The sequence below is a fragment of the Ktedonobacterales bacterium genome, assembly GCA_036557285.1.
Classification (GTDB): domain Bacteria; phylum Chloroflexota; class Ktedonobacteria; order Ktedonobacterales; family DATBGS01; genus DATBHW01.
The window spans coordinates 1-57671 of record DATBHW010000033.1 but is presented as its reverse complement, the minus strand read 5'-3'; the positions used below and the strand labels follow the sequence as shown (position 1 = coordinate 57671).

Genomic DNA, 57671 nt, shown 5'->3' with positions numbered 1-57671 from the left:
TAGGTGTCGGCCAGACGCAGGGTATCGAGTTCAAGCTGGTGACGTTCCTCAGCGGGGAGCCGGATAACGGTGTTTTCTGCCACGAGTAAAATCCTCCTACGAACAAATGCAATTGACGTGCAAGCATGTAAGCGAGCAGGCAGACCGGCAAACTTCTTGTATTATAGCGGACCATGGCAAGCGGGACTATAGAAAGATTCTGAGCAGGCGGATTGAAACCGGAAATGGTATCGCAGGGCTTGCGGGCGCATCGGCCAGATGCTATGCTCAGATGAAGAAGCAGGGCGTTCTGCTCCTGAAAGTACTATGAATGGCACGAGGAGGAGCCATGTCCGATGAGGGAACCTATCGTCACCTGCTGGTTGAGCGGCGCGGCGCGGTCGCGCGAGCGACCAACGGAAGCGAGACTGGCCGAGCCCGGCGAGGCCAAGCACCCGCCGCCGAAGGCGCGGTGGTCCAGGTGACGTTGAACCGGCCAGAGGTGCGCAACGCCTTTAACGCGGAACTCATCGCTGATTTACAGCGGTGCTTTGCCACGCTGGGTGCAGATGAGCGGGTGCGGGCCATTGTGCTTGCGGGCGCGGGGCCGCTCTTTTCTGCGGGAGCCGATCTGAACTGGATGCGCGCCAGCCTGGACTATACACGCGAAGAAAATATTGCCGATGCGCTGCGCATGTCGGATATGTTTACGGCGATTGATACCTGCCCCAAGCCAGTGGTTGGCCGTATTCATGGCGCTGCGCTTGGCGGCGGCGTGGGCCTGGCGTGTGTCTGCGATGTCGTTATTGCCGCCGAGGGGACGCGCTTTGGGCTGACTGAGGTGCGGCTGGGCATCGGTCCGGCGGTGATCTCGCCCTTTGTGCTGCGGCGCATCGGCGCTGGCTACGCGCGGGCGCTGGGGCTGACGGGCGAACAATTTGATGCGACGCGCGCCCGTGAGATTGGGCTGGCTCATCGTGTCGTTCCGATGGAGCAACTGGACGCTGCCGTCGAGGAGACGCTGAAGAACCTGCTGAGCAGCGGGCCGATGGGCATCAAGGCAACGAAAACGCTCTTCCACGCTGTACCTGGGCTGGGGTACGAGGCGGCGCGACAACTGACTGCTGAGACGATTGCAGCACTGCGCACCAGCCAGGAGGGACAGGAAGGCATCCGGGCCTTTCTGGAGAAGCGGAGCGCAAGCTGGGCTGAATAGAGATGGCGATGTTTACAAAAATCCTTGTAGCAAATCGGGGGGAGATCGCGGTTCGTGTGATGGCTGCCTGCCAGGCGTTGGGGATTACAGCGGTGGCCGTCTATTCGGAGGCTGATCGCGCGGCGCTGCATGTGCAGATGGCTGACGAGGCGTACAGCATCGGGCCAGCGTCCGCCGCGCAAAGCTATCTGCATATTCCGGCGATTATCGAGGTGGCGCGGCGCTGTGGCGCGCAGGCGATTCATCCAGGCTATGGCTTTCTTTCGGAGAATGCTGCGTTTGCCGAAGCATGCGACACGGCGGGCATTGTCTTTATCGGCCCAACGCCTGAAGCGATTCGCTTGCTGGGGTCAAAGACGGCGGCAAAAGAGATCGCCCAACGGGTCGGTGTTCCGACGGTCCCCGGCTATGCTGGTGAGGATCAGAGCGCCGCACGCTTTTTGGCTGAGGCGCGGCGCATCGGCTTTCCGGTGATGCTCAAGCCCACCGATGGCGGTGGGGGCAAAGGAATGCGCGCGCTCTTTGGCGAGGAGGGCTTTGCCGAGGCGCTGGCGGGAGCAAAACGCGAGGCGCTGGGCGCGTTCGGCAGCGAGCAGATGTTTCTGGAGAAGCTGCTTGTCGAGCCGCGTCATGTGGAGTTTCAGATTCTGGCCGATCTGCGCGGCCAGGCGGTTCACCTGGGCGAGCGCGAATGCTCTATCCAGCGGCGGCATCAGAAGATTGTCGAGGAAAGCCCGTCAGTGGCGCTGACGCCGGAACTGCGCGCCGAGATGGGCGCGGCGGCAGTGCGCGTGGCGCAGGCGGCTGGGTATGTGAACGCTGGCACCGTCGAGTTCCTGCTGGATACGGATGGGCGCTATTACTTTCTGGAGATGAATACGCGCCTCCAGGTGGAGCATCCTGTGACTGAGTGGGTGACAGGCGCTGATCTGGTAAAGCATCAGATCATGATTGCTGCCGGGGAGCCGCTGGGTCTGAGCCAGGAAGAGATTGCGCCGCGCGGCCACGCGATTGAGATGCGGCTCTATGCCGAAGACCCGGCTCAAGATTTTCTGCCGTCAACTGGGAGGATAGAGGTCTTTGAGCCGCCGCGCGCTCCTGGGGTGCGTGTGGACAGCGGCGTTGCCGGAGGCAGCGAGGTAACGGTGTATTATGACCCGATGCTGGCAAAGCTGATTGTCTATGGCGAAGATCGGCAATCGGCATTAGAGCGGCTGCGCTGGGCCTTGGAACACTGGGTTGTGCTGGGCGTGGAGACGAATCTGCCGCTGCTGCGGGCGATTGCTGCTCACCCCGATTTTGCGGCTGGCCGGACGTTTACCGATTTTCTGGTGAAGCACGACCTGAGCGCCGAGCTTGAGCACCCGGAGTTACCGGCTGAGCCGCTGCTGGCGGCGGCGGGCGTAGAAGTGCTTGATGGGTCTGATCGCGCCAGGGCCAATCGTGGGAGCGGGCGATTCGCTGCGGGTCATCGCCGGTTTAACCCCTGGACGCAGGGCGGCGCGTTACGGCGGGGGGGCGAGCAAACAGGTGTTTATAGCTATCGTGGGAAGGAATATCAGCTCACATTAGCGCCGGAGCCTGGCGCTTCCAGGTGGGGTGTTCGTATAGTCGTTAAAGGCGCGGGCGAGCCGCCCGAACGGAGTATGCGACGGCTGGGGGTGACGCTGAATCTGCTCTCAAAGGGTGCGATTATGATGGAGATTGGCGCTCAGATGAGCCTGGCGTATGTGACGCGGCAGGGCTATGAGACAGTAGTGTTCTGGAGGGGTGTAAGCTATCGGCTGGAGAGGCCGCGCCCGCTGGATGTTGATGTCGCGGCGGCTGGCGCGTTGGGTGGGGCGGCACAGCAGAAGCTGGTTGCGCCCATGCCAGGGACGATTGTGAAGGCGCATGTGCGCGAGGGCGAACATGTGCAGGCGCGACAGCCCTTGCTGGTGCTGAGCGCGATGAAAATGGAGCATGTGATTACTGCGCCTCGCGCGGCGGTTGTGCGCCGCCTGCCCTTTGCCGAGGGCGAGGCGGTTCCTGGTGGTGCAACGCTGGTGGAGCTTGGCGAGGAGGGGGCGGCTGCGAGCGAGCCTGATATTGAGGAGTCTGGCGCAAAATAGGGCCATCGGATCAGCCAGTTCTGGAAGGAGCGAGCGAAAGCAATGGCGCTTTTTGAGAGCTTGCCAAAGCAAGTGCGAATCGTCGAGGTGGGGCCAAGGGATGGCTTGCAGAACGAGAAAGCGCAGATACCTACCGCCGAAAAGATCAAGTTTATTGATCTGCTTTCGGCGGCTGGCTTTGGCGCAGTGGAGGCAACATCGTTTGTTAGCCCAAAAGCGATTCCACAATTGGCGGATGCCAGCGAAGTGATGGCCGGAATTACGCGGCGCGCGGGCGTCAATTATCCGGTATTGGTCCCCAACCAGAAGGGGATGGAGCGCGCCCTGGCGGCTGGCGCGCGCTCAGTGGCGGTTTTTACCGCTGCTTCGGAGACGTTCGCCCAACATAATATTCATGCCACGATTGCCGAGAGCCTGGAAAACTTCCGTCCGGTAATAGAACTGGCGCGCCGCGAGAGCGTGCCGGTACGCGGCTATATCTCAACGGTGTTTGGCTGCCCGTATGAAGGCGCTGTATCGCCTGAGAAGACGCTGGAGGTGGCCGCGCGCCTGCTAGACCTGGGGGTGGATGAACTGTCGCTGGGGGATACGATTGGCGTCGCTACGCCAGATCAGGTAGTGGAAGTCGTCTCGCTGCTGATCAGGCGGGTACCGCTGGAGAAGTTGGGCCTGCACTTTCACGATACGCGCGGTACGGCACTGGCAAACGTGCTGACCGGCTTGCAGTTGGGGGTGACGACGTTTGACTCTTCGGCTGGTGGATTGGGCGGCTGCCCCTATGCGCCGGGCGCGGCTGGCAACCTGGCAACCGAAGACTTATTGTATATGCTGCATGGCCTGGGGATTGAAACTAGGGTCGATCTGGAGAAAGTGGTCGAAGCGACCAGCTTTATCACTGCATTCCTGGGTCATGCCCCGACCAGTAAATACTGGCAGGCGGCAACAGCCAATTGCTAATTCGCTTCTTTCCAGAGAACGAATGTTTCTCAAAGAAGAGCATCCGGCGCACCATAACCGGACGCTCTTCTGTAGAGTTTTATCTAGCCCTTTATTGTGCGCGGGATGTGCTCGGCAGAGGTGGCTGTGCGCGGCTGCCCAGTGACAAAGCGACGCAGCTCTCGTCCATTGACCTGATACCACTCATTATCGTGCAACGTAGCGGGCAGGCGGCCTTCTGAAATGGCCGCGCACAACTCGCCAACGGTAAGCGTTTGCTGTTGCAGCTTTTTCTGCATCATAAGATAGTCCTCCTCCTACAATTGTAGACCTGCCAAACAAGAGCGTGAACCTGGCAGCATTTTTTTACCGGATCGCTGCGGTGGTTGAAGTCCCTCTAGCACGCTTTCAGGCAAGTTTTGTGCCAATTCCGGGGGAGGATGAGGTGAGTTCTGAAAAACTGCGCTCAGGCTTGCGCGTCGTCGTGATGGGCATCCGTCTTCTGCTCGCGCTCCTCTTCCTCACGCAGCCTGGCGATGGCCCGACGCAACGGGCGCTGCCCAGCGCCGTTGCCTTCCGCCAGTTCTTGCAGGCAACCGACGCGGCGTTGCAGGGCCGCGTTGAAAGCAGGGGGGGCCATCTTGAGGAAGGCCGCAACTTGAGCGAGTGTATCGGCATCCGGGTGAGTAAAACAATCGCCTTTGGCTTCCCACTGCGAAAGGGGAAGAATGGCGAGGTGTTCACTTGCCGGGCCGAGCAAGATGCCTGCGGATGCTTTTTCATCTTGCTGCGCACCGGGGGCAGCAAGAGCCTCGGGAGCTTTTGGATGCAGCAGATTGACGGTCAGGAAGCGGCGGCGCGGCGGCCAGACCCGCCCAACAATGCCGATGTTGACAATGACTCCCAGGTGGGCCATTTGCTCTGCTGAAAGATGCAGATCGCCCATGAGCGCGCTCAGCACATCATCCAGCGTATCAGCGTGCATGCTGGTAGCGATGGCATAGCCCTCTGCGGGGAGGTCGAGGAAGCGCCGGGCCACACGCCCCCACATATAAATGCGCAGGTGATCGCTGACCTCGTTGCAAAGGATACAGGTTGTCTCTGGCTCCGTTACCTCGCGGAAGTCAAATCGCTCGAACATGCCAGAGGTATAGACCAGGGAGGTTCCGTCGGGCAGAAAATCAAGCATGGCGTTGAGTGTTGTGGTCTTGCCGACACCTGGCGTGGGGCTGGTTGGCCCGGAGATGATGTAGGAGATGTGGCGCTCTATCAGCAGCCAGAGCAACGCGGCGGTGTGAACATCCAGGCTGCCCAGGGCGATAAGTTGGGCTACAGTAAGCGGCCTGTCGGATTCATAATGCCACATATGCCGCTCGTACAGGTTGCGGGCGTCGAACACAGTCTGGCTCCTTCTTTTGCTGATACGCGCACTGCTGGCGATTGAGGAATTGCTTGTATTACTGTCAATCTTGCGGCGCTGCTGTGGCAGCAGGCGTCGTTTCGTTCTGAGTTGCTGTGTCCTGGCTCCCCTCATTGGTCGTCGCTTGCGCCGCTGTGACCTGCCCATCAGCCTGTACCTGCGTTTCGGCAGGTGGTTCTGGTGTATAGGTCAGCCAGCCAGGCGATGGTGTCCAGTTGAGCGCGAGTACCGCTGGGGGATGTTCATGTTCGCCAAAGGCCAGCATGGTCACAGAGGCGTTGTCTATGCTGAGCGAGTGAATACACTGGTGGGGCATCCCGGTATAATACGCGACGATGAGCTTGATGACATCGGCGTGAGCCACCAGGGCGACATATTCGCCGAGATCGGGCGCGCGGCGGGCGCGCTCGGCGGCTCGTACAGCGCGCGCCTGGACATCCAGGCCGCTCTCGACCCCCGGCGGCGCGGCGCTCATGGTCCTGGCATACAACTTCCACTCGGCGTCGTCGCTCTTGGAAAGCTCATTATAATTCATGCCTGCCCACTTCCCCACGTTGGTATCTGCCAGATCAGCGTCAAGCTGAATGGGGATGTCGCGCGGCCTGGCAACGAGCGCGGCAGTGTCGCGGGCGCGCTCCAGAGGGCTGCTGATAATGGCGCTGATGGGCAGCCCGGCCAGCGCTTCGCCGGTCTGCTGCGCCTGGCGTTTTCCCTCTTCGGTGAGCGCAATGCCAGGCAACTGCCCTGGTAAACGATGTTCAACGTTAAAGGTCGCCTGACCATGACGAATGAGTAATATTTTTCGCTTCATTCGGCTTTCTTTCTGGGAAGGGCGCAAAGATTGTTTGCCTGCCAGCGCGCTGCGCAAGGTCCGGCGAAAATGCCAATTGTGTATCCTGGCCCCCAGCCAGAGGCCGGGCAGCCTGATTACGCATCGCAGAGAGACCATCATAGGGATTGCTCCGCCGGGTATCGCTGACGCAACTGAAGGTTATTTTAGCAGCCCTGGGGAAGCGCTGCAAGGCTTTTGAGCCGAAGGCCAGCGTGGGAGAATGGAGAGATCGGCGCACGCGCGGAATCTTAGTGGTTGCCTGATTGTCCGTTGAACCACCGCAGCGCCTCCCCCGCCAGCGCCAATGATCCAGCCACACAAAGCAAATCGTGTGGCCCGGCTGCGGAGAGGGCGTCAGACAGCGCCGCCGCGCTTTCTGCGTGTGTGTGGATGGCTATCTGCGGCGCTCGCACGCTCAGAAGGTGGGCCAGCTTATCGGGAGCGGCTGCGCGCGGATGGGCCATCGCCGTCACGAATGCCTGAGTGACACCTGCCCGCTCGATCTCTCTCATAATCCCTGGCAGGTCTTTATCGGCCATCACCCCTAGCACCAGGATCAGTCGCTCGAACGCGAAGTGCCGACGCAGCGCAGCAAAGAGTCTGGCGAATGAATCGGCGTTGTGTGCGCCATCAATGACAATCCAGGGCTGGCGTCTCACCACTTGCAGGCGTCCAGGCCAGGAGACCTCCTGCAATCCCCGGCGGATGGCCGCTTCATCAAGAGCCGCTCCGGCGCTGCCAAGTTGCTCGGCGGCAGCAATGGCGGCTGTGGCATTCTCCAGTTGATGGGTTCCAAGCAAACGCAATTCCAGGTTTTGATACGTTCGCAAAGGCGTCTGCACATCGCCCCACTGCCGCTCACTTTCAACGGCGCGCGGCTGATACCAATAAGAGCAGCCAGCCGTTCCAACTGGCCCCACGCGCAGCAGCGGCGCTCCGCGCTCGGCGCAGATGCGGGTGATGACGCCAACCGCTTCGGAAGCCTGTGCGGAGCAGACGAGCGGAACGCCCGGTTTGATAATGCCGCCTTTCTCGCGCGCGATTTCTGAGAGCGTCGCGCCGAGGACCGCCATGTGGTCGTAGCTGATGGAGGTGATGACCGTCACCGCCGGCTCGACGACGTTGGTTGCATCCAGCCGCCCGCCGAGGCCGACTTCGATCACAGCATGCTCGACGTGAGCCTCGCGGAAAGCGAGAAAAGCCAGGGCGGTCACGACTTCGTAGGTGAGATAATCGCCCGGGGCAAGGTCTATCCGCGCCAGGGCGTCTTTCAGGCGTGGGAGCGCCTGAAGCGCCTCGTTCTCCGTGATGATTTGCTGGTTGATGCGTATCCGCTCATGCCAGGTGTGCAGGTCGGGCTGGGTGTACAACCCAACCTGCACACCTGCCGCGCGCAGGATAGCGGCGAGCATCGCGCTCACTGAACCTTTGCCCTTGGTCCCTGCTACGTGGGTAATTTTATAAGCTCGCTGCGGGTTGTCCAGCAGGGCAAGGAGGGCGCGCTCGCGGTTCAGGCTTCCCTCGCCATCGGAGACAAACTGGCCGCTCCGCTCGGTGTCATGGAACGAAGAAAGCCACCTGACGGTCTCAAGCGTATCCGAGCGCATCAGACTTCTTCCTTCGGCCAGCCGCGCACCACCGCGTCCGTCATGCGCACAACCCGCGCCATCTGGCGGACATCGTGAACGCGCACCATGTCAGCGCCATAGGCAATGCTGAGTGCTACCGTTGCGGCTGTGCCTTCAAGGCGATCATCGGCGGGCGTCCCCAGCACCAGGCCGATGTGAGATTTGCGCGACGTGCCTACCAGCAAGGGGCGCCCCAGCGCGCGCAGTTCCCCAAGACGCGCCAGGACGCGCAGATTTTCTGCTCCGGCAAGCCCGAACCCAAAGCCAGGATCAAGAATAAGATGATCCCAGGCAATCCCCGCATCCAGGGCGAGTTGAACGCTGCGAGCTAGCTGGCGTGTGACATCTCCGACCGGATCGCGCCGCGTCTGGCCTCGCAGATTGCTCATCAGCACAACCGGAACCTGCCGCGCGGCTACCAGTGAGGCCATCTGGGGATCGCCCTGCAAGCCCGAAATGTCATTGACCAGTGCAGCGCCTGCATCAAGAGCCGCCTCCGCTACGGGCGCTTTGTACGTGTCAGCAGAGATGATGATAGAGGCTGGCAAAACGGCTGCGAGTTGCTCGATGACCGGAATGACGCGCTGGCGCTCAAGCTCTGCCGAAATCGGCGGGGCAAGTTCTGTGCTGGGACGAGTGGATTCGCCGCCAACATCAATGAGTTCGGCGCCATCTGCTACCATGTGCTGAGCTTGAGTGATGGCGCGCTCGATCACTTCTGGGCGCGGCGCGCCTGCTACGATAAGCCCATCGCCAGAAAACGAGTCCGGGGTAATGTTCAAGATGCCCATGATGTAGGTCTGGACGCCCCATATAAGGCGATGCTGTCCCCAGGAGGTGGGGGCTGGCAAGTCAGCCATTAGCGAAGTCCTATCCAATGCAGCAGCACTCACGATACTGAAAGTATAGCATTTCCTGATAGCATTTCTTTTCCCATCCCTTCCATAGCTCCAGTTGGAGCAGCGGCGTGGTTGGGGGCGCTTCTCCCTGGGCGCATTCAGGTGGAGCGTGTTCGGCGTCCGCGCGCTTTGCTGGTGAGCGACGCTGGCGAATCAGGCTTTGGCGCGATATGGTGGCAGCGCGACAAGAGTCGCAGGACTTCGGCGACACTCCATGCCTGGGCGATACAGCCGCGCGGAGTGTGGGGGGCTTCGCCGTCGAATATTTCGCTGATACTGCCCATGCCAGCCTGCCCAAGATGGTCGAGGAAGGCTTCCAGTATGCCTCGGCAGCGTTCCTCTTCGTGGGAGCGCGCGCCCGCGTCTTCGGACCCCCAGACGCGCAAACGGGCGTCGAGATAGGGGCCAATCAGCCAGACCCAGACAGCCCCCTGGTGATAAGCGCCGTCTCGCATATAGCGGTCGCCTGTATAATGGCCCCGATAGGCTGGATGCGCCTGGTTCAGAGTGCGCAATCCTACTGAGGTGAGCAGATGCCGTGTCAGGGCATCCAGCACTGACTGCCAGCGAGCCGTCTCCAGAACAGGATGCGGCAGGGAGATAGCGAGGACTTGATTGGGCCGCAGACTGGTATCGTCGCCATCGGGGCCATCAACGACATCAGCGAGGTATGCGCCGGATTCATACCAGAAGCGTTGATTGAAACTTTCGCGGCAGCGCGCAGCAGCGGCCCCATAGGGCAGGGGGTCTTTGCCTTGCCCTGTGGCCCATTCCTCCATCAGCCGCAGGGCGTTATACCAGAGGGCGTTGATCTCAACGGGTTTGCCGCTGCGTGGCGTAACAACCCAGTCATCGGCCTTGGCGTCCATCCAGGTCAGTTGCACTCCAGCCTCTCCTGCCGCCAGCAATCCATCGTGCTCATCGGCATGAATACCAAAGCGTGTGCCGCGCTGATGCCAGGTAATAACCTCCTCCAGCGCCGGGAAAAGACTGCCGAGCAGAGAAGTGTCGCCGCTGAGGCGCAGGTATTGATCCAGGGCGTGAAAATACCACAGGGTAGCGTCTGCGGTGTTATAGTCGGCGTCGGTCAGGTTCTCGCCGCTGTCAGGGAAGCGGTTCGGCAGCATACCCCGGTCAAGATAGCGCGCGAAATGCTGAAGCAGGCTCCGCGCTTCCTCAAATCGCCCGGTTGCCAGTGTAAGCCCTGGCAGGCTAATCATGGTATCGCGGCTCCAATCGGTGAACCAGTGGTAGCCAGCAATGAGGGTGGTATGGGCGTTGGAGCCAGTAAGCTTGCTGCCGTTGGACAGGCGAGCGACCAGAAACTGATCAGCCGCCAGGCGAAGCTGTTGCAGGAAGCTTCGATCCCGTTCACCTAGATGCTGGAGATCATTGCCAGCGATCTCGTGCTGACGGGCGAGGGTGCGCTGCAAGGATTTTGCCGGAGCGCCAGGGCGCGTATAGTTGTGCCAGCGAGGTTCTGCGGTCAGAATCAAGGTCAGGGTATCCTGAGCGTGTGCGCCTTTGTTCGCTAATGTCAGGCGCGCCTGGAACGTGCCAGGCAAATAATAATCTTCGGTATCGGGCAGGCCGCGCTCACGCTCCTTGCGATGCAGAAAGCGCCAGTACCAGACACCCATCGTCGTGAAGTCAGGGTCATCTGCCTGGCTGCCTACGGCGATCAGATGATAGGGCTGAGCGCCCTCAAAAGCCGTGATCGTGCAGCCAGCGATGCCAGGTTCTTCGCCTGGCTGGCCGTTCTGATTGGCATGCAAGGCTGCGATGGTAAAGTGGCGCTCTTCGCTGCCATATTGCTCTGCGTGATAATCTCGATAGGCGACAAAGGGCAGGAGGGTGAGGGTGATGCCTGGCGCTGCTTCTGCTCGCGCGCCATTTGCCTGAGTGGTGGCTCGCGCGCCATTTGCCTGAGCGGCAGCAGGCTCGTTCTGCTCCTGGGAAGGCTGGCGAAAGAGACGATAGCGTACATACGTGGTCTGCTGGCCGCGCTCCATCCAGATACGCTTTTCCAGCATCAATTCGGCGTGGCCGCCAATGCGATAGGTAAAAACAGGCAAGCCGTCCTCAAGCGCGAAGCTCTCCAGATGGACGAAGCCGCCAGGGTGGATGGTGCCATCCTGGTATTCGTTCGCGCCCAGGTAGAAGGTACGCTGGTCGTATTCTACCTCTTCATCAACTTTTGCTACCAGCACTGTGCGGGCAACGGGGGGCCGCAGCGCAGCGACGAGGAGACCATGATAGCGACGGGTGTTCGCCCCTGCTACTGTACCGGAGGCGTAGCTGCCCAGCCCATTGGTGACAAGCCATTCGCGCTGAAGAACAGCATCCAGATTCCGGCAAATCTCCCGATCTAATGTGAGCATTGACTTCCCCCTTCCTGTCCGATCCGGCAAAGCCTGGCCGCGCCCAATTGCCCAATTATAGATTTCGTCAGGATGTCTGTCAAATGGTGCCGTAGCAAACGAACGAAGAACGCATCAATTTCGTGGGATGAACGCCCACCCTGGACTACTCTATGAGCGGGGCCAGCGATCCTCGATCTTTGGATTTGCTTGACAGTCTCGAACATTTTCTCTATGCTCAACAAGGGGAGGATGCGGCAGGTCTCACTCCCGTACCTGAAATGCGGCAAGCAAATGCGGCAAGCGGCGCGGCAACGCGGTTATAACGCAGCTATAGAGAAAGGATCGACGCTGATGAGTCAGGAGATGGATGCGGCAGCGACAATTGGCGATGGGTCTTCCGACGCGCCGGAACAGGCGCCTGCTCTGGCCGTAGAGGTAAATCGAGCCGTCCAGGTGGGAACTGGGGAGGGCGCGCCGCCGCGCCTGGATGGAGACGCTGCCAGAGGTTCTTCTGAAGCGGATGCGGAAGAATCGGCGCTGGCCGCGCTCCAGCAGATGGTTGACACGGCCCCTGACCGGATCGATCTCTGGCGGCAGTTGGGCGCTGAGCAGATCAGGCGTGGGCATGCAAGCGAAGGGTTGGAGGCGTGCCGCCAGGCGCTGGCGCTTCAACCGGCGGATGGCGCCAGCTGGAATCTGGCGAGTTGGGCGTTGAATGAGCTGCGCCGCTATGAAGAAGCTCTGGAGGCCAGCAGGCGCGCCCTGAGTATTGACGCGCGCCTGAAACATGCCTGGAGTAATCTGAGCCACGCGCTGCTGGGCTTAAAACGCTATGAGGAAGCGCTGGCGCTGTGCGATCAAGCCCTGGCGCAAGCGCCGCCAACGGCATCGCTTTGGGCGAATCGAGGCTGTGCGCTCTTGAAGTTGGGTCGGCTTGAAGAAGGGCTGGCAAGCTGCGAGCGAGCGTTGGCGCTGGACGGGAAGGATGCGGTAGCCTGGCATAATCGGGCATGGGCGCTGAACGAACTGCGCCGCTATGAGGAGGCGCTGGCCGCCAGTGAGCGGGCGCTGGCTATCCAGCCAGGATACCCGCCAACACTGGCTTGCAGAGGCTGGGCGCTGATCAAACTGCGGCGCTATGAGGAGGCGCTCGGCGCCTATCGCCAGGCAAGCGTGAGCGATCCAACCGATCTGGCCGTCTGGAATAACCTGGCCTGGATTCTGAATAAACTGCGGCATTTTGCTGAAGCCCTGGAGGCATCGGATGAAGCGATGCGGCTCGACGAAGCGCATCCGGTGGTCTGGAGCAATCGGGGCTGGGCGCTGAATGGCCTCTGGCGCTATGGCGAAGCCCTGGAAGCCTGTGAGCGGGCGATTGCGCTTGAAGAGACGCTGGCGCTGGCCTGGAATAATAAGGGCTGGGCGTTGAATGGGCTGCAACGTTATGAGGAGGCGCTGGCCGCCTGCGAGCAAGCCATTCTCCTGACTCCGACACTCGCCAGCGCCTGGAGCAACAAAGCCCAGGCGTTGAACGAACTGGCGCGCTTTGCCGAGGGGCTGGCTGCTGCGCAGCAGGCATTGACGTTAGACCCTGCGCTGACGCATGCGCTGGATAATGTCGTCTGGTCGCTCAATGCCTTGAGCCGTCCTGATGGCATCCTGATTGGGGCTGATGCCGACGGGCTGGCGCTTCCGGCGCTTCCGCCGGTCTGGCATCACAACTTCTGGACACGCGCTATGGTCCGGCGTTTTCAGCAGGCGCGCGCTGCCTGCCAGGAGGCGGCACAGGCTGACCCCTCTCGCGGTGCGCTCTGGGCGCAGTTAGGCTATGCGCTGGCGGCGCTGCGGGCTGATGCTGAGGCGCTGCGGGTCTGCGAGCGCGCAGCAAACCTACAGCGTCCAGCATTGGCGGCAGCCAGCAACCGAAGCTGGCTGTTGAATAAGGCTGGTCGGCATGCTGAAGCGTTGGAGCTTTGTCGAAAGACGCAGGAGGAGGCTGGCGCTCTGGGGCAGTCCATACCGCCATCACTGGCAGCGGCGCTCTGGGCGAACGCGGGGATTGCTCTGGCGGCCCTGGGGCGCGTTGAAGAGGCGCTGGCGGCTTATCAGCAGAGTGCTCACCTGCGTCAGAGCGATGCGGTGCTATTTTGCAGCAGCGCGGCGCTGCTGCGCCGTTTGGGACGCGCCCAGGAAGCCCTCGACGTGAGTGAGAAAGCGCTGTCGCTTAATCCCTATCTGGGCCTGGCCTGGTGCGAGAGGGCTGGGGCGCTGCTGGCTCTTGAGCAGGCAGATGAGGCGCTGAGCGCGAGTGAGCGGGCGCTGGCCCTCAATCCCTATCTGCCAGAGACCTATCTCTATCAGGCGCGCGCGTTGCTGGCGTTGCAGCGCTATTCCCATGCTCTCGGCGCTTGTGAGCGCGCCTTGCGGTTGGATCGCCGCGCTGCGGAGGTCTGGGAATGCCAGGTTGAGGCGCTGCGTGCGCTGGGACGCCTTTCGGAAGCTGAGGCCGCCGAAGCTCAGCGATTGGCGGCGATTCCTCGATAAGTAGGGCGGCTCACCTGCCTCATTTTGCTGCTTGTAAAAGGCTGATGCCAAAGAGGCTCATGCGTTTGTCGAAGTGTGTACAAATGGACATGATCAAAGCATTGCATTTTTAATGAGAATAAGCTACAACTTCTTACAGAAGCATTCAATACACGCTGTCCCGGCCTTCTTATATTCATGCCTGCGCCACTGATTGCTTCATAGTGCTTGACGCATACACGACCTCTCAAGCGCTTATCTTAACTCTTCAATGAGGTCTGCACAAATGAGTATACATACCTGTTTTGCGAATGCGAGAGTGGAGTCTCTTTTTAGCGCCAGCCTCTTGCCGGAGAACCAGCCGTTTCATCTTGCTGAACATGTAAGGATGAAGAATCGCAAGTACCTGCTGCTCTTGCGCCGCGAGGACACGTACCAGGGTCAGCCCTTTGGCTTATGACCCTGAGTGTGTCATCCCGCTAACGATCCTCCTATCGTTGTCGCGCGTGAAACGCTCAGGAACCAACGGCTAGTGTTGGGGTGTATGTCTCTTGAATGGATGTTGAATAGTCATCTGGTCCTGGTAGCCTGGCCTCCTGGTAGCCCTGTATCCGCATAGACGGCTCGCCCTGGCGCTGCTTTCTCTGCGGTAAGCTCATCAATAAACCGTATCGTTTCTTGCTAATGAATGTGGTTCTTTAATAGGGAAACGCTGTATCACAAGCAGTTCTCTTCGCCCAACGGTCTCCTCTCTTCTCAACGCGGTTCAGGTAAGAGATCGGCGAGCGCGTATTCATCGTCCGGCGTTAGGATATGCGCCAGAAAGGGCCAGCCCTCCTTTCTAGCGTCTATCCGTTCAATTCACGCCGCAGCCCGGTAAGAAGCCTTGCGGCGAGAGGGGTAGTCCTCCTATGGCTCTGGATTCTCGAACGGAACGCCCTGAAGGGGCCGATGACCAGCCATCACCGTCATCTTCGTTGTCGTCACCAATGCCATCACCACGCCCCCACTCCTCTGGCTCCTCGACGCCTGCTGGTCGCACGCGTTTTCACCATTGGGAAAGTTTGCGCCCGCAGCTGCACGACCTCTGGGGGGAGCGCAGCCAGGCTGTTGGTGAGGCGCTCTGGGCGGAGAAAGCGGCAGCATCTGCGCCTGTTGTTGGAACGCGCTTTCAGCACTGGCAGCATTTGCGGCATCGCCGCCCGATCAGTACACATGAGCTACCAGCCGGAAACAGAACGCAGCCGCTGGAGATGGAGCCAACGCCTGATGAGCCGCTCCAGCAGCCTCTGTCGGGGAAGCCATCAAAAGCGACGACGCCCCTGCGACCTACAGGGCCAGTGCTAAGTGTACAGTTGCTGCCGGTGCGTGTTTCGCTGCCAGCAGTGGTTGAGTCTGAAGAGATAACACTGGATGCGATACCGGAAGAACGGGCGCTGATTGTGCCGGAGACAACCGAGCGTGCGGTACGGAAAGTAATCCCTCCAGGGCCGCCAGCGATTGGAGCGCCGCTGCCGGGGCGGCCCTATACCCGCGCGCAGGTGCTGCGTCGGCACTGGAAACGCGGGCGTTTGCATTCGTCCACCCGTCGCTATCGCCGCCACGAGCGGCGTGTGGGCGTGGGGTTGTTTGCAAGTGTGCTGGTTCCATCGGTTCTGGCGATTATGGTGCTTGCCTCGTTGGCCGGACTTGGCTTGCTCTATTACTCCTATGCGCAGCTACAGGTGACGAACCTGGTCTCCGAGCTTCCCAAAGACAGTTTGAAAGTCTACGACTCGCAGGGCAATGTGATCTATGAACTGGCCGATCAGGGGTTGCAGACGACGGTATCGCTTGACCAGGTTTCGCTGAATGCGATTAACGCGACCACTGCCATTGAAGACAAAGACTTCTGGCAGAATCAGGGTGTTGATTTCCTGGCAGTGGTGCGAGCGGCATCGGATGATCTGCGCAGCGGGGAGATCGTATCGGGCGCCAGCACCATTACCCAGCAGTTGATTAAGAATTCAGTCGTGGGACCAGCGCCGACATTTGATCGCAAGCTGCGCGAGATGATTCTGGCGCTTGGAACGACGCGGGAATATTCCAAGCAGGAGATTCTCAGCTTCTACCTGAATACGATCTATTACGGCGAACAAGCCTATGGGATTGACGCTGCCGCGCATATCTACTTCAATCTGCCTGATTCGCCGCAGCACCCGGCGGCCAGTAAGCTTGATCTGGCGCAGGCGGCGATGTTGGCCGGGCTGCCTAGAGCGCCCTCGCAGTACGATCCGGCTGTCAATACAGAGCAGGCGTTGGAACGCCAGAAAACGGTGCTTGGGCAGATGGTGGTGGCAGGTTATATCACTTCAGCCGACGCGGTGCGGGCTGAGCAAGAAGCGGCCAGGAAAGGCTTTATTCATCTAGGGCATGCCACGAATGCTATCCCCAGCGTCTCGAACTATGTGATGCGTGAATTGCAGGGGCTGATGGACAGCGGCCAGATTCCTCCTGGCATTTTGAGCCGTTCGGGTCTTCAGGTGATGACAACGCTGAATATGACCCTGCAAAACCAAATCTTGAAGATTGCGCAGGCACACATTAAAGACATGCAGGCAAAGCATCATCATATGTCAGACGCATCGGTGGTGATGATTGATTACCATACCGGAGCAATTCAGGTGCTGGTGGGCAGTATTGAGAAAGGCAGCCAGTTTGATGTGGCCTCGCAGGGGTATCGCCAGCCAGGCTCTTCTTTCAAGCCGTTTGTCTACGCGACGGCATTTAAGAAAGGTTGGTCGCCTGGCACAGCGATCAGCGATACGCCAGTGCATATCTTTGTCTCCGAAGGTGAACCGATCTATTCGCCGGTCAATTATGATCATCGCTTCCACGGCGAGATGACCCTGCGCCACGCGCTCCAGAACTCGTTTAATGTGCCAGCGGTGAAGGTAGAGCTGTTTGCCGGGATCAAGCCATCGCTGGCAACGGCTCAGGCTATGGGGATCGGCAGTTATCTGGGGACACCCGCGCCCTCGATGGTGCTGGGCGGCTTGAGCGTGCATTTGCTCGATGAGACTTCAGCCTACGGCGTCTTCGCAAACGGCGGCATTCGGATGGCTCCGTACATGATCCAGGAGATCCGCGACAGCCAGGGCAATCTCATCTATCAGCATTCTGATGCAGGCAAACGTATTATCAGCCCGCAGGTTGCGGGACTGATTACCAATGTTCTCTCTGACGACAAAGAACGTCAGTATGAATTTGGCGTGTGCAGCCCGCTGATGCTCTACAATGGCAAGCCCTACAGCGCGGAGTGCCAGAGCGGGCATACCGGCGTCGTTCGCCCGGCGGCGGCCAAGACCGGCACAACGGGAGATTTTAAGGATAACTGGACAGTGGGCTACACCAGCGATTATGTGATTGGTGTCTGGGCAGGCAACGATAACGGCGCTCCGATGGTCAATGTCACCGGCGTTGATGGCGCTGCGCCAATCTGGCACGATAGTATGCTGCTGGCCGAGCAGGGGCATCCAATCGTGCAATTTGTCTTGCCGCATGGGCTGGTGCGCGCCAGGGTCCATTATGCTGATGGCGTGACCAGCACCGATTGGTATCTGCCGGGAACTGTGCCGAAAGGTGGCGTGATTCTCGGCAAGTCTTGAGGCTTTGTCAGCGATAAGACGCCCCTGCCTGATAGCTCGAAAGGATGCCAGGCAGGGGCCATTTTCATGAGCTGGCGATCAGAGGTTATGCCAGGGCGGAAAAATAGAAAAGTAGAACTTCTGTTTGTTTCTTTTGCGCGGTTGTGTTATGATTGCAATAGCACAGTGGTTGCTTTAACTGCTGATAGAAGCACATACAGATGAGCCTGGTTGCGTGAAATGCGCGATGAATGCAGCAGAACGCTGATGATGACAGGCTGAAGGAGCGCAGTAGACTCAGGCACGATTCGTGCTGCCAGTTCGCTGCTTGTTCAGAGAGAGACTGGTGATACGAGGGCGGGGGAGCTAGCGGGGAGAAAACGGTACAGCATCGTTTGACGCACAGAAGATGAGGAGCCGCATGCCAACGGAGGCAAGAACCGCAGGGCCATATAAACCGGATCAAGTGGGCCAAAAGCATAGGCTGCCAGGCGCTCGTGGCGCTATTTCAGATGTTTTTGATCCTACTGCTGTTCGCCCTTCCCAGCATCTCATTGCTTATGAATGGGCGCCGAAGCCGGGCGCTGCTGCTGGAGCAGAGAGCCAGGCGAAGGGAAACGCGCGCCTGGAACTGCTCTTGCGTCCCTGGCCGCTGCCTGCTGGCATGGCCGATCCGCCTTTGCGTCGTTTCCCCATCGAACCGGGTCTGAACCTGCTTTTTCGTCTACACGAACGTCTGCGCCTCTGTGTTGGCTACCGTGATCGCGCGACTTTTAAGCGCCTGCCCTGCCCGCAGCAAGGCGAGGAACTGGGGAGCGTTGAGCGTGGGCCGGATTACGCCCGCGTCTTTCAATGTTCGGCCTGTGCCGAATTGGAGGGCGTGCCTGAATGGCTGCGCCACGAAGCGATGCCTCGCTGGGTTGGGTTAGAGACGCCTTCGCCTGCCGCGCTGGAGCAGGCTCCCTACCTCTCTGAGCCACATGTGGTCTATCTGGCGGCGTTTGGGCCAGGGCGCGTCAAAGTGGGTGTGGCAATCGAGCGGCGCGTGCGGCTGCGTTTTTTGGAGCAGGGCGCGCATCTGGGCGCGGTGATCGCTCGCTGCCCGGATGGCTTCGCGGCGCGACGGATGGAACGTGCCCTCTGTGATCTGGGGCTGATTGATCGGGTCCGCGCAGCCAGCAAGATTCGCGGCCTCTACCCTTTGCTGGCCGATGATGAGGCGCGTGAAGAGATCGATAAAACCTTTCACTATGTCGCTCGCCATCTCAAAACGGAGGAAACCTCTCTGCTGCTGCCCGCGCCAGAGGTTGAGGATTTTCGCCAGTTTTTTCGCTTGCAGACCCTGCGCGCACAGCCTGAGCGGCTCTTTCCGACCGTAGATGTACCTATTCATGGGCGGGTGCTGGCAACAGCGGGAAGTTGTCTCGTGCTGGAGCGCGATGGTGGTCGCCTCTGGGCGGTAGATATAGCAGGCTTGCGTGGCGCGCTGCTCTCCATTGCGCGCTTCCAGGGAGGCGTGATCTCGCAGATGGATCTGTTCGGCGATTTTGTAGGTGAGCAGGCTGGCTAACTGGCGTCTCCTCAGGCGCTTAGGAAAATTCGTTCAAGAAACCTCTTGACAGCGCGCGTGGGGTTTGGTATGCTACAACTAGTAGAACGTGGGTTCTATCGGTATACGGCGTGGGCAGCCTCCTTCGTGTAGACCTGACCAGGGATCAGGGATCGGACCCCGGCGAGAGGAGAGTTTGAGGGTACAATGGATGACATGAGCGCGAAGCAGCGGGCGATCTATAGCTTCATTCAGGAGTATATCCAGGAGCATGGGCGCCCCCCCACCAATCGAGAGATTGGCGGAGCGGTGGGCATCGAGTCCACCGGACATGTGGATTACCATTTAGGCGTGCTGGAGAAGAAGGGCTTTATCAAGCGTGAAGGCCATACCAGCCGTGGCATTCGCCTGACTCAGCAAGGGCTGGAGGTGAAAGGGCGCATTGCTGCTGGTCAGCCGCTCGAAATCTACGATGTTCCCGACCAGCACGTTGATCTGACCCGGCAGGCGTATAACGGAAGGAAGTACCTGCTGGAAGTCAGAGGCAAGTCAATGATCGAGGACTGCATTGATGATGGCGATTATGTCCTCATCGATCAGGAGGCGGCTATTGAGCCAGGCGATGTGATTGTGGCCTGCAACAATTCAGCTGATTCCAGCGAGCGCGGTGCGGCCACGCTCAAGCGCTTCTTTAAGGAGAAGAACCGGATCGAGCTGCGTCCGGCCAATTCGCAGATGAACTCTATTTTTGTGGATGCGACGGAGTGGGAGCGCGACTGGCAGATTCAAGGGAAGGTGCGCGCTGTCTATCGCCTGTTTGAGCGCCCTCGGCGCTAGCGCGTAATGCCCTTCCCGGTTTCAGTACCTATTTTTAGAGCAGGACCAGCTTGCAAAAAGCTGGTCCTGCTTGTTTGATGGTCGGCAAAAAAGATGCACAAGATGCGAAGGTTGATGAATTGCTCCAGGGACATGAGGCATGACAGGAAAAACTTCCCCCTGTGTGACTTGTCCCTGTTCCTATGCGTTCCATTAACAGTTATGCAACGGCTATCCGTTAAGGGCGTTCAGGGTATGAAGCACATTTTCCATCAATGCTTCTTTGCTATTTTGCTGGATTCTGCCGCGAAGAGGGCGAGGGCTGAAGGTTATGGAACATCTCATCGTAGCAAGCATCACTGAGAGTATTATTGATCTTATTCGCAACTGGTATGTCACCTTTGGGTATCTGGGTATCGTCCTGGCAATGGCAATTGAAAGCTGTTGTATTCCACTGCCCAGCGAAATTGTGATGCCGCTCGCGGGCATCTATATTGTGGCTGCCGCTGGTCCGTCTGCCTTTCTGCCCTCGCTGATCGGGGTGGCGGTGGCAGGCGCTGTTGGGTGCCTGATTGGATCAATTGTGGCCTATGGGATTGGCCGCGCGGGTGGCCGCCCGATGCTGCTGAAGTATGGGCGCTATGTCTTGATCTCGCAGGCTGATTCGGACCGCGCGGACCGCTGGTTTGGGCGTTTTGGCCCACCAGTGGCGTTTTTCTCACGCCTCTTGCCGGTGGTGCGCACGTATATCTCGTTGCCCGCTGGTATCTATCGCATGAACTTCGTAAAGTTCTGCATCTACACGGTGCTGGGTTCGCTCCCCTGGTGCTTTGTGCTGGCGTTTGCCGGTTATAAGCTGGGCGACCAATTCGAGGAACTTGGGTCCATCTTTCATGGAGCCGATATTGTAATTGGGATCGTGATTGTGGCGTTGGCGGCCCTCTACATCTATCGCCACATCAAGCATGAGCGCGCGGCGCGGGCAGCGCAGGCAGCGCGCATGGCCCAGGCGCAGCGACGGCCTGATAATTGGTCTACCCATCAATCAGAGTGGGAGCCGCGTCGGGAAGTTGGTAGGCAAGGGCGGGTACGCGAAGAGTGGAATCAGGAGGATATGAGCGGGGGCCAGGGGTATCCAGGCCACCAGCGGATGCCTGATAACCAGGGACCGAGGCGGCCCCGTTAGCGCAAAGCTACTGGCAGCGCCGCCTTCCAGGCGGCGCTGCCAGTGAACAAACCGAAAACCCACTCCTTACGCCGAAGCGCCCCAGACCTCGCGCGCCACGCTTGCCACAATTTCAAGCTTGCGGCGCTGATCATCAGGTGAAATATGGTTGCCTTCCATCGTGGAGGCGAAGCCGCACTGCGGGCTGAGCGCCAGCCGCTCCAGCGGGATAATGTGCGCCGCTTCCTCAATGCGGCGGCGCAGTTCATCGGCGGTTTCCAGTCGTGGCTTCTTGGTTGTGACCAGACCCAGGACCACGTGGCGATCCTCTGGCACATGCCGCAGCGGCTCAAACCCTCCTGAGCGGTCATCGTCATATTCGAGCAGGAAGCGCTGGAAATGGGTCTGGGCAAAGATGCGCGAGATAGGTTCGTAATCTCCGCTGGCGTAGAATCTGCTCTGGTTGTTCCCGCGACAGATATGGATGCCGAAGGTCACGCCAGGATGCCCATCAATGATCGCGTTGTCCATTTCGATACACACGTCAATCATTTTGTCGGGGTCGTTTCCGCGCTGGCGATAGCCGTCGCGCATCTTGGAGTCGAGCAGCGCGGCATACTGGGGGGCGTCGATCTGGATGTAGGAGCAGCCCAGGCGAATCAGTTCCTCGACCTCCCGGCGCGTGAAATCAACAATATCGGACAGGTAGGCGTCGCGGGTTGGATACGCTGATTTCGACTTCTCAGGATCGTAGTAAGCGGCGGCCTGCTGGGCGCTAATCATGGTCACTTTGCCAGGGCGCGAGGTACGCGAGCGCAGGTAGACCCACTCCTCGGAACACATGCTGCGTTTCCATTGGAGCCGTTCCGCCACTACCGGGCGCTTGAGAACCAGTTCTTCGCCGGTCTCATCTCGGAACGGAATGGCCCAGCCGCCAAACTTATCGAAGCCGGTAAGAGAATCAATCAGGTGTCCGTAGAAAGCGTAGCGGCGCAGTTCGCCATCGGTGATGATGTCAATGCCAGCCGCTTCCTGAAGGGCGATGGCTTCGTTCACTGCCCGATCTTCGATGGCCTTGAAGGCGGCGGCCTCAAGCTGCCCAGCTTCAAGCTGTTTCCTCGCCTCTGCCAGATAGGTGGGCCTGAGCAGGCTGCCCACCACTTCGCTGCGATAGGTCATGTTCGAGAACCTCCTCTGCCGTCTTAGCGGCGCTCTACATAGGTTATGTCCGTTCCGCAAGGCAATTGTATTGCCTTGCGTCTTCAGCGCATCTGTTGGCAAGGCTATTGCCTGGCTCGTTCCTGTTCAATCAAAACCCGGCGCAGAATCTTGCCGGAAGGCGATTTGGGGATTTGCTCGATGAAGTCGAGCCGCCGGATTTTCTTATGCGGCGCGACCCGTTCGGCCACGTAGGCCATAATCTCGTCGGCGGTGAGGGCTGCGTCGGGCTTGAGGACCACAAAGGCTTTGGGAACCTCGCCCGCTTCCTCGTCCGCGCTGGGGATTACGGCAGCGTCGGCAATGGCCGAGTGCGTCAGCAGGACAGCCTCCAGTTCCGCCGGAGCTACCTGAAAGCCTTTATACTTGATCAGTTCTTTCAAGCGATCAACGATATAAAAATAGCCGTCTTCGTCAGCATAGCCAATATCGCCGGTATGCAGCCAGCCATCCGCGTCAAGCATGCTGGCAGTGGCAGCAGCATTGTTGAGATAGCCTTTCATTACCTGCGGGCCGCGCGCGCAAATCTCGCCCTCCTGGCGTGGCCCCAACTCAGCGCCAGTCGCAATATCCACCACTTTGCACTCGGTATTGGGCATGCAGATGCCAACCGACCCGACTCTGGCGTTGGAGGGGTCCAGGGGGTGGAGCGTTGCGCCAGGGCTGGTTTCGGTTAAGCCCCACGCCTGCACGACCAGGCAGCGCAGGCGCTGCTCGCACGTTTCTTGTATTTCTTTGCCCAGCGGCGCGGCGGCAGTGACCATCACGCGCAAATGGGAGAGGTCGTAGTTATCAACGATGGGCTGCTTTGCCATCGCCAGCATAATCGGCGGGGCCATATAGCTCACTGTGACGCGATGGTCTTGCATCGTCTGTAAGAACTGGGGGAAATCGAAGCGCGGCAGGGCGACGATGGTTGCTCCGGTTGCCAGGCCGAGGCTCAAAATCACCGAGAGGCCGTAGATATGGTAGAAGGGCAGCACTCCAATAGCTGTATCGCCTTCGGTAATCATGCCCATCGGGGTGAACTGGCAGATGTTCGCCACCAGGTTACGGTGGGTCAGCATGACCCCTTTCGATAGACCCGTCGTGCCGCTGGAGTAGGGCAGCGCGACCACATCATCGCGCAGGTTCACCTCGACCCGCGGTACGGCGCCATGACTCTCCAGCAGCGCCGCAAATGAGGTAACGCCGGGCGCTTCGCCAAAAACCATCACGTCCTGCACGCCGGAGCGTTGCTGGCCCGCCAGGGCTTTCTCCAGGGAGGAGGGAACGGTGATGAGGTATTTCGCCTGGGCAGCGTTCAACTGGAAAGTCAGTTCATCAACGGTATAGAGCGGGTTAATGGTGGTGGTTGCGCCGCCCAACAGGGCAGCGGCCAGAAAAGCGATAGGGTATTCCAGCAGGTTCGGGCTGTAAAGGGCCAACACGTCGCCCTGACGAAAGCCCCGCTGGGCCAACCCTGCCGCGACATGCCTCACAGCGTCGTTGATCTGCCCATAGGTATAGGTCTGGCCTGTGACGCCATCAATGAGAGCCGGTTTCTCAGCCAGGCGCTCGGCATGGCGCAGCACAAAGGATGCAAAGGGGACTTCGGGGATGGTGACATCGGGGAACGGACTGCGGAAGATCATGCTCCCCTCCTTTATCTTCCTGTTGGAGATTCACCGGCAACGAAGGTTGCCTCAGGTCTGCTGGTTCAGCTTCGGGGATCAAGGGCCAGCGAGTTTCGATTGGCAGGCCGCGCGCAGCTATCCTGCGTGCCGATACCCGGCTGCTTTCATAGTCAGGGCTTCGCCTTCGCGCTGCATGCCTACATCAATGACTTCACCGACAATGATGGTTGAGTCGCCCGCAGGCGCGCTGGCGGTCACACGGCATTCCACCCAGCCCAGGGCATCATGGAGCAAAGGACAGCCGGTTGCGCTCAGATCATAGGCCAGTCCCTTCAGCTTATCGGGGACTTTGAAGGCGGTCTTGCCCAGCGCCCCAGCAAGATCGCGCTGCCCGCTTTCATAGATGTTGACGGCAAAATGCTGCGAACGCTGAATCATGCCAAGCGATTTGGAATCATTCTCCACCGAAACCATGAGCATAGGTGGGTCGAAGGATGCCTGTGAAAGCCAGTTGGCGGTGAAGGCGTTTACCTCGCCGTTATCGGCGACAGAGACGGCATACAGCCCATAGGTAAACAGGCGCAGCACCTGTTTCTTGACAGCTTCATCCATTATTCCTGCTCCATGAAATACTTCCAGAGTAGCACAAAAATTGTAACACATCGGCAGACCGGGCTGAATTGGTTCCTTCGCCGATGCTTTATAGCATGCCAGGTCAGAGTATGTCAGGTTGTCGGCGCCAACCGCCTCAAGAGTGAACAAGAAAGGCGCTGACCGCTTTGCTGAATGCTTCGGGCTGTTCCACGTTCGACAGGTGCGCGGCCTCGCGGAGAATCGAGAGTTCACTTCCCGCGATGGCCGCGTGAAGTTCTCGCGCTTGCGATGGTGGCGTGGCCTCGTCTAGTTCGCCAGCGATGATGAGTGATGGGGCGCGGACGGCGGCCAGCTTTTCTCGCAGGTCTGCTTCGCGGAGGGCTGCGCAGGCTCCCTTGTATCCCTGGGGGTCTATCGCATCGAGCGTCTCGCTGAACTGTTGCACTATCTCAGGGTGCTGCTGGCGGAATTGCTCACTGAGAAAGCGCGCGAGAACCATGTCCCGTACAGCGCCCATGCCTCCCTCGCTTACCTGAGCGATGCGTGTATTCCAACCTTCCACTGTGCCGATCCGCGCGGCGGTGTTGGCGAAGACCGCGCGAGCAACTCGCCCCGGATAATGCGCCGCGAACCACAAGGCGATCAGACCACCGAGCGAAAGACCGCAGAGATGCGCCCGCTCAATCTGTAATGTGTCCAGAAGCGTGAGGAGATCGAGTCCAAACTGCTCGATAGTATATGGCCCCGCAGGCGCATCGGAAGCGCCGTGACCCCGGCAGTCGTAGCGAATGATGCGCAGGTTGCGGCTGAGCATCGCTGCCTGGGGGTTCCACATGCGCAGATCGGTCCCAAGTGAGTTGAGCATCACGAGCGCCGGGGCATCGTCTGGCCCGTCAATGCGGTACGCGAGGCGTACCCCGTTGGCGACAAAGGAGTTCATATATTACCTCGCTCAGAGAGCATCTTACGGTAGGATTCGAGGGCGCGGTTGATAAATACGTCCGCGCTGCCCAGATACATGGTGGGGTCGAGCGCCCGATCAATCGCTTCAGGGGGAAGGATGGCCCGAATCTGTGGCTCCGCCAGAGCCGCTTGCCGCAGGCTCGCACCTGATCTCACAGCCTGCTCACAGGCTTCTTTAACAAGACGCTGAGCCTCTGGTCTGCCCAGGTGTGAAGCGAGCGCCATCGTCAGCGGCTCGGCCATAATCAGTCCCCCAGCCAGGTCGAGGTTCGCCTGCATACGCTCTGCATCAATCAGGAGGCCGCTCAACGCATCCCGAACCCGCTCGACTGCGCCAGCGGTGAAGCGGAATAGATCAGGGATAGCAGCCCATTCCGCCTGCCATCCTCCTGCGGCGCGTTCGTGTTCCTGGGCCATCGCGGACAAGATCACCGGCACCACTCCCACCGCCAGGCGCGCCGACGCGAGCGCGCCAGTCGCATCAACCGGATTGTGTTTCTGCGGCATAGCGGATGAGACGCCCTTTCCAGGGATGGCGCCCTCCGAGGCTTCGCCGACCTCGGTTTGCGCGAGAAGGGTTATATCGCCAGCTATCTTCGCCATTGCCCCGGCAATCACGCCAAGCGTTGCGGCAATTGCGGCGATGCGGTCACGCTCGGTATGCCAGGGGAGGTCCGGGGCTGGAAGGCCCAGTTCTTCGGCAAGGAGTTCTACCACCCTGGGTCCATGATTCCCCAAGGCGGCAAGTGTCCCTGCGGCCCCCCCTAGCTGTACGGCCAGTGTAGAGCGCCGATGCTCACGCAGCGCCTGTACCTGGCGCGCTGCCAGGGCCAGCCATCGCGCCGCCTTGAGGCCAAAGGTGATGGGTATTGCTTGCTGGAGCAGCGTTCGCCCGGCCATCAGCGTGTGGCGGCGCTGCTCGGCGAGCGTGGCGCAGGCTGAGCATACGCCGAGCAGCCCTTCCACGAGCAGATCAAGCCCGTCTCGCATCTGAAGCATGAGCGCGGTGTCAATCACGTCCTGGCTCGTTGCGCCCCAATGGACGAACTTCTGCGCGGCGCCTTCGATACAGGCTGTGAGCATGCGTACCAGGGGAATGGCTGGTGTGCCAGCCCGCGCTGCCTCGCGATACAGCGCCCCGACATCGAACCGATCCTCTTTGCAGGTGGCCGCGATGACTATTGCCGCCTCCTGGGGAATGACGCCCGCGCGAGCCTCCGCGCGAGCGAGCGCAGCCTCAAATGCGAGCATTCCCCGCAGGTGCGCCGCAGAAGAGAAGGCGGCAGACATGGCCGGTGTGCTAAACAATAACAGGTCTATTGGCTCGGACATGGGGCATTGCCTTTCGAAGGTGAGCCTGCTCCATCCTGGTGTGAAGGGTGCGCATCAGAGATTGAAAAATGCAGTTTCGTTCGTGCCTTGCATGATAATGTCAAAATGGTAGATGGTCGCTGCGCCATTCTGCTCGCGACGTGCCAGCAGCGTCGCCCGACGCTCTTCGGGGACGCAAAGCAATACCGGGTCGCCTACATTCGCTGGTTCATCCTCAAAGTACAGGCGGGTCATCAGGTGGTTGAGCAGGCCACGAGCAAAGAGGGTGACGCAGATGTGCGGAGCCTGCTGATGTCCATTGAAGAGGACCGGCCCTGGCTTGACAGTCTCGAACCAATAGCTGCCGTCTTCGTCTGTGCCGGAGCGGCCAAACCCCTGAAAGGACGGATCGAGCTTCGCTGGCCCTACGTCTGCCGCATGGTGATAGCGACCATAGGCATTCGCTTGCCAGATTTCGACCAGCGCGTCGGGTACGGGCGCTCCGTCGCCGTCAAGGACATGCCCCTCGATACGAATGCGCTCGCCAACTGTTTCAGGCCGGGTCAGAACGTGGCGTCGGGCGTCTTCGCGTAAGAGCGCAGGTGAGAAGAATGGACCCACCGTCTGCGAGGTGGTCAAGGGGATAGTACTCATCGTCTTGTCTCTCCTGATGGCGAAGACTCGAATGGGGTGGCGTCTGGCCCGCGCAGGACAATATCCCAGCGATACCCAAGCGCCCATTCTGGCTCGGTGACGGTATGGTCGTAAGCAGCGATCAGGCGTTGGCGCGCGGCTTCCGTTGGTACAGCGTTCAGGATGGGATCGAGGGCGTGAAGCGGATCGTCGGGGAAGTACATCTGCGTCACCAGGCGCGACAGGATGGATGGGCCGAACAGCGAGAAATGAATGTGGGCAGGACGCCAGGCGTTGGGGTGGTTCTTCCAGGGGTACGCGCCTGGGCGGATCGTCAGGAACCGATAGACGCCCGCGTCATTGGTCAAACAGCGCCCCATGCCCAGGAAGTTTGGATCGAGCGGCCCCGGCCATTGATCGCGTTTGTGAAGGTAACGGCCAGCAGCATTGGCCTGCCAGATCTCCAGAAGCGTGTTCGGTACGGGATTCCCATGATGGTCAAGGACGCGCCCGGTCATAATGATGCGCTGCCCTATAGCCTCGCCGCCAGTTCCGGCGTTCCTCGTGAGGTCGGCATCTTCCGCTGTCACGACGCTGATGGTGGGTCCAGGGCCAGTCAACTCCGAAAGCGTCAGAGGCACATCTATGAGCGCAAGCATCGGCGCCCGACGCCGCGTGGACTGATAGGCTTCATACAGGTAGGGCGGGAAAATCTCCTGATCTCCCCGAACGATGTCGCCAATCGTGATCTGGTTCATACATCCTCCTGACGTGCTTGCGGCGCATCTTCCTCTTCTGCGGCGCGGGCGCGCTGGTCTAATTCTTTCTTCGCCAGCGAGAACGCGGCGTTGGCCGCTGGTACCCCAGCGTAGACGGCTACATGGAGGAGTACCTCCGCGATTTCGCGCGGATCAACCCCGATATTCTGGCTGCCGCGCAGATGGACTACCAGTTCGTCACGACCCAGCGCCGCCAGAATCGCAATCGTGACCAGGCTTCTTGTCCTTCGGTCCAGGTCCGGGCGCGCCCAGACAGACCCCCAGGCCGACTCCGTGATGAAACGCTGAAAGTCGGCGTCAAACTCGGTCATGCGCGCCTGCGCTCGCTCGACGTACTCGCTTCCAAGTACCTCCTTGCGCGTCTGCATGCCAATATCGAAGCGTGATTCCGTCATAGCAGCATCCCTTCCTGACTCAGCAACTCAATGTCTCTCATACCTGGCTGGTAAAGGCCCGGAATGTGCGGAACCTGATTTCGATGCTCGGACAAGGGCGGGGATGGAGACCCCGGCGGGTATCCTGCCCTTCCGGTCTATTTTACTAATAATGGTCCAATAAGGGAGAGTATGTCAAGATTGGCTGCTCTACGAGCGCCTCTATAGCCGTGTTGCGCGTGGCACGAGCAGGTGGGAGATGGTATAATACAGGCAGGGAATCGCAGCTATCTAACCCTGCCGAGCAAGGTGCTGCTCTACCTTGATGAGGAGGTTTCTCATTCCTATGAGCACTGACATCAAATCCCGTAAGGGGCAACCACTGCCTATCATGCAAGCCAGGGGACCGGCTGAATATGTCCCTGGCGATCAGGAATTGCCAGTAGCCATTACCAGCCTGCGCGAAATGATTACGTGGGCGCAGAACTGGGCGCGTTCGCGCTCGATCTGGCCGCTGGGCTATGGCCTGGCCTGCTGCGCTATCGAGATGATGGCGGCAGCCCAGGCGCATTATGATCTGTCGCGTTTCGGCTCAGAGGTCTTTCGCTCCAGCCCGCGTCAGGCCGATCTGATGATCGTGGCGGGTACTGTCTCGAACAAAATGGGGCCGCGCCTTAAACGCCTGTGGGAGCAGATGCCTGATCCCAAGTGGGTACTCAGCATGGGCCAGTGCGCCAACTCTGGCGGCGAGTTTTATGACTCCTACTATACCGTTCAGGGTGTGGATACCATTGTGCCGGTTGACATCTATGTTCCTGGCTGTCCACCCCGGCCAGAAGCGCTGGTCGAGGGCATCCTGAAACTGCGCGAGAAGATCGAAAAACAGGGACTCAAACTCAAGGGTGAAGAATAGGGAGCATCTCTTATGCGCGGAGTCTTTACCGGGCTGGGCTTGACGCTCAGCCATTTATTCCGGCCAAAAGTGACGCGGCTCTACCCTTATGAGAAGCGGAAGCTGCCTGAGCGGAGCCGAGGGCTGATCGAACTGATTCAAGAAGCGGGCCAGGATACGCCTTATAACCTGAGATGCGAAGCGTGCCTGCTCTGCGAGAAAGCCTGCCCGCCACGCGCCATTACCATTGAATATCGGCCAACCCATCGTTTTCGCCATCGGCCTTACTTCTCGCCAACATCTATTGCTGGCTACTATACGCCGCGTATCTCCGAATATGCCGTTGATTATCCGCACAAGCCGGTGCCGCCGGTGGTGGCAATGCCAACCAAACCAGAATTAGAGCCAGAGACCGATCTTGCAAAAGTGGATAAGATTCTCGACCAATCTTCTTTGGAAGCTTACGATCTTGGCGGCATCATTGATCTGGTGATCGATGCGTATGGCTACCTGCCGCTGGCGGCGGCCCAGCGCATTGTTCAGGTGCGCGGCGTGGATTTGAGCGATATTTTTGGCATTGCGACAATGAGTCCAAAGTTCAAGCCAGCTCCTCTGGCGAAGGGTGTTCGCCGCAATGACCAGATGGAATATGGCCCCTCGGCGGCAACTCGCGGGAAATACGCGGAGATTAACCATAGGAGGGGACCAAGTGCCTGAGCTAGAGTATCACCTGCTGCGCCAACCAGGCCCGCCTGCTGTGCGCACGCTCGAAGAATATCGCCGCGCTGGAGGGTATCAGGCGCTGGAGCGCGCTCTTCAGCAGTTATCTCCCGATCAGGTCATTGAGCAGATCAGGGCAAGTGGGCTGCGCGGGCGCGGCGGCGCGGGCGTGCCGGTGGCTGACAAATGGCTCATCGCTCATGACGAGGTCGAGGAGCCGAAATACGTCATTTGTAATGCCTACGACGCTGATCCTTCTTCACGCATCAGCCGCACGCTGCTTGAACAAAATCCGCATCAGGTGATTGAGGGTATCGCGCTGGCCGCCTACGCAGTGGGCGCTCAGGAAGCATACCTCTTCACGCGCAGCGGCTACACCCAGGGGATTGCTGCGGTGCAGGAAGCGTTACGCGAAGCCCTGGAGGGGCGCACGCTTGGCCGCGACATCCTGGGCAGCGACTTTACCTGCTCGATCACGCTCGTGGCGGTTGATGTTGGCTTTATGGGCGGCGAAGAAACGACTCTGATGGAAATCATCAAGGGCAAGCGCGCGATGCCGCAGCAGCGCCCGCCGTATCCCGCTGTCTTTGGCCTTTGGGATAAGCCAACGGTTATCAATAATCTGGAGACGCTGATCAATGTGCCGCTGATTCTTCAGCGCGGCGCGGATGAATATCGTCGCCTGGGGACACGGCAAAGTCCAGGCACGAAGCTCTTCACGGTGTATGGGCCAGAGCCAGACACAGAGGGGCGTTTGATTGAGATGCCGCTGGGTACGACGGTGCGCCAGGCGCTGCGTCATGTGGGCATTGCCCTGAATGAGCGCGTGGCGCGCGGCGTGGCGGTGGGTGGCCCCGAAGGAGGCGTCTTGTCAGCGAGCCTTTTCGATACGCCGCTCGATTTTGAGGACGTGGAGCAGGTAGGCGCCATTATTGGTTCGGGGACTCTCGAACTCTTGTCAGTGAATACCTGTATGGTTGCCTGGGCGCGAGAGCGCAGCAAATATCTGGCTGGTGAATCGTGTGGGAAATGCGTCCCCTGCCGACTGGGCATGAAGCGCATTACCGGCACGCTGGAAGGGGTCATCAGTGACCTTGGGACGACAGATGACCTGGCGCTGCTGGAAGAGTTTGCGCGCTATGTACCCGATGGCTCACTCTGCGGCTTTGGCGTTCACGCGCCCAATGCCGTGGTGACGGCGATGCGCTATTTTGGCGATGATTTCCGGGCGCATATCGAGGAGCATCGCTGCCCGACCGGCGTCTGTACGCCGCTGCGCATCCATCGGTTTGTCAAAAAGCATGTCCTATAAAAACATGTTCTATGAGGTGTGAGTACGTACTCACGGCCCTCTGGAGGAACAGATGGCTATTCAGATTCGCAATAATAACTCTTCTGCTCAGGCGCAGCCCTTCGAGCGCAACGAAGTGGGCCAGCCGACGTTTACGCTCACCATCGACGGCAAAAACGTGCGCGCCTATGAAGGGCAAACGATCCTGAGCGTGGCCGTTGAAAATGGCATTCTCGATATTCCGACGCTCTGTGATGATGAGAAGCTGGAGCCAACTTCGGCGTGCCGCATGTGCCTCGTCGAAATTGATGATGCCGAGCGCCCGCTGCCTTCGTGTAATACCCCGGCGGCTCCTGGCATGGTCGTCAGGACACGCTCAGATAAGCTGGTACATATCCGGCGCACCAATCTGGAGATGATGCTCTCCGATCACAACGCCTACTGCCAGCCGCCGTGCCAGATTGGCTGCCCAACACATATTGACATCCCTGGCTATCTCGAATTGATTGCCAGAGGCGAAAACCGCGAGGCGGCTCGTCTGGTGACAGAGGTGCTGCCCTTCCCCTATATCCTGGGCCTGGTCTGCCCGCATCCCTGCCAGGATGTCTGTCGGCGTGGCCTGGTAGAAGAAGAGATCGCCATCTGCCGCATGCACGGCTTTGCGGCGGAGGAAGTGATCGAAGACCCGCCCACCCCCTGGCCGACGGAAGCCCCCACCGGCAGGCGTATCGCGGTGGTAGGCGCTGGCCCGGCAGGTCTGACCTGCGCGTACTATCTGGCGCTCAAGGGCCATTCGGTCAAGGTCTTCGATATGATGCCTCAGCCGGGCGGCATGCTGCGATATGGCATCCCGGAGTACCGGCTCGAAAAGAATATGATGGATAAAGAACTGGAGAGCGTCTGGCGGCTGGGTGTCGAGTTCCAGGGGAATGTGAAGCTGGGCGAAGACTTCACCGTTGATGATCTGTTTGCTCAGGGCTATGAAGCGGTCTATCTAGGTATTGGCGTCTGGACGAGTAACGAGCTTGGCCTGGAGGGCGAGGATCTGCCGGGCTTTGTGAACGCCATCACCTATCTGCGCGAGAAGACGCTGGGTCTGCCGGTGCCGGTGGATGAGACAAAAGAAGTAGTGGTGATTGGCGGCGGCTTTACCGCCTTCGACTGCACGCGTACATCGCTGCGCCTGGGCGCAAAGGTGCATACCGTCTATCGCCGCTCTATCAAAGAGATTGGCGCAACCCCGGAAGAGCGCGAGGATGGCGAGAACGAAGGCACCGATATGATCTTCATGGGGAGCCAGAAGCGCATCATCGAGAAAGATGGCCGGGTGGCAGGCATCGAGTTTGTGCGCAATAAGATGGGTGAGCCTGATGAGAAAGGCCGCCAACGCCCGATACCGATTCCTGGCTCGGAGTTTATTATCGAGTGCGATACGATCATTCCGGCCATCGGCCAGGCGCTGGAAACGGAGGTGCTGGAGCATGAGCCGGGCATTGCCATCACCAGGCGTCGGACGATTGAAACCGATCCTTATCACTTCATGACGGGGCGTAAAGGCGTTTTTGCGGGCGGCGATGCGGTGATCGGCGCTTCAACCGTAATCGAGTGTGTGGCGCAAGGGAAGCTGGCGGCGCGTTCTATGGACGCCTATTTGCGCGGCGAGGATATGGCCGAGGTTTCACGGCGCATCGAGACGGAAGAGCGCGCCCCTGATCTGTTCGATATTGTGCCTTACAAGCCGGTTGAACCCCAGGTCAAAATGCCGATGCTGCCTTATGAGGAGCGCAAGCGCAACTTCCGACTAATCGAGTCGGGCTATCTTCAAGAGCAGGCGCAGCGCGAATCAGCGCGCTGCTTGCAATGCGCCTGCCCTGCCGCTGGGCAGTGCGATCTGCAAAAGTTCAGCATCGAATATGGCCTGACAGATAACCGCTTCCATGATGGCGAAGCGAATGATTATCATGACTATGAAGTGGATGTCTCGCACAGCTTCATCTTGCGCGATCCCAACAAGTGCATCAACTGCACGCAATGTGTGCGCGTCTGTCATGATGTGATTGGCCCCAACTGCTATGGCATGTTCGGCAAGGGCTTCGATACGATTGTTTCGACGCCGTTCAATGTCTCGCTGCACGATACCGATTGCGTCTCCTGCGGCGCGTGTGTGCAGGTCTGTCCCACTGGATCGCTGATGATGGCAGAGCGCGAGCTGGTGAAGTACGATTTCGCGCTGGACCGCTGTATCTTCTGTGGCGACTGCGTGGAGGTCTGCCCACACGGCGCGCTGGGCGAGACGCCGAACTTCGAGTTGTCCTTCTACAACCGCTTTGGGCCAGGCGTCAACCTGCATATGGATGATCTGGCAAATGCGCCCAACTATCTGGTGCGCGAGCGTGTGCCACGCAAGCCGGAGGATGGGCCACTGGGGCCAGAGCCACTGGTGCGTCCGCTGCCTGCGCGACGCATCCGCGAATAAACTGGCGGCACAGAGGGCAGGCTGGAAGAAACGCACTGACGGTTCTTCCAGCCTGCCCTCTGTGCTGAAACAACAAAGGGCTGTCTTCTTATTGGGGGCCAGGCTTTAGTGGCCCCTTTGTCATATCGAGAATACACAGCCGGACGCCGAAGGGATCGGCAATGACCGCGCATTTTCCTATAGCAATATCAAAGGGTGCAGCCAGGATGCGACACCCCTTCGTTGCCAGGATGCCCATAGCAATCATCACATCATCAACCAGATAATGCACTTCAACGGAGGAGGGAATATCAGGCTTGCAATGCAAGACGATCTCGGCATCCGTTTCAGGGAAAGCCAGACCAGCCGATTGCTCATCCCACCAGACGGGCTGAAGCCCAAAGACTTCAGTATAATAGGCAATAGCTGCTGATACGTCTTCGACTCGAATCATCACGCAATCAATCTTTCGGAGCATGATCGCTCCTTTCTGAAAGCCGCTTGCCTGAAAGCCGCTTGAGAGATAGACAGGGGTCTTACAGAAACTATATTGGCTATTCCTGACATCTCCTGTCTTCTTCTGTGCGACATTTCTCCCTGGTGGTTCGTCGTTGCTTGCGAAGGGGCGTGATTTCGTCTATACTGAAGCCTGGACTTATTGACTACATATTACTCAGGAGTTAATCAGCATTATGCCCAAGAAGCCACCGCGTCACTCATCTGCCCAGCATCGTCCACAGCCAAAGAGAAAAGATGTGCTGCTGGTTCGCTCTTCCTCCACTACCTCAGTAGCGGAGGCTGCTGAAGAAGAAGCGACAGCGAAGAGCAAGCCAGGGGCGACTAAAACGAAGCCCGCCAGCGCCGCGCCGAAAGCAGCAGAGCGTTCTACAGCAACCGTCATCAAGCGCCCAGGGACCACCACGAAATCCGGCGCTCAGCCTACACGAGTGCTGCCTGGCTCGCAGCGCGCTGGTCGTCCTGGGCAGCGTAACGCAGCGCGGCCCGGCCAGCGCCTCGTGGTTGGCCGCCAGGCGAATCTGGTCAGCGCCGAACATTATCGCTATGTGTTGAAAGATTTGCGGCTGATCGGTATTCTTGCGGCGGTGATGTTCTCGATTATTATCGCGTTGACTTTTATCTTGCCCCATGTGCTGACATATTAAGCGAACCGCTGGACACGCCAGTCCGGTTGAGCGAGGACTGACTGGCAATCTCACCACGCAAAAAGCGCCAGACTCACGAACGTTCGTGAGTCTGGCGCCGCGCTCTTCAGGCGCTTTTAGTAGCGTCTTTGGAGATAGCCGCTCGTGATCGGCTCACCCTGGCGATGGGAAGCAGGGATCGTTACGCCCAGGACACGCTCTATAGCCATTGTATGGCAACACGTTCCCCAATCAGAGAAGAAGCGGCAGGTGCAGCTCCAGTTCCCCTCATGGAAAGTTGTGGTATAGGAATCATTTTCACCGCGAAAAGATGCTTCAAAATGGTTGAATTGGATGCGATCTGGCTCTTCCGAATAACGCTTCGCCTTCGCAATTTTGCCGATCATGCTCGAATGCACGGCGGGTACCTGCCTTTCAAAACGTGTTCACACGCGTTTGATTGCTATACTTGCCTGGCTGATAGACCTCAGCACGATCACCCCACTACAAGCTATCTAACGCTTCCTGGTAGACGGTAGGACTCTAAAGGATGACATCTTTGGATGTCCTGTGACATCAGAGATGGTGTTCGTGGTTATGCTGCTCATATGGTATCTTTACGCGCTGTCAGAAGTGGCCTCACCTCCTTTTTCAACACGGCTTCTATCCGGCGCCGCGCAGACCCCTGGTTGGGGGCCTCAACAAGAGAGGGCTACACTGCCCGCGAGTGACTACACCTGATCGGTGCGATAGAAGACTGCGAACCACACAAAAAAAGCACCAGGACAGGATTCCCCTAGCGCTTTTTGCTCTGTTTTGCGTTTCCCTGGTGCGCCTTCTGGCGCGCAACAGGAAGGGCGCGTGTTGTCAGCAGTCTTGGCATTCTCTTAACACCCCTGGAGTCAATAGTACTCCGGTGAAGAGCCGTCCATTACGTGAGTGAGCTAATTATAACATCAACTGTGGCGAAAGTCCAGCAATCGCAACCGTAACCAGCTTTTTTTACCTGCTGCTAGAGTTCCGAGATACCCTCTTCCAGAGCAACGATGGTGTCAGGCCCGTAACTGATGATGCTTTTGGCCGATACAAGGCGTCGGGGGCTGCCGAGACGATGCGGAATGCCGGTTTTTTCAGCCGTAAGCTCCAACGCCATCAGCGTTCGGCTTGCCGGGTCGATGCGCAACTCCTCAACAGTTCCCAGCAGTTGACCCCTGTTGCTGTGTACTTGCCTCCCCATGAGGTCCGATGCTTTGGGGAGGTTATATAACCAGGAGACATCCTGCCCCGCGAGCGTTCCCGGCGGAAAGGTCACGGCGTCTGCCCCTATAGCGGCGCTCGCTGCGGGAACCAGCGTTGGCTTGTGCAGGAGACTCCCTTTGGTGGAAAAAGCCTGAATTGCTTGCCGTTGTTGATCAAAGATCAGGTCGTGTACCGTACCAATATTTTTGCCCGCCGTAATGTCTATGAGCGGGTGGCCGCGCAGCTTGGAAAACGTGACCCACTGGGCGTATCCAGGTGGTACACTTGGCGCAGGCGCTTGAGGCGGTTGCGCAGACGGAGCGCCTGGCGCTTGAGGCGCAGACGGCTCCTGGCCTTGAATTGGCTGCCTGTATGCGCTCTCAGGGGCTTGAGGCGCAGGTTGGACAGGGGGCGTGTCGGGTAGGGGTGGTAAGGGTGGCGGTGGTGGCTGACCAGGCGGTTGGGTTGGCTCGCCAAATGCGTTACCGAAAGGTGGTTGGAGTGGAGGTGGCTGCTGCATTGCTGTAACTCCTTTGTGAATACACTGTGAACAAACGAATATGAGCAAACGAAAAGCTGAATAGGACCAATTGGCTGTCGGATCTCTTCTCCTAACTCTGCGCTGCAAGATGTATACCGCCGCGCTGCGCAGCGAAGCTGTTTCATACGCTTGCTGGCAGGAGCAGCGGAGGGGAATCAGATAGCCTGGTTGAGCCGTAATTTGCTATACTACATTGAGTACGAGGGTACTCATGGCTAGAAAGGTGGAAATGATCTGTTTGTTTCTCTTGCTATGCCCGGGCGCTAGTGTTTGCTGCCTTGAACAAGAGGCTTCGCCCGCCAGCTTCTATACGAGAGGAGGAAGCGGGCGCGCGAGAACGTGAGCCGCCGTGAGCCGCTATGAATATGCCAAAGATCTCTGGATTTCTAAAGGGGGCCAGGAGCATGAATTGGATGGCGCCTCTACTGGCGGCCTTGCTTGTGTTGAACGCTGGTGGGGATATGTCTTCTCCAACAAAGCCAGGGAGGGCCGTTCGGGCGATTCCCGCGCTTTCTGGCTTGCCGCTGGCTGCGCTGCAAGGCAAGCTGGCCGGGATGCTCTCGCCTGATGCAACGCTGACCCTCAACATTGGTTTGCCCATTGACCACCAGAAGCTCGACCAGGTTGTTCAAGAGGTCTATGATCCCTCCTCGCCCAACTACGGCCATTACCTCACGCCAGCGCAAATTGCCAGGCAGTTCGGCGCTTCGGATGAAACCATCCAGAAAGTCAGCGGCTGGCTCACCAGCCAGGGCTTTCAGGTAGTTGATACGAGTCCCCTGCATACCAGTCTGGTCGTTCAGGCAAATGTCTCGCAGATTACGAAAGCGTTCCAGATTCTCCTTCAGGTGCGCTCACTCGATGGCCGCACCTTCTTTGGGCCAGGCGGCGCCCCAACGCTGCCTTCGGCTATTGCGCCGCTGATTACCTCGATTACTGGCTTGAGTAATTTTACGCAAATCACGCGCACCCCCCTTCAACTGATGAACACTCCGGGCAGAATTATCCCCAGGGCCGATCAGCAGCCCGCTGCTGGCGATTGCACGCTCTATGGCGTCCTGGGCGGAGTGACGCGCGACCGGATTGCGCGCGCCTACGCGCTCGATCAGTTGTATAAACAGGGCTTCCAGGGCCAGGGAATGAAGATTGGCGTGGTGGAACTTGACGACCCGTATAGTCGCAACGATGTCGCTAATTATGCGGCGTGTAATGGCGCGCAGCTCCACCTGCGCAATATTCAGGTTGGTAGCCCATTGCCTCCTGGCTCTGGCGCAGGCGAGGCAACGCTGGACCTGGAAATAATTGCCGGGCTGGCCCCCGAAGCGGAGATTCTGGATTATCAGTCTCCGCTGTCTGATAACGTGGGCTTTATTGAAGTCCTCAATAAAATAGCCGCCGACGATCAGGTGCAGGTGGTCAGCGTGAGCTATGGCGCGGGAGAGGACCAGTTCGATGCGGCGTATATGTCGCAATTCAACGATACGCTTGAATTGCTGGCAGTTGAGGGCATCAGCGTGTTTATCGCCAGCGGCGACTGCGCTGCTTTTACCGATGGCGTGTTTGGACAGCTTGCGGTGAGCTTTCCGGCGAGCGCCCCTTGGGCCATTGGCGTTGGTGGCACAAGCTTTCTGGGGAATAGCGAGATCGCCTGGTCGCAATCCAACCCCGACAAAAAGCGCTGCCAGAATACCTGGGGTACAGGCGGCGGCCTGAGCAAGAATAAGGAGTTCGCCCGCCCGATCTGGCAAACTGGCCCTGGGGTACAAAATCAATTCTCGAACAAGAATCGCCAGGTACCCGATGTGGCTGCGGTTGCCGACAATATTTCTATCTATTATCAGAGTTTCTGGCAACCAGTTGGCGGGACCAGCGCATCAGCGCCCATGTGGGCAGCCGGGGCTGCGTTGGTGAACCAGGCGCTCCAAAAGCAAGGGAAAGGGTTCCTGGGTGGTGTGCCTACCTTCTATCAAATTGCAAACCATCCCGGTAAGTACCATCCATTCCACGATATTACGCAGGGTGATAACCTGTTTTATAAAGCTGGATCGGGATGGGATTACACGACTGGCCTGGGATCTGCCAACTTCCTTGACATTGCCAGCTTGCTTGGAGCCGCTTAAGGGCAGCATCAAGGGGGAGCGTGGTAGGCCAAACTTACAAATCAGCCTGCCACGCTCCCCATCTCGACTATCTGTCTCCTAAAAGCATGAGCAGGCTCCGACAGAACGGCGCTCGACAGTCAGATGGTCATAGACCTGGCGAATCTGCGCGGCTACAGTGCGCCAGCTATAGCGTATTACTGATGAGCGCGCCCTGGCGCGCAGTTCTTCGAGCAGGTCGGTATCGCTGAGCACTGCGTCGATCTTTTCGGCCAGGAGGCCAGCGCAGCGCCAGGGGATGAGGAAGCCGTTCTCACCATCGCGCACGATATAAGGCAATCCCCCAACTTTAGTAGCGATGACAGGGGTTCCACAGGCCAGGCTCTCTACGGCAACCAGGCCGAAACTTTCATAATAGGATGGCACAATCAGCAGATCGGCGGCGCTATAAAAGCGCGGCAGTTCTTCCTGGGGGATAGCGCCTTGAAAGCGAACCTCTGCTTCCACGCCTTGCGCGCGGGCAACCACGCGCAGCCGGTCTAATTCAGGGTCGTCCTCCAGGTTGCCGCCAACCAGGACCACTGTTGCCGGTTGTTGCAGCAGCCCTGCTGCTTGAATGAGCATCTCGCCGCCCTTCAGCGGATCGGGTCGCCCAACAAATAAAAGCGTTGGCTGACCATTGAGTCCCAGGGAGGCTCTGGCCTGCTGGCGGTCCTGGGGTTGGAAGTGGCGCAGGTCCACCCCACAGGGAACGATGGTCATCCGCTGCGGGCAGATACCATAGATACGCGCAATCTGATCGCGCTCGTGTGGCGTGGCGACGGCGATCCGGTCTGCGCTGGCGATGATGCGTCCTTCATATTCAAGGCGCAGGGGCGTTTCCCGTTCGTCCGGGCGCGCCTGCTGTTTCAAGCGCGCCAGGGTGTGGAACATGGTCATATGCGGAATGTCCCAGGTTTTGGCAAGCTGCATCCCGGCCACGCCGGAAAGCCAATAATGGCTGTGGATCACGTCATAGGCGTGCCGCTCGCATTCGGCGAACTGCTGTACCCGGCGCACAAATTCTGGGATATGCTGGAAGAGGTCGTTTTTAGGGAGCCTGGCGATGGGGCCAGCCTTGATGTGTATCACGCGAACGTGTTCGTTGAGGGGGAGGATGCGAGGAGTAGTCGGGTCAGTCCAGCGGGTAAAAATATCAACCATGAGACCACGTTTGCCCAGTTCGCGGGCCAATTCTCGAACGTAGACGTTCATGCCTCCGGCTTCTACGCTCTTGCCAAGCGGCGCCAGCGGCGAGGTATGCAGGCTGAGCATGGCAACTCTAAAGCACATGGCCCACCTCGCTTTGCCGCTCGGTTTCACGGGCTAGGGCGCAGATGCGCGGCCAACGTCCCTCGCTTTCTGCCAGAGCGCGCTGAGTCTGGCTCAGCCCGCCATTGGCATCGCAGAGTGTAATCACTGTTCGTCCTTCCTTAAAAGTACGCTTCATTCTGTGTAGTATTGTAGCATAGCCTGTCCAGGCAGATGTGGGCGCTCATTCGCTTAGCTGGTGGCCTGTGCTGGCGCGCTCGGCGTGACTGCGGTTGTTGGGAGGTGTGCCGTTGTTTGTGTGCTGCGGCGGCGCTGCGGCCTCATCCTCGCCTGCCTGATGATGGTCCTCTACGTGGCGGATGACTTTCACTTTGGTGATACGTCTTCCCCTGGTTGAAAGGACCGTCATGGCGAGGTTTCGGTATGAGACCTCATCGCCTACGCTGGGTACTTTATCCAGTTGAGCATAGACAAAGCCGCCCAGTGTATCGTAATCTTCATCCGTGAGCCTTGTATCGAGAACCTCATTGAAATCATCAATGCTGATCTTAGCATCAATGATATATTCGTTATCACCAATTCTCTCGTAGAGAATCTCTTCTTTATCGTACTCGTCCTGAATGTCGCCAATAATCTCTTCTACAAGGTCTTCAATGGTCACAAGGCCGGCGACGGACCCATATTCATCAACGACAATCGCCATATGGACGCGCTGATGCTGAAGCTCGTGCAGCAGATCATCCAGTTTCTTGGATTCAGGGACAAAGTAGGCCGGACGCACAAAATCGCGTACCTTTGCCTGGGTGTTGCCCTGACGCAAGTGGCGTAGGAGGTCTTTGGCGTAGAGGACACCGATAAGATTATCAATGGTATCTTCATAGACCGGAATGCGCGATTGCCCACCCTGCATGATAAGTGTGGCGGCCTCATCCAGCGTGTCTTCGCTCTCCAGCGTGACCATATCAATGCGCGGTATCATGATTTCCCGCACCGGGCGATCACCTAACTCGAAGATACTGTGAATCATCTCCCGCTCTTCTTCTTCGATAACCCCTTCCTCTTCACCCACCGCCACCAGCATGCGCAATTCTTCTTCGGTGACGAAGGGGCCACGTCGGCGGACGCGCCCACCAAAGAGGCGCACCAGAGACGAGGTGATTGCGCCAAGAAACCTGATGACCGGAGATAGAAACCAGGCCGCGCCGCGCACAGGATTCACCAGAACCCGCGCCCAGCGCTCCGGGTTCTGGATGGCGGCTGTCTTGGGGGCAATCTCGCAGAAGATCAGCACTATTAGCGCGATCAGGAGGGTGGAGAGCAGTTCCCCCCAGCTTGCGGAGAGTCTGAGGGCCAGGAGCGTTGCCAGCGTCGCGGCCACGATTACCGCCACGTTGTTTACTACCAGAATGGTGGTGAGGAACTTGTTGGGTTCGGCCAGCAGCCGCTCAATCCTCTGGGCCGTCATATCTCCCTCTGCCACCATATTTTTGATTTTGATGCGGCTGACCGAGGTAAGCGCCGTTTCGGCGGCTGATGAACAGGCCGATAGGATCAGCGCGATGATGATCCCCAAAAGCTGGAACCATTCGGCGGCAGTAAACCCGGAAATGGCTGCGCTGGTATCCTGGGAGGAAGCGGCCAATGACGCAAGGGGCGCCAGACTGTGATGGGCGCTCAGGGCGCTGTAGACAGTAAAAAGAAGTGCTAACGGACTAGATGAACCACTACTATCCATAGAGATCGCTTACTCCTCTCCCTCTCCACGCGCTGGCGCGTCGGGCGGAGTCGGCGGCGTTGATTCTCCTTCCTGCTTCGTGTGTACACGACGAATCGGGCGGGCAGGCATGCCAACCACGAGCGTGCCTGGCGCGACATCATGGTTGACGACAGCGCCCGCGCCCGTTGTGGCGCCTTGTCCCATAGTGACGGGAGCGATAAACAAGGTATCGCTGCCGACGGAGGCGCCATCTTCAATCAAGGTTTTCTTCTTAATCGGCGTGCCGTCATAATTGCAAGTGATCGCCCCTGCGCCGATGTTGACGTTTTCCCCAACGGTCGCATCGCCCATATAGCTGAAATGGTGCATCTGCGTACCCGCGCCGATAAAAGACTTTTTGACCTCGGCGTAATTCCCCAGATGTACATTGGTGGCGAGATGCGCCCCTGGCCGGAGGTGACTCATCGGCCCAACATGGACGTTTGCTTCCAGAGTTGCCTCTTCCAGCCAGGAACCAACGATCTCACACTGATTACCAATCTGGCTGTCTCTGATGACGCTGTGCGGGCCAATGACGCACTCGCTGCCAATGGTGGCGCTGCCGCTGATCGTCGTGAAGGGGTGGATGACAGTATCCTGGCCGATCTTGACACTGGCGGCAATAAACGTGCTGGCGGGATCGATAATGGTGACACCGCTCAGCATCAGCCGCTCCAGGATGCGGCGGCGCACCAAGCTTTCTGCCTGGGCAAGCTGTACCCGATCATTGACGCCCATCACCTCATCCAGCGGCGCGCTGACGGTGGGGATGGTATAGCCTTGCTTCGCTGCCATCTCGACCAGATCGACGAGATAGTACTCGCCGCTGATGGCGTTACGCTGGACGTGCGGCAGATGTTCCCAGAGCCAGTCGGTCCTGATGCAATAGTGCGAGGTATTCACTTCCGTAATCGCGCGCTGCCAATCGCTGGTGTCCTTCTCCTCAACAACCGCACAGATACGCCCGCGCTCATCGCGGACCACGCGCCCGTAGCCGGTTGGGTCTGGAGCCTGGGCGCTGACAAGGGCGAGCGGGCTGTCGCTCTGGCGAAAAGCTTCGAGCAATGACCGCAGCATTTTTGTGGTCAGCAGCGGCGCGTCGCCTGGCAGAATCAGCGTATACGCAGGCGATGGCGAGAGCGAGGAGAGCGTTGGTTGTGCGGCCAGTACGGCGTCGGCGGTGCCAAGTTGGGCGCTCTGGGTGGCAAAGAGGCAGCGGCCAGCAAAGGCGCTGCGAATGGAGTCAGCATCCTGACTGACAACCACTACTATTGGCGGAGGGTCATCTGACGCTTCGCCGGGCGCAGAGGTTTCAGAATTGGTCGCCAATCCCTCTATAGCGGTCAGCGTATGCTCCAGAAGCGGGCGACCGGCCAGGGGGTGAAGCACTTTGGGCAACCGGGATCGCATTCGCGTCCCTTTCCCGGCTGCCAGCACCAGTGCAGCAAATCCTCTCATGATCGCAGTTGCGCCTCTCAGGAAATAGCCCAGGAAAAATCTGTAGGGGCTGGGGCGCCAGGATTCGAACCTGGGATCGCGGATCCAAAGTCCGCTGCCTTACCGCTTGGCCACGCCCCAATAGGTTGATGAGTCACGGTGGCTGGCTCTCATGTATAATACGCTATTGTGATATGGGTGTCAAGATGCCGCCTGCCTTGCTGTTTCACCGGCAGCTTCAGTGCAACTCCGCTGGCGGTTGCACTGATGCGGCTTCCCCTTGTATACTAACAAGAGATAGCGGAAATCTCCCTGCGTTCCGCGCAACCATGTATCCAGGTAGGCGCGGGCAGAGGCCACGTTTCGAGGAACCAATTCATGGGTTTGGAGCAACAACCCGCGCTTGATGCACCGCGTCCCCGCGAAGATTGTGCGTTTTGTGTCCGTCAAGACCTCCATAATATCCTGACTGAGAGCCAATCGTTCTTTCTGCTTGCCGATCACGCGCCCTTGATCGAGGGACATATCCTGCTGGTCCCGAAGGAGCATTATAGCTGTTATGGCGCGTTGATCCCGGAACTGGAGGAGGAGTTTTTGTGGATGAAGGCCAGGGTTGCCGAGTTTTTGAGCCAGACGTATCGCCCGCCAGTTTTTTTTGAGCATGGCATCTTTCGTCAGACGGTTTATCACGCGCACCTGCATTGTTTTCCCTTTGGGCCAATTCAACTTGATCTCTCTGCATATCATCCCCATCCTGCTCCCAACCAGGAGGATCTACGCGAGTGGCACGCGCAGCAGGGCCAGTATTTCTATTTTGAGCAACGAGTGGGAGAAGGTCAGCTTTTTCTACCCGAAGAGGTACGCTATTTCTCGTTCCTGGGGGCGCTGCGCAAAGAGGCAACAGCGACACAGGACGCCTGGCGTCCGTCTGATGAACGGCGGGTCAATGGGCGGCCCAAGATTGAGTCGCTGCTTCAGAAGTGGCGGGAGTTTGCCCAGGAATACAATACTGATGAAAGCCGACCCGGCCAAACGGCAAGGGCGCAGCACGAAGGAGATGGCGACGATGGCGATAGAGATTAAACGTGTCGGGGTCGTGGGATGCGGTTTGATGGGCAGCGGCATTGCCCAGACCTGTGCCCAGTCGGGCTACATGACGCTGGTGCATGAGGTAAATCAGCAACTGCTCGATAAAGGGCTGGCGCGCATTCATGGCGCATGGAGTATGCTGGTGGATAAGCAGAAGTTGAGCGAGGGACAGGCGCAGGAGGCGCGGGATCGCCTGCGCGGAACGCTGAGCTTGGAAGATTTCCGCGACTGTGATCTGGTGATCGAGGCGATTATCGAGAATATGGATGAGAAGCGCAAGCTCTTCCCCCAGCTTGATCGCCTCTTGCGGCCCGAAGCCATCATTGCTACGAATACCTCTTCACTGACGATCACGGAGATGGCGGCTGTGACCAATCGCCAGGATAAGATTGCGGGCCTGCACTTCTTTAATCCCGCGCCGGTGATGAAGCTGGTAGAAGTGGTGCGCACGATTGCCACCAGCGAAGAGACGGTTGAGATGCTGAAAGGCTTTGCTCGCTCGCTGGGCAAGACGCCTGTGGTTGCCAAAGATCGCGCGGGTTTCATCGTCAACTTTCTGCTGATTCCTTACATGCTGGCGGCGGTGCGCATGTATGAGCAGGGCTTTGCGACGATGGAGGACATTGATACCAGTATGAAGCTGGGCTGCGGCTATCCAATGGGGCCGTTTGAGCTGCTCGATTACGTGGGGCTGGATACCACGCTCTACGCGGCCCAGGCCATCTACGATGAGTTCAAGGACGCGATCTACGCGCCACCGCCGCTGCTCAAGCGGATGGTGCTGGCCGGGCGCTATGGCAAGAAGAACGGCAAGGGCTTTTACAACATGAGTGAGCTTTAACCGAGCCGCCCGCTGTCCGTCTGGGACAGCGGCGCTACGCGCAATGCGCTCATTGTTTGCCCGATGAATCACTTGCCATGACAGAGCTTGTATTTTTTGCCGCTGCCACAATAGCAGGGATCGTTGCGGCCAATGCGACGCGGGTCTACGGGAGGCGTGTTAGCTTTGCCCGCTGGCCTGGCCCCGGCTTTTTGCGCGGGATGTGGGCCGCGCGCTCCGGCAAAAGTTGGCTGCTGCTTCGGCCTGGGCTGCGGCCCCTGTGCGCGGGCTGCGGCGGCTGGAGCCTGGCCCTTGTGGCCGTTGGTGGCCTGGCCTGCTTTCGTGTTCCCGTTCACTTTGCCATGCCCGTTGCCAGAGGGCGGGGGGAGCATTTTCGGCGCGCGGACGCCGCTCACGCTGTCTGATTTTGCCTGGCCGCTGGCGGCGGCGATCTGCTCCAGATTCGTGCGCATATTGCGTGGCAAAGCTCTGGGCCTGGGCTGCTCCTCAATTTTCCGCGTAATCTGAACGCGCATCATCTGATCGCCGATGTCGTGCTGGATGGCGAGCTTGAGATCATCAAACATCTTGAACGCTTCGCGCTGGAACTCGACTTTGGGATCGCGCTGCCCTACCCCACGCAGGCCAATGCCGGCGCGCAGGATGTCAATCGCATCAATATGGTCCATCCAGAGCCGGTCTACCACTTGCAGCATGAACTGCCGCTCAACGGAGCGCATGATCTCGTCGCCTTTGTTTTCCCCTTCGTCAGCGAATTCCTGGCGAACCTTCTCCTCTTTGGCTTCATATGCCTGATGCGCCAGTTCGATCAGACTGTCGGTGAGGTCTTGACGCTTGAGGGTGTTGAGGTTGTCGGGGAATATCTCATCAGGTACCTCGAACCAGGGCTTGAGCGCCTGAATCAATTCATCCAGCCCCCAGTTTTCCGGGGCGTTGGCCTGGGTATGGATGCCCACCAGGCGCTCGATCTCTGCTTCGATCATTTGCAGAATCTTGGGGTGCAGGTTGGCGTGTTCCAGAATCTCGCGCCGGTCAGCGTAGATGACCTCGCGCTGCTTGGCGATCACATCGTCATAATCAACCACGTTTTTGCGAATATCGAAGTTGAAGCCTTCGACTTTGGTCTGCGCCTGTTCGATGAACTTGCTCGCCAGTGGGCTTTCGATAGGTATGCTGTCATCCATGCCCACAATATCCATCAGGCGAGAGACGCGATCAGTGCCAAAGCGGCGCATCAGTTCATCTTGGAGAGAGAGATAGAAGCGCGAAGAGCCAGGGTCGCCCTGGCGGCCAGAGCGGCCCCGCAACTGATTGTCAATGCGCCGCGCCTCGTGGCGCTCTGTGCCAATAATGTGTAGGCCGCACATAGTAAGTTCGCGCTCGTACTGCTCGGCCCGGCGGCGGTCGGCTTCTTTGGCGACTGACTTGCGCTGTTCCGGGGTGGCCTCCGCCGGGTCAATCTCTTTTTCGCGCAGCACATCGTCTTCCCACGCGCGCATAAAGCGGACGTAGCGTTTGCGGGCGTCGGCCTCGGCTTTCTGGCGCTGCTCGCTGGTGGTTTCGTCCGGGCCGATCTTGCGTTCGGCCAGGATGTCTTTGAGATGCTGCTCGACGGTCTGGCAGGCGCGAAGCTGCTCGACACGCAGCACGCGCTTGCGGTCCTCTTCGCAGCGTTTTTGGGCCTCTGCGAGCGCGTCTGCGCGGTCATCTTCGGTTGCCATCTCCAGATCAATGTCCCACTCATGCAGGATGCTCTCGACAAATTCGGCGGGATTGCCGCCCAGCAGGATGTCGGTGCCGCGACCGGCCATGTTAGTGGCAATGGTCACAGCGCCGCTGCGCCCGGCATTGGCGATGATGTGCGCCTCTTTTTCATGGAACTTCGCGTTCAGAATGTTATGCTCGATGCCTTGGCGGTTCAGCTTTTGCGCGAGGTATTCCGAGAGTTCGACGGAGGTTGTACCCACCAGCACCGGCTGCCCGGCTTCGTGGCGCTCTTTGATCTCTTCGACCACGGAGTCAAACTTGCCCTCTTCCGTCTTATAGATCAGGTCGGCCATGTCATCGCGGATCATTGGCTTGTGTGTGGGAATGACCATCACATCCAGTTTGTAGATTTTGTTGAACTCTTCGGCCTCTGTGAGTGCTGTGCCGGTCATGCCTGCCAGTTTCTTATAGAGGCGGAAATAGTTCTGGAAGGTGACGGTGGCAATCGTGCGATTCTCGTTCTGGACCTTGACGTTTTCTTTGGCTTCGATAGCCTGGTGCAGCCCTTCGTTGTAGCGTCGGCCAATCATCAGGCGACCTGTAAACTCATCAACGATAATCACTTCGCCATCTCTGACGATATAGTCCTTATCGCGCTTGAAGAGCGCGTGGGCTTTGAGGGCGTTGTCCAGATAGCGCGTCAGGTGCATATCGGCATAAATATTTTTGACGCCCAGCACGCGCTCCATCTTTTCAATACCAGCGTCGAGGATGGCAACCGTATGTGACTTGGCATCAACGAGATAATCGTCCTCTTCTTTCAGGCGCGGAACCAGCCTGGCGAATCTGGCGTACATCTCGGCAGATTCTTCGGCCTGCCCTGAGATGATCAGCGGGGTGCGCGCCTCGTCAATCAGGATGTTGTCTACCTCGTCTACAATAGCGTAATTGAGCGGGCGCTGGGCGCAGTAGACCAGATCGGGCGACATATTGTCGCGCAGATAATCGAAGCCAAACTCGTTGTTGGTACCGTAAGAAATATCGGCCTGATAGGCTTCGCGGCGTTCTGGCCCCTGGGGGTTCTGCGTGGTCAGAATGACGCCAACCTTTAGCCCTAGAAACTCGTGGATGCGCCCCATCCATTCGCGGTCGCGTTTGGCGAGGTAGTCGTTGACCGTGACCACATGCACGCCCAGGCCCGGCAGGGCGTTCAGATAGGATGGCAGCGTGGCGACCAGCGTTTTGCCTTCGCCAGTGCGCATTTCGGCGATCTTGCCCTGGTGGAGAACGAAGCCGCCAATCATCTGCACATCGTAATGGCGCAGGCCGATGGTGCGCCTGCTCGCTTCACGCACGACAGCAAACGCCTCCGGGAGTAATTCTTCGAGGATCTCATCGCGCTGCTTTTCGCGCTCCTCATCATCCTCGGCATCTTCAACAGCAGCGTCAATCAATTGACGGAACTCAGCGGTTTTGGCACGCAAATCCTCGTCGCTCAGCTTCTCTATCTCCGGCTCCAGGTCGTTGATGCGGACAACGATGGGTCGGATTTTCTTCAGCTCGCGCTCGTTCGGATCACCCATAATCTTTGTGATAATGCTCATTGGCGCCAATCACCCCTTTATTTCGTGCAGCAGCGCGACGATTTGGCGTTTCGCTCGTTGTTTGATTATAGAGAAGCAGTATTATTTTGAGCAGGCCCGCAGCGTGAGAACCTTTACCCTTGCTCACGCTCTATCAACGAATGGGAAGAGGCGGTTGTCGCAGCCAGTTCCCCATCAATTCTCTGTCATTATAGCACACAAGAGGCGACAGGCGGCCCCGCTGATGAGACGATAGGATCGGCCAGCACAGAAAAAGACGCCAGAGGGGCTAGCTTTTTCTAAAAGGCTGCGTTATACTAAGCGGGCTTGGGGATCATCAGAGGAGGAGCCACTTTTATACTTACAGGTCGTATGGTATAGGGCTGATGCTATTGGCTTTGCCTGATAAGAGGATTTATTGGAGGTCGTCATGATAAGGCAGTTTTGTAGGCGGATCGCGCGAGTTTTCGGCGGTCATGGCGGAGTACGCAACCTTACGGTTATCTTTATTATTGTTGCCGGTTTGCTGCTCTCGTGCTGTTTCGTTCTGGTGGCTGTGGCTAATGGTACGCCTGGCACAATTGCCGAGGCAACTGCGACCCCAGGTGGTGGTCCCCAGGGTCAGATAAGTACGCCCACCCCGACACCGACGACGGCTGTTGTGACGCCGACACCTACGCCCACCACGCCGTCTGTGACTCCTTCACCCACCCCCCCCTCTAACGATGTAACACCTACGCTGCCTCCCTGCAATGGGACGCCAACTGGCAGTGTTCCATGCAAAGGGCCGAATACTGGCGGTGGCCCAGGGAGTGGCCCACAGAGCGATGTGGAAAGTGGCGGCACGTCGGCGTTTCTGCTGGTTGCTTTGCTCTCGCTAGTCTTCATCGCTGGCGGCGTCACTGCTGCCCTGCGCGTTCGTCGCGCGCGTGGCCGCTGAGCATCGGCTAAGCAGGAGAAGAGGCGTGCAAAGAAACACACGCCCCTTCTCCTGGGGTGTTGCTTCGCTTGTTTCTAACGGGTCCAGAAGCCCTGTGGGTCGCATTCGCGGATAATCCTGAGTTCATCAGCGGTAGGCGCGGGCGTTGGCGCAAGTTCAGGCGAGCAGCGCAGCGCCCAGCCAGTATTCGCCTGTACTTCGTCGGCGCTGGTGAAGGGATGATAGGATCGCAAAAAGGCTTCCCCGGTTTCAGCATCAAAGCCCAGCACACCCAGCGTGGTGATGACGGCGCTGGGTCCGCCGCGCGGCAAGCCGACACGCTGCCGCCAGTTTTCGCCCTCGCCATAGCCGGAACTGGTAATAAAATCCACACGCTCGCGGAAACGGCGCTTATCGTGCGCCAGGATGACGGCCAGCCTCCCCGCCAGCGAAGCGATGTCGGCGCCGCCGCCGCTGCCGGGCAGCTTGACTGACGGGCGCTGCCAATCGCCAATGCGCGAGGTGTTGAGGTTGCCAAAGCGATCTATTTCCGCGCCTCCAATGAATCCCAAATCTGCCCGGCCCTGCGCCAGCAATCCCATGATGTTGAGCATGCGCGTGGCCCATTGCGCGCCCAGGATGTTGGGCGCGTCACCCATCGTATAGAGCAGTTCAGCGGAAGGGCTGTCGCGCATCAACCCGTTTTCAAAGAGTCCAATGGCGCCAGGTGCGTGAGTTCGCTTCGCCAATGCGAACGCCAGCAAGGGCAGGCGCATCCCCACAAACACGACTTCGCCATCGTGAATCTCGCGCGCGGCGCAGACGACCATCAATTCCTGGGGGGTATACTCAGGCATGCAGCGGCTCCTCTGTTCGTTGCTCAGTATCCGTAATCCGTCGGCGCGGCATAGCGATGCTCTTTGACGGCCAGGCTTTGCCATCGCTCTGCGCCGAGATGCGCCAGATACTCCTGGCGGTTGGCGATGCCAGTTACCCATTCAGCGAGCCACTGCTCAAAGCCTTCCAGGCTGCGCGTCCTGGTGTGGTATTCGCGGAAGGCGCCGTGATCGCGGTTATAATAGCCCTGCACAGGCGCGGGGTGCGCGCCGCCAGGCTCATGGACCACTGCCAGCGCCTTCACCGCAGGCGTCAGGACACGATTCGGATCGCTGAAGATTGTTTCAGGCGAAACAATCTCCTCGGCGACCAGAATAATACCCTGGGCGGCCATCGCTGCTTCCTCGCAGATGCCCAGGCAGCCCCAGACGTGGGCGTTCCCTTCGCTATCGGCGCGCTGGACCTGGAGAATAGCAATGTCTGGCCGGATAGCCGGAACCAGCAGCAGCGGCTCATTGGTCCAGGGGTCGGTTCCCTGTCGGAAGGTGGGATTCTGACGCGGTATATCGCTGCCCAGCAATGTTCTGGTGGGAAGGTATGGCGCGCCCAGGCCAGCCGCCAGCAGACTTAGCGCGATGCTGAAATTGCTGTGTTCTTCAATGATGAGCGGGTGGGGAATGCTCTGCTCGGCGGCGCGCCGGTAGTTATGCGCCAGCCCTTCGCTGACGTTGCCGACCCAGGCGGCCTGAACTTTGCGCACGCAGCCCGCGCCGATCATCTGGTCAAAGAGCATATCAGAGATGGGGCCGATCAGAGTCAGATCACACCGCCGCTGGCGAATAATCTCGTGTCCGGCGGCAAAGGGGATCAGCGCCTCCAGCGCCAGCCCTAACGCTACCGACGCGCCATCTGGCACGAAGCGCTCAACCGCTTCGCGCAGAGACATCAGTTTGTTGCCAGGCATGTTCCCTCCTGTCATTTCTCTTGCCAGATGGGAGGCCGTTTCTCCAGAAAGGCGTTGAGTCCTTCCAGTGCGTCGGCTGTCGCCATCAGTTCACGCAGATAAAGTTCGCCGATCTTTTCCAGCGCCTGCTCTGGTTCTGTTGGTTGGGCTACCCCCAGGAGAAAGGCGCGCTTTGCCAGCGCAAGGGCTGCGGCGCTCTTATCGAGCAGCAGCGCCAGAATGCGGTCTGTTTCCGCGCGCAGTTGGCCGGTTGGAACCAGCCAGCTCACTATGCCCTGACGATAGGCTTGATGGGCGCTGATGCGCTCCGATACTGCGCCGATTGTGCCTGAGCGGGCTGGGGCGGCATGATAGGCGAGACCAGCGCCGCCCTCGCGTACAAAGCAGGTATCTTCAGCCGCCAACAGCAGATCACAAGCCGAAAGCAAGATGCAGCCCAGGGGCGCGATTGTCCCAGCCGCAATTCCCAAAATGGGCGCGCGGATGCGCTGCAAAGCGGCCAGCGCCCGTTCTTGTGCCACCGTGAGGGCGCGCTCGCGCACACGTCCCTGCCGCCCTTCGAGCAACCCTTTGCTGCCCACGCCCTCAATGTTTGCGGCGTTGGCGCCGCTTCCGCAGGGCGTGAGGTCCAGCGCCAGCGATTTGAGGCCGGGTGGCGCGTTCCAGGTATCGAGCAGGTGGGCCAGTTCAGCCAGAGCGGAAACATCCAGCGGCGGATTGATGCTGATCCGGGCCGTATAGGCTGTTTCCTGGATGTCTACCCGGTGCGTTGTGAACGAAGGCGCTGCTGGTGTTGGCGGTGTGCCGGGAGCAGGTGTGTTCGGATCGAATGGTGTATTCATAGCCTTTACGGCGTTTGCAGCGCCGTCCTTAAGTATTCAGCGTAGATTAGCCGTAGTAAAGCTTGGAGAGCAGGGAGCCGCCAGGCGTCCATTGTTCAATTACTCCACAGGGTTCGTAGCCGAGCGACTTATAAAGATGCTCTCCCTCTGGCGTGGCGGTCAGTACGGCCAGCCGCGCGCCCTGTTCTCGCGCTTCTTGTAGTCCCTGAACGATCATGCGCGCTGCAATGCCCTGTCGGCGATAGGCGCTGAGCGTGGCGACATGATATAAGCCCGCTACCTCACCTGCGAGCAAAAGAGCCATCGCGGCGGCTGGCTGGCCGTCCAATTCCGCCAGATAGATATGGAAGCGAGGATTGACGCTGCACCAGCGCCCCATCGGCCCATGAGGAACGCCAAACACAGTGCAGATCACATGCAGGGCGCGCCAGCGGCCCTCCTCGTCATCCAGAGGCACGCGCCGCACCGTCACCTGGCGGTGCAGGCAAACGTTTGCCGAAGGCTCCCAGCCTTGCAGCGGTAACGCCATCGCCTTGGCGGTGCCCCAGGGATACATGCCCAGCCTCCGTAACTCGCCTGCCAGCCCGGGGGGATTGCCATTCGGCGTGAGCCACCACTGAAACGGCAGATGGTATCTGCGATAGGGCGCAATCGCTCGCTCCACAGCCTGGGCAGTGACCGGGCCAGCAGGGTGAAAGCGCAAGATATTATTCAACAGCAGCTCTGGCCCTTCAGGGGTGATGATGCGCACCCACTCGCTGGTGTCTTCCACCAGCGAGCGCGGGGGTTCTTCAATTGTGCCAAGGGTCATCCAGGCGGCGCACCAATTGGCTTCGACAGCATCAAGCGCGCGCGCCTGATCCAATACCTCTTTGCCCATGTGCGTGATGTCACGCGCCTTGTGGAGACAACCGCCAGAACGCGATCTCTTCACAAGGCGCGTGGATGCTTTCGCTCCTATGCCTGCTCGCGCAACTTATAACGCTGAATCTTGCCAGTAGCGGTCTTGGGCAGTTCTGCCACGCATTCGATCCAGCGTGGATACTTGAAGGCTGCCAGCCGATCTTTCACAAACGCTTTCAATTCGTCAATCAGCGCATCGCTTGCCGTCTGCCCTTGCTGAAGGACGACGTAGGCTTTCGGTTTGATGAGTCCGTCGGCATCGGCATGGCCCACGACGGCTGCCTCCAGTACTGCCGGGTGCATCACCAGGGCCGACTCGACCTCCACTGGCGAGACCCACTGCCCACCCACTTTTAGCATATCATCTGACCGGCCACAATACCAAAAAAAGCCGTCTTCATCCTGGTAGTATTTATCGCCGGTCTGAATCCATTCGCCCTGGATGGTCTGCTTCGTCTTTTCGTGCTTGTTCCAGTAGTAGGCGCAGGTGCTGTCACCTTTAATCAAGAGGTTGCCGATGTCTCCTTGCGGGACTGGCTGGCCCTGCTCATCAACGATCTTCGCCTCGTAGCCGGGTACAAGTTTACCCGAACTGCCTGGCCGCACCTCGCCCTGGCGGTTGGAGATAAAGATGTGGCAGATTTCGGTGCTGCCAATGCCGTCGAGAATCTCAACGCCAAAGCGCTCTTTCCAGCGCCGGTAGAAATCGGCTGGCAGCGGCTCTCCGGCGGAGACACAGACCCGCAGCGACGAGCAATCAAAGCGCTTTCCGGCGTCGGGGATTGCCAGCATCGAGGCGTACTGAGTGGGCACGGCATAGAAGATGGTTGGGTGATAGCGATCAATGACTTTGAGGAGGTCTTCGCCGATTGGTCGGCCCGCATAATAGACGGCGGCAGCGCCTTCGGCGAAAGGGAAATACAGGTTGTTGCCCAGCCCATAGGCAAAGTAGAGTTTGGCCCCTGAAAAGGTGATGTCATCTTTGGTGATATTCAGGAAAGGGCGTGCATACAGTTCGGTGCAGAGGATCATATCGTGCTGGAGATGAACACAGCCTTTGGGGAAGCCGGTGCTGCCGGAACTGTACAACCAGAAAGCGGTGTCATCTTTGCTGGTGGGGGCCGCAGCCAGCGCATCGGAAGCGCCCGCAACCCACTCGTCGAAGTCGAGCAAGCCGACCTGTTCTTCGCCTGCATCCAGCTTGCTGCGCCCAATGACGACGATATGGCGCAGGTGTTGGAGCTGGCTGCGAACGCCCGCTATCTGCGGCCAGAGGGCCGCGTCTACTAGCAGCGCCTTTGCCCGGCTGTCATTGAGGATATAGACATAATCAGCCGGGCGCAGCGATGTGTTCATGGGGATGGGAACCGCGCCAAGCTTGATGGCCCCCAAAAACGCCGCAGCAAGCTGGGGAGAATCCAGCAGCAGCAGGGCCACGCGCTGTTCCCTCTCCATGCCGAGATTGTCCAGGCTATTGCCGATGCGATTTGCCAGCGCCTGCAACTGGCGATAGGTCCAGCCCTGGTCTTCGTAGTAGACGGCGATACGCTCGCCACGCCCCTCTTCTACATTGCGATCCAGGAACGTGGAGGCTGCGTTGTAGGTGTCGGGGAGAACGATCTGAGGGATGTTGATGGAAACAGTCATGGGGACGACCTCCTGAATTCGACGGCGAACGATATACGCGGAGGAACACCTAAGAGTATAGTCAGTCAGACAGCGTGGGTCAAGAGGAATGCCGGTCGCGCTGGTCTGTTTATAATTTGGAAGCGCCAGCATCCGAGATGAATCATATGCTACTCTGAACAGGGAGGAGGACGCGATGGCTGCAAGCAGAAAAGAACGGGTGGACCAGTTGTTGGTCCAGCGCGGGCTGGCGCCCAGCCGCGAACGAGCCAGAGCACTGATTATGGCGGGCCTCGTGACGGTTGGCGGGCGGGTGATTGATAAGGCGGGTACACTGGTGTCCGTAGATACGCTCTGCGAGGTGCGCGATAGCCGGGGCGAATTACGCTACGCCAGCCGGGGCGGCCTGAAGCTGGAACGCGCGCTCGATGCGTTTGGCCTCAGTCCGGCGGGGTTGACCTGCCTGGATGTTGGCGCTTCCACCGGCGGCTTTACGGATGTGCTGCTTCAGCGAGGGGCGCGCCTGGTGTACGCGGTGGATGTCGGCCAGGGGCAGCTTGCCTGGGAACTGCGCAACGATCCGCGCGTGGTGGTAATGGAGCGCACGAATATTCGCTATCTGGAGCATCTGCCCGCACCTGTCCAGTGCGCCGTTATTGATGTCTCATTTATTTCGCTGCGGCTTGTGCTGCCGCGTGTAGCCGCGCTGACGACTCCGGCAGCCTGGATGGTGGCCTTGGTGAAACCGCAGTTTGAGGCTGGCAAGGCCGAGGCTGATCGGGGGGCAGGCGTCATCAGCGACCCACAGGTACGCCGCCGTGTGCTGCTGACGCTGTGCGACTGGGCGCCAGCGCAGACCCCACCGCTCTTTCCGAGCGGGCTGACCACTTCACCTATCGCTGGCCGGGATGGCAATCGAGAGTACTTGCTCTGGTTAGAAAAACAGCCGGGCTTTGGGCCAGGAGTTGACGCAGCGGGAATCGAGCAAGTTATCAGGCGAGAGGCGCAGCGTTCTTGAGACGAGCGGCGCAGCGGATGGGCGCGCCGCTCGTCTGCGCTCCTTATGGTGAAGAAGGCGCTATGGGGTACATTGGAGGGCGCAATGGGAGCCGCCCGGTGGAGTAGCCGGTATGTGAACAAGCCCGATGATATTACTGTATCCATTGACCACTGCCAGTAATGAAATGGCGGCTGTCTGGGTATCCATAGCATAGATGCCGTTGTCGGCGTACAGCAGGAGGGTATGATTATCGAGCCAGCCTCCCAGTTCCACCAGGCGCGCGCTGAAGTTCGCCACCACCGTTGGCGGGCTATTCCCCTTCGTGTCAGCAACATAGAGCGCGCTATGCCGGTCATAGGGGCCGGTATCGTCTGAGGAGAACTGGATATACGCAAGCGATTTGTTATCAGATGAAATGATCGGCGTCGTAATCCAATGATACGCTGAGAAGCTGTGGACGTTGGTTTGAGGTGGAACAATCATCACTGGATTGCCGGTCCCGCTTCCATTCCAGCCCACCACTGATAGACTGTTTCCATAGGGTTGACTTCCAATCTGGGCTGGTACGCTGTTATCGGTTGGTTCTGGAACGACGCCGGTGGTCGGAGCGAAGGCCAGAAGCGTGTGATCTGGAGAAAGCGCCAGAGGCGCCTGGCCCTGGTCTTCGGCCAGCATCTCCTGGCCTACCTGCTGCTGGTCCTGATTAAAGGCCCACAGCCCCGTTCCCTGGTCAGCGGGTGTCCCTAGATTATCCGTTAAGAGCAAGGAAGCTGCTCCATGTATGTCGGCTCTTGAGAGTCCAAAGATCATATAGCAGGGGCAGGTATTCGCAGGCTGCTCATAGAGCAAGGTGGGCGACACGCTGCCCGCTGCTGTCAGCGCAGCCTCATAAAGCGAGATAGCGCCGCTGCCATTATGTGGCTCGACACTCCAGAATATCTCCTGCCCATCGGCGCTCATCGCCATCGAAGCGATGACCTGTTTCTGCGTATCAATGTTGGCAATCTGAAGCGGTGTCGTCGTTTCTCCTTCGAAGAACCTGAAGAGATCGAGGAGATAAAGGCCGTTTCCCGCATAGAGTAGCTGGCCCTTGCTGGTCAGGAGCGGCGGGACAAGCGCCGAATAGCCAGGTGTGTTGAGTTTTTCGGGGAGAGCAACGTTGGCTCTCAGCAGGTAGACCCCATTTCTATTGGCATAGATCATCCCGCTTCTGGTTGGCAGGCTTGGCGGCAGGCCATTGCTTGCCGGGCCAATGATGGGAGAAGGCAGGGACAGATTGGCGCCTGAGCCTGTGTGTGCGCCGTTGGCGCTGTGTGTTGGGGAAGGTAAGAAGATCGGTGTTCCCACTGCTGATTGGTAGTGTGGCTGCCCCTGAGCCTGGAGGCTGGCGCTGACCGCTCCTGCTGCCCCAATCAGGATCACCGCCAACAAAAGTATGGCGATGACGATCCACCCTCTGCGCCGGAAACGCCGGGGTCGTTGTATGATGACATGCACTGATTTGCCTTTATACTATTTGTATTTGGATGAATAAACTGGGGGACGGAAGCCACATGTACAGCCGTTGATCCCTCCAGAATCAAGAGTATACAGTTTCTCAACAATGGATAACCATTGCCTTGTTGGTACGAATGCAGTGGTCATCAGCGCCCCAGGCTGAATCAACCAAACACACGTTACCCGTACTGGCCGAACTGCTCACGGCCTCTATCTCCTGCTTCTGCTCACGCAGAGGAGTCGGAGAATGCTTGCCTTTCCTCTCGCCCTTTGGCTGTGTGCTTATCTGTTGCCAGACGCTTGCCGAATCGGCGGCAGAGGACGCGCTCGTTTTACCCCCTCGGCGATTTTGGAGGGGAACCCCACCACGCCCGGAAAGCAGTCTATCACCAGCAATGACCAAAAGCAAGGGGAAGCAATGACACCACC

General features: G+C 58.9%; 46 protein-coding genes and 1 tRNA gene (1 of these 47 running past the window's edge). 18 read left to right on the top strand and 29 right to left on the bottom strand.

The window, feature by feature from the left end:
* Nucleotides 1-83, bottom strand: the beginning of a protein-coding gene (locus tag VH599_09760) for an AAA family ATPase (protein HEY7348586.1). The gene continues 2317 nt to the left of window position 1, outside the view; only the first 83 of its 2400 coding nucleotides appear in the window; the start codon lies at nt 81-83; its stop codon lies off the left edge, out of view.
* Between the two features lie 245 nt (nt 84-328).
* Between VH599_09760 and VH599_09755 the strand changes: the two genes are divergently transcribed.
* Genes VH599_09755 through VH599_09745 form a run of 3 tightly spaced genes read left to right on the top strand, consistent with a single transcriptional unit; the run spans nt 329 to nt 4263 of the window.
* Nucleotides 329-1195 (top strand): enoyl-CoA hydratase-related protein, encoded by an 867-nt coding sequence (locus tag VH599_09755; GenBank protein ID HEY7348585.1) that lies wholly within the window; start codon nt 329-331, stop codon nt 1193-1195.
* 8 nt (nt 1196-1203) lie between these two features.
* Entirely contained in the window at nt 1204-3306 is a 2103-nt protein-coding gene (locus VH599_09750) for an acetyl-CoA carboxylase biotin carboxylase subunit (protein ID HEY7348584.1), read from the top strand.
* A gap of 42 nt (nt 3307-3348) precedes the next feature.
* The gene (locus VH599_09745; protein HEY7348583.1) at nt 3349-4263 is read left to right on the top strand and encodes a hydroxymethylglutaryl-CoA lyase; all 915 of its coding nucleotides are present in this window, start codon (nt 3349-3351) and stop codon (nt 4261-4263) included.
* Nucleotides 4264-4346: 83 nt separating this feature from the next.
* Here the strand turns inward: VH599_09745 and VH599_09740 are convergent, their stop codons facing one another.
* The 6 genes from VH599_09740 to VH599_09715 all read right to left on the bottom strand — a co-directional run bounded on the left by VH599_09740 (nt 4347) and on the right by VH599_09715 (nt 11402).
* Nucleotides 4347-4544 (bottom strand): hypothetical protein, encoded by a 198-nt coding sequence (locus VH599_09740; GenBank protein HEY7348582.1) that lies wholly within the window; start codon nt 4542-4544, stop codon nt 4347-4349.
* A gap of 164 nt (nt 4545-4708) precedes the next feature.
* Nucleotides 4709-5641: a hypothetical protein gene (locus VH599_09735; GenBank protein ID HEY7348581.1), complete on the bottom strand. Its 933-nt coding sequence runs from the start codon at nt 5639-5641 to the stop codon at nt 4709-4711.
* A 64-nt stretch (nt 5642-5705) separates the two neighbouring features.
* On the bottom strand, nt 5706-6473 hold the full coding sequence (locus VH599_09730) for a histidine phosphatase family protein (GenBank protein ID HEY7348580.1): 768 nt from the start codon (nt 6471-6473) through the stop codon (nt 5706-5708).
* A gap of 269 nt (nt 6474-6742) precedes the next feature.
* Complete coding sequence (locus VH599_09725) at nt 6743-8101, bottom strand: folylpolyglutamate synthase/dihydrofolate synthase family protein (protein HEY7348579.1); 1359 nt, start codon at nt 8099-8101, stop codon at nt 6743-6745.
* Entirely contained in the window at nt 8101-8982 is an 882-nt protein-coding gene (folP, locus tag VH599_09720; protein HEY7348578.1) for a dihydropteroate synthase, read from the bottom strand. The genes VH599_09725 and folP overlap by 1 nt, the downstream gene beginning before the upstream one ends.
* Nucleotides 8983-9119: 137 nt before the next feature.
* Nucleotides 9120-11402, bottom strand: a complete 2283-nt coding sequence (locus VH599_09715) for an amylo-alpha-1,6-glucosidase (protein HEY7348577.1) — start codon at nt 11400-11402, stop codon at nt 9120-9122.
* A gap of 333 nt (nt 11403-11735) precedes the next feature.
* Between VH599_09715 and VH599_09710 the strand changes: the two genes are divergently transcribed.
* The 5 genes from VH599_09710 to VH599_09690 all read left to right on the top strand — a co-directional run bounded on the left by VH599_09710 (nt 11736) and on the right by VH599_09690 (nt 21084).
* Entirely contained in the window at nt 11736-13928 is a 2193-nt protein-coding gene (locus VH599_09710; GenBank protein HEY7348576.1) for a tetratricopeptide repeat protein, read from the top strand.
* 1043 nt (nt 13929-14971) lie between these two features.
* Nucleotides 14972-17554, top strand: coding sequence for a transglycosylase domain-containing protein (locus VH599_09705; GenBank protein HEY7348575.1), 2583 nt, complete (start codon nt 14972-14974; stop codon nt 17552-17554).
* Nucleotides 17555-17954: 400 nt separating this feature from the next.
* A complete protein-coding gene (locus VH599_09700; protein HEY7348574.1) occupies nt 17955-19103 on the top strand; it encodes a DUF2797 domain-containing protein in 1149 nt (382 codons plus the stop codon).
* A gap of 186 nt (nt 19104-19289) precedes the next feature.
* Entirely contained in the window at nt 19290-19919 is a 630-nt protein-coding gene (gene lexA, locus VH599_09695; protein HEY7348573.1) for a transcriptional repressor LexA, read from the top strand.
* A gap of 310 nt (nt 19920-20229) precedes the next feature.
* Nucleotides 20230-21084: a DedA family protein gene (locus VH599_09690; GenBank protein HEY7348572.1), complete on the top strand. Its 855-nt coding sequence runs from the start codon at nt 20230-20232 to the stop codon at nt 21082-21084.
* Nucleotides 21085-21150: 66 nt separating this feature from the next.
* On the opposite strand, the gene VH599_09685 is transcribed toward VH599_09690, so the two are convergent.
* The 8 genes from VH599_09685 to pcaC form a co-directional block, all read right to left on the bottom strand.
* A complete protein-coding gene (locus VH599_09685; protein HEY7348571.1) occupies nt 21151-22242 on the bottom strand; it encodes a cobalamin-independent methionine synthase II family protein in 1092 nt (363 codons plus the stop codon).
* Between the two features lie 104 nt (nt 22243-22346).
* Entirely contained in the window at nt 22347-23915 is a 1569-nt protein-coding gene (locus tag VH599_09680) for a 4-coumarate--CoA ligase family protein (GenBank protein HEY7348570.1), read from the bottom strand.
* Nucleotides 23916-24032: 117 nt separating this feature from the next.
* Nucleotides 24033-24509: a flavin reductase family protein gene (locus VH599_09675; protein HEY7348569.1), complete on the bottom strand. Its 477-nt coding sequence runs from the start codon at nt 24507-24509 to the stop codon at nt 24033-24035.
* A gap of 136 nt (nt 24510-24645) precedes the next feature.
* Nucleotides 24646-25431 (bottom strand): 3-oxoadipate enol-lactonase, encoded by a 786-nt coding sequence (pcaD, locus tag VH599_09670; protein HEY7348568.1) that lies wholly within the window; start codon nt 25429-25431, stop codon nt 24646-24648.
* The gene (pcaB, locus tag VH599_09665; GenBank protein ID HEY7348567.1) at nt 25428-26786 is read right to left on the bottom strand and encodes a 3-carboxy-cis,cis-muconate cycloisomerase; all 1359 of its coding nucleotides are present in this window, start codon (nt 26784-26786) and stop codon (nt 25428-25430) included. Before pcaB ends, pcaD begins: the two co-directional genes overlap by 4 nt.
* 54 nt (nt 26787-26840) lie before the next feature.
* Nucleotides 26841-27419 carry a protocatechuate 3,4-dioxygenase subunit alpha gene (gene pcaG / locus VH599_09660; GenBank protein ID HEY7348566.1) on the bottom strand — a complete coding sequence of 193 codons (579 nt, stop codon included), beginning with the start codon at nt 27417-27419 and terminating at the stop codon, nt 26841-26843.
* Entirely contained in the window at nt 27416-28156 is a 741-nt protein-coding gene (gene pcaH / locus VH599_09655) for a protocatechuate 3,4-dioxygenase subunit beta (GenBank protein HEY7348565.1), read from the bottom strand. The genes pcaG and pcaH overlap by 4 nt, the downstream gene beginning before the upstream one ends.
* Nucleotides 28153-28572 (bottom strand): 4-carboxymuconolactone decarboxylase, encoded by a 420-nt coding sequence (pcaC, locus tag VH599_09650; GenBank protein ID HEY7348564.1) that lies wholly within the window; start codon nt 28570-28572, stop codon nt 28153-28155. Before pcaC ends, pcaH begins: the two co-directional genes overlap by 4 nt.
* Nucleotides 28573-28897: 325 nt before the next feature.
* On the opposite strand from pcaC, the gene nuoB reads away from it, so the two are divergent.
* The 4 genes from nuoB to VH599_09630 are packed head-to-tail and all read left to right on the top strand — an operon-like array spanning nt 28898 to nt 33930.
* Nucleotides 28898-29464, top strand: coding sequence for an NADH-quinone oxidoreductase subunit NuoB (gene nuoB, locus VH599_09645; GenBank protein ID HEY7348563.1), 567 nt, complete (start codon nt 28898-28900; stop codon nt 29462-29464).
* Between the two features lie 12 nt (nt 29465-29476).
* Nucleotides 29477-30160 (top strand): hypothetical protein, encoded by a 684-nt coding sequence (locus tag VH599_09640; protein ID HEY7348562.1) that lies wholly within the window; start codon nt 29477-29479, stop codon nt 30158-30160.
* Complete coding sequence (locus tag VH599_09635) at nt 30153-31475, top strand: NADH-ubiquinone oxidoreductase-F iron-sulfur binding region domain-containing protein (GenBank protein HEY7348561.1); 1323 nt, start codon at nt 30153-30155, stop codon at nt 31473-31475. The genes VH599_09640 and VH599_09635 overlap by 8 nt, the downstream gene beginning before the upstream one ends.
* 52 nt (nt 31476-31527) lie before the next feature.
* Entirely contained in the window at nt 31528-33930 is a 2403-nt protein-coding gene (locus VH599_09630; protein HEY7348560.1) for an FAD-dependent oxidoreductase, read from the top strand.
* An 88-nt stretch (nt 33931-34018) separates the two neighbouring features.
* Here VH599_09630 and VH599_09625 read toward each other — a convergent pair whose 3' ends face one another.
* Nucleotides 34019-34387, bottom strand: a complete 369-nt coding sequence (locus tag VH599_09625; protein ID HEY7348559.1) for a VOC family protein — start codon at nt 34385-34387, stop codon at nt 34019-34021.
* A gap of 214 nt (nt 34388-34601) precedes the next feature.
* On the opposite strand from VH599_09625, the gene VH599_09620 reads away from it, so the two are divergent.
* Nucleotides 34602-35072, top strand: a complete 471-nt coding sequence (locus VH599_09620) for a hypothetical protein (protein ID HEY7348558.1) — start codon at nt 34602-34604, stop codon at nt 35070-35072.
* A gap of 991 nt (nt 35073-36063) precedes the next feature.
* On the opposite strand, the gene VH599_09615 is transcribed toward VH599_09620, so the two are convergent.
* A complete protein-coding gene (locus VH599_09615) occupies nt 36064-36810 on the bottom strand; it encodes a PRC-barrel domain-containing protein (GenBank protein ID HEY7348557.1) in 747 nt (248 codons plus the stop codon).
* Nucleotides 36811-37244: 434 nt separating this feature from the next.
* Between VH599_09615 and VH599_09610 the strand changes: the two genes are divergently transcribed.
* Nucleotides 37245-38951, top strand: a complete 1707-nt coding sequence (locus VH599_09610) for a S53 family peptidase (protein HEY7348556.1) — start codon at nt 37245-37247, stop codon at nt 38949-38951.
* A gap of 78 nt (nt 38952-39029) precedes the next feature.
* On the opposite strand, the gene VH599_09605 is transcribed toward VH599_09610, so the two are convergent.
* The 5 genes from VH599_09605 to VH599_09585 all read right to left on the bottom strand — a co-directional run bounded on the left by VH599_09605 (nt 39030) and on the right by VH599_09585 (nt 43575).
* Nucleotides 39030-40262 carry a glycosyltransferase gene (locus VH599_09605; GenBank protein HEY7348555.1) on the bottom strand — a complete coding sequence of 411 codons (1233 nt, stop codon included), beginning with the start codon at nt 40260-40262 and terminating at the stop codon, nt 39030-39032.
* A complete protein-coding gene (locus VH599_09600) occupies nt 40252-40389 on the bottom strand; it encodes a hypothetical protein (protein HEY7348554.1) in 138 nt (45 codons plus the stop codon). The genes VH599_09605 and VH599_09600 overlap by 11 nt, the downstream gene beginning before the upstream one ends.
* Before the next feature lie 75 nt (nt 40390-40464).
* On the bottom strand, nt 40465-41976 hold the full coding sequence (locus VH599_09595) for a hemolysin family protein (protein HEY7348553.1): 1512 nt from the start codon (nt 41974-41976) through the stop codon (nt 40465-40467).
* Between the two features lie 9 nt (nt 41977-41985).
* A complete protein-coding gene (gene glmU / locus VH599_09590) occupies nt 41986-43455 on the bottom strand; it encodes a bifunctional UDP-N-acetylglucosamine diphosphorylase/glucosamine-1-phosphate N-acetyltransferase GlmU (protein ID HEY7348552.1) in 1470 nt (489 codons plus the stop codon).
* Between the two features lie 49 nt (nt 43456-43504).
* A tRNA-Gln gene (locus tag VH599_09585) sits at nt 43505-43575 on the bottom strand.
* A 237-nt stretch (nt 43576-43812) separates the two neighbouring features.
* On the opposite strand from VH599_09585, the gene VH599_09580 reads away from it, so the two are divergent.
* Nucleotides 43813-44517, top strand: a complete 705-nt coding sequence (locus VH599_09580) for an HIT domain-containing protein (protein HEY7348551.1) — start codon at nt 43813-43815, stop codon at nt 44515-44517.
* Complete coding sequence (locus VH599_09575) at nt 44501-45364, top strand: 3-hydroxybutyryl-CoA dehydrogenase (GenBank protein HEY7348550.1); 864 nt, start codon at nt 44501-44503, stop codon at nt 45362-45364. The genes VH599_09580 and VH599_09575 overlap by 17 nt, the downstream gene beginning before the upstream one ends.
* Before the next feature lie 68 nt (nt 45365-45432).
* On the opposite strand, the gene secA is transcribed toward VH599_09575, so the two are convergent.
* Nucleotides 45433-48675, bottom strand: coding sequence for a preprotein translocase subunit SecA (gene secA / locus VH599_09570; protein ID HEY7348549.1), 3243 nt, complete (start codon nt 48673-48675; stop codon nt 45433-45435).
* Between the two features lie 409 nt (nt 48676-49084).
* On the opposite strand from secA, the gene VH599_09565 reads away from it, so the two are divergent.
* Nucleotides 49085-49594 (top strand): hypothetical protein, encoded by a 510-nt coding sequence (locus VH599_09565; GenBank protein ID HEY7348548.1) that lies wholly within the window; start codon nt 49085-49087, stop codon nt 49592-49594.
* Between the two features lie 74 nt (nt 49595-49668).
* Here VH599_09565 and VH599_09560 read toward each other — a convergent pair whose 3' ends face one another.
* The 5 genes from VH599_09560 to VH599_09540 are packed head-to-tail and all read right to left on the bottom strand — an operon-like array spanning nt 49669 to nt 54766.
* Entirely contained in the window at nt 49669-50430 is a 762-nt protein-coding gene (locus VH599_09560; protein HEY7348547.1) for a CoA-transferase, read from the bottom strand.
* A gap of 23 nt (nt 50431-50453) precedes the next feature.
* Nucleotides 50454-51374 carry a CoA-transferase gene (locus VH599_09555; GenBank protein HEY7348546.1) on the bottom strand — a complete coding sequence of 307 codons (921 nt, stop codon included), beginning with the start codon at nt 51372-51374 and terminating at the stop codon, nt 50454-50456.
* Nucleotides 51375-51385: 11 nt separating this feature from the next.
* Nucleotides 51386-52216, bottom strand: coding sequence for an enoyl-CoA hydratase-related protein (locus VH599_09550; GenBank protein ID HEY7348545.1), 831 nt, complete (start codon nt 52214-52216; stop codon nt 51386-51388).
* A 46-nt stretch (nt 52217-52262) separates the two neighbouring features.
* A complete protein-coding gene (locus VH599_09545; GenBank protein HEY7348544.1) occupies nt 52263-53150 on the bottom strand; it encodes a GNAT family N-acetyltransferase in 888 nt (295 codons plus the stop codon).
* 23 nt (nt 53151-53173) lie between these two features.
* Complete coding sequence (locus tag VH599_09540) at nt 53174-54766, bottom strand: benzoate-CoA ligase family protein (protein ID HEY7348543.1); 1593 nt, start codon at nt 54764-54766, stop codon at nt 53174-53176.
* Nucleotides 54767-54941: 175 nt separating this feature from the next.
* Here VH599_09540 and VH599_09535 point away from each other — a divergent pair, with 175 nt between their 5' ends.
* Nucleotides 54942-55763: a TlyA family RNA methyltransferase gene (locus tag VH599_09535; protein HEY7348542.1), complete on the top strand. Its 822-nt coding sequence runs from the start codon at nt 54942-54944 to the stop codon at nt 55761-55763.
* Nucleotides 55764-55823: 60 nt separating this feature from the next.
* Here VH599_09535 and VH599_09530 read toward each other — a convergent pair whose 3' ends face one another.
* Nucleotides 55824-57242, bottom strand: coding sequence for a hypothetical protein (locus VH599_09530; protein HEY7348541.1), 1419 nt, complete (start codon nt 57240-57242; stop codon nt 55824-55826).
* Between the last annotated feature and the right edge of the window lie 429 nt (nt 57243-57671).

Excerpts from the sequence above, each read along its gene's own strand:
- pcaH (HEY7348565.1), bottom strand. The coding sequence starts at position 28,156 with ATGAACCAGATCACGATTGGCGACATCGTTCGGGGAGATCAGGAGATT.
- VH599_09595 (HEY7348553.1), bottom strand. The coding sequence starts at position 41,976 with ATGGATAGTAGTGGTTCATCTAGTCCGTTAGCACTTCTTTTTACTGTC.
- VH599_09605 (HEY7348555.1), bottom strand. The coding sequence starts at position 40,262 with ATGTGCTTTAGAGTTGCCATGCTCAGCCTGCATACCTCGCCGCTGGCG.
- VH599_09560 (HEY7348547.1), bottom strand. The coding sequence starts at position 50,430 with ATGCCTGAGTATACCCCCCAGGAATTGATGGTCGTCTGCGCCGCGCGC.
- VH599_09680 (HEY7348570.1), bottom strand. The coding sequence starts at position 23,915 with ATGATCTTCCGCAGTCCGTTCCCCGATGTCACCATCCCCGAAGTCCCC.
- nuoB (HEY7348563.1), top strand. The coding sequence starts at position 28,898 with ATGAGCACTGACATCAAATCCCGTAAGGGGCAACCACTGCCTATCATG.
- VH599_09685 (HEY7348571.1), bottom strand. The coding sequence starts at position 22,242 with ATGACCTATCGCAGCGAAGTGGTGGGCAGCCTGCTCAGGCCCACCTAT.
- VH599_09715 (HEY7348577.1), bottom strand. The coding sequence starts at position 11,402 with ATGCTCACATTAGATCGGGAGATTTGCCGGAATCTGGATGCTGTTCTT.
- VH599_09540 (HEY7348543.1), bottom strand. The coding sequence starts at position 54,766 with ATGACTGTTTCCATCAACATCCCTCAGATCGTTCTCCCCGACACCTAC.
- VH599_09675 (HEY7348569.1), bottom strand. The coding sequence starts at position 24,509 with ATGGATGAAGCTGTCAAGAAACAGGTGCTGCGCCTGTTTACCTATGGG.
- glmU (HEY7348552.1), bottom strand. The coding sequence starts at position 43,455 with ATGAGAGGATTTGCTGCACTGGTGCTGGCAGCCGGGAAAGGGACGCGA.
- pcaC (HEY7348564.1), bottom strand. The coding sequence starts at position 28,572 with ATGACGGAATCACGCTTCGATATTGGCATGCAGACGCGCAAGGAGGTA.
- VH599_09630 (HEY7348560.1), top strand. The coding sequence starts at position 31,528 with ATGGCTATTCAGATTCGCAATAATAACTCTTCTGCTCAGGCGCAGCCC.
- VH599_09550 (HEY7348545.1), bottom strand. The coding sequence starts at position 52,216 with ATGAATACACCATTCGATCCGAACACACCTGCTCCCGGCACACCGCCA.
- VH599_09700 (HEY7348574.1), top strand. The coding sequence starts at position 17,955 with ATGCCAACGGAGGCAAGAACCGCAGGGCCATATAAACCGGATCAAGTG.
- VH599_09615 (HEY7348557.1), bottom strand. The coding sequence starts at position 36,810 with ATGCAGCAGCCACCTCCACTCCAACCACCTTTCGGTAACGCATTTGGC.
- VH599_09625 (HEY7348559.1), bottom strand. The coding sequence starts at position 34,387 with ATGCTCCGAAAGATTGATTGCGTGATGATTCGAGTCGAAGACGTATCA.
- VH599_09745 (HEY7348583.1), top strand. The coding sequence starts at position 3,349 with ATGGCGCTTTTTGAGAGCTTGCCAAAGCAAGTGCGAATCGTCGAGGTG.
- VH599_09575 (HEY7348550.1), top strand. The coding sequence starts at position 44,501 with ATGGCGATAGAGATTAAACGTGTCGGGGTCGTGGGATGCGGTTTGATG.
- VH599_09640 (HEY7348562.1), top strand. The coding sequence starts at position 29,477 with ATGCGCGGAGTCTTTACCGGGCTGGGCTTGACGCTCAGCCATTTATTC.
- VH599_09610 (HEY7348556.1), top strand. The coding sequence starts at position 37,245 with ATGGCGCCTCTACTGGCGGCCTTGCTTGTGTTGAACGCTGGTGGGGAT.
- pcaG (HEY7348566.1), bottom strand. The coding sequence starts at position 27,419 with ATGAGTACTATCCCCTTGACCACCTCGCAGACGGTGGGTCCATTCTTC.
- VH599_09565 (HEY7348548.1), top strand. The coding sequence starts at position 49,085 with ATGATAAGGCAGTTTTGTAGGCGGATCGCGCGAGTTTTCGGCGGTCAT.
- VH599_09725 (HEY7348579.1), bottom strand. The coding sequence starts at position 8,101 with ATGCGCTCGGATACGCTTGAGACCGTCAGGTGGCTTTCTTCGTTCCAT.
- VH599_09730 (HEY7348580.1), bottom strand. The coding sequence starts at position 6,473 with ATGAAGCGAAAAATATTACTCATTCGTCATGGTCAGGCGACCTTTAAC.
- lexA (HEY7348573.1), top strand. The coding sequence starts at position 19,290 with ATGGATGACATGAGCGCGAAGCAGCGGGCGATCTATAGCTTCATTCAG.
- VH599_09710 (HEY7348576.1), top strand. The coding sequence starts at position 11,736 with ATGAGTCAGGAGATGGATGCGGCAGCGACAATTGGCGATGGGTCTTCC.
- VH599_09535 (HEY7348542.1), top strand. The coding sequence starts at position 54,942 with ATGGCTGCAAGCAGAAAAGAACGGGTGGACCAGTTGTTGGTCCAGCGC.
- VH599_09740 (HEY7348582.1), bottom strand. The coding sequence starts at position 4,544 with ATGATGCAGAAAAAGCTGCAACAGCAAACGCTTACCGTTGGCGAGTTG.
- secA (HEY7348549.1), bottom strand. The coding sequence starts at position 48,675 with ATGAGCATTATCACAAAGATTATGGGTGATCCGAACGAGCGCGAGCTG.
- pcaB (HEY7348567.1), bottom strand. The coding sequence starts at position 26,786 with ATGTCCGAGCCAATAGACCTGTTATTGTTTAGCACACCGGCCATGTCT.
- VH599_09690 (HEY7348572.1), top strand. The coding sequence starts at position 20,230 with ATGGAACATCTCATCGTAGCAAGCATCACTGAGAGTATTATTGATCTT.
- VH599_09620 (HEY7348558.1), top strand. The coding sequence starts at position 34,602 with ATGCCCAAGAAGCCACCGCGTCACTCATCTGCCCAGCATCGTCCACAG.
- pcaD (HEY7348568.1), bottom strand. The coding sequence starts at position 25,431 with ATGAACTCCTTTGTCGCCAACGGGGTACGCCTCGCGTACCGCATTGAC.
- VH599_09750 (HEY7348584.1), top strand. The coding sequence starts at position 1,204 with ATGTTTACAAAAATCCTTGTAGCAAATCGGGGGGAGATCGCGGTTCGT.
- folP (HEY7348578.1), bottom strand. The coding sequence starts at position 8,982 with ATGGCTGACTTGCCAGCCCCCACCTCCTGGGGACAGCATCGCCTTATA.
- VH599_09580 (HEY7348551.1), top strand. The coding sequence starts at position 43,813 with ATGGGTTTGGAGCAACAACCCGCGCTTGATGCACCGCGTCCCCGCGAA.
- VH599_09755 (HEY7348585.1), top strand. The coding sequence starts at position 329 with ATGTCCGATGAGGGAACCTATCGTCACCTGCTGGTTGAGCGGCGCGGC.
- VH599_09555 (HEY7348546.1), bottom strand. The coding sequence starts at position 51,374 with ATGCCTGGCAACAAACTGATGTCTCTGCGCGAAGCGGTTGAGCGCTTC.